This is a genomic window from Citrobacter sp. Cpo037, assembly GCF_030332945.1.
GTDB lineage: Bacteria > Pseudomonadota > Gammaproteobacteria > Enterobacterales > Enterobacteriaceae > Citrobacter > Citrobacter portucalensis.
This window is the reverse complement of record NZ_JAOWGW010000076.1, coordinates 65,279-122,949: the sequence shown is the minus strand read 5'-3', so window position 1 is coordinate 122,949 and position 57,671 is coordinate 65,279. Positions and strand designations below refer to the sequence as shown.

The 57,671-nt window shown below is 54.3% G+C and carries 51 protein-coding genes and 1 pseudogene (1 of these 52 cut by a window edge); 31 read left to right on the top strand and 21 right to left on the bottom strand.

Translation table 11 applies throughout. From position 1 onward, the window contains the following. Positions 1 to 1,596, bottom strand: the 5' portion of a protein-coding gene (gene crfC, locus OGX94_RS20430; RefSeq protein WP_003826731.1) for a clamp-binding protein CrfC. 762 nt of this gene lie to the left of the window's left edge; only the first 1,596 of its 2,358 coding nucleotides appear in the window; the start codon lies at positions 1,594 to 1,596; the stop codon falls past the left edge of the window. A gap of 541 nt (positions 1,597 to 2,137) precedes the next feature. On the opposite strand from crfC, the gene OGX94_RS20425 reads away from it, so the two are divergent. The 16 genes from OGX94_RS20425 to phnP all read left to right on the top strand — a co-directional run bounded on the left by OGX94_RS20425 (position 2,138) and on the right by phnP (position 14,209). Then, positions 2,138 to 2,473 (top strand): zinc ribbon domain-containing protein YjdM, encoded by a 336-nt coding sequence (locus OGX94_RS20425; RefSeq protein ID WP_003031835.1) that lies wholly within the window; start codon positions 2,138 to 2,140, stop codon positions 2,471 to 2,473. A gap of 139 nt (positions 2,474 to 2,612) precedes the next feature. After that, positions 2,613 to 3,062: a VOC family metalloprotein YjdN gene (gene yjdN, locus OGX94_RS20420; RefSeq protein WP_003031832.1), complete on the top strand. Its 450-nt coding sequence runs from the start codon at positions 2,613 to 2,615 to the stop codon at positions 3,060 to 3,062. A gap of 132 nt (positions 3,063 to 3,194) precedes the next feature. Continuing rightward, positions 3,195 to 3,983, top strand: a complete 789-nt coding sequence (gene phnC, locus OGX94_RS20415) for a phosphonate ABC transporter ATP-binding protein (RefSeq protein ID WP_003826726.1) — start codon at positions 3,195 to 3,197, stop codon at positions 3,981 to 3,983. A 23-nt stretch (positions 3,984 to 4,006) separates the two neighbouring features. Beyond that, complete coding sequence (gene phnD, locus OGX94_RS20410) at positions 4,007 to 5,023, top strand: phosphonate ABC transporter substrate-binding protein (protein ID WP_003826724.1); 1,017 nt, start codon at positions 4,007 to 4,009, stop codon at positions 5,021 to 5,023. Between the two features lie 133 nt (positions 5,024 to 5,156). Further along, entirely contained in the window at positions 5,157 to 5,936 is a 780-nt protein-coding gene (gene phnE, locus OGX94_RS20405) for a phosphonate ABC transporter, permease protein PhnE (protein WP_016155398.1), read from the top strand. A gap of 20 nt (positions 5,937 to 5,956) precedes the next feature. Next, the gene (gene phnF / locus OGX94_RS20400; RefSeq protein ID WP_063941252.1) at positions 5,957 to 6,682 is read left to right on the top strand and encodes a phosphonate metabolism transcriptional regulator PhnF; all 726 of its coding nucleotides are present in this window, start codon (positions 5,957 to 5,959) and stop codon (positions 6,680 to 6,682) included. Further along, entirely contained in the window at positions 6,683 to 7,135 is a 453-nt protein-coding gene (gene phnG, locus OGX94_RS20395; protein ID WP_003826718.1) for a phosphonate C-P lyase system protein PhnG, read from the top strand. Next, positions 7,132 to 7,716, top strand: coding sequence for a phosphonate C-P lyase system protein PhnH (gene phnH / locus OGX94_RS20390; RefSeq protein ID WP_003826715.1), 585 nt, complete (start codon positions 7,132 to 7,134; stop codon positions 7,714 to 7,716). The genes phnG and phnH overlap by 4 nt, the downstream gene beginning before the upstream one ends. Then, positions 7,716 to 8,783: a carbon-phosphorus lyase complex subunit gene (locus OGX94_RS20385; RefSeq protein WP_003826713.1), complete on the top strand. Its 1,068-nt coding sequence runs from the start codon at positions 7,716 to 7,718 to the stop codon at positions 8,781 to 8,783. Before phnH ends, OGX94_RS20385 begins: the two co-directional genes overlap by 1 nt. Before the next feature lie 46 nt (positions 8,784 to 8,829). Then, a complete protein-coding gene (gene phnJ / locus OGX94_RS20380) occupies positions 8,830 to 9,621 on the top strand; it encodes an alpha-D-ribose 1-methylphosphonate 5-phosphate C-P-lyase PhnJ (RefSeq protein WP_049259807.1) in 792 nt (263 codons plus the stop codon). Then, positions 9,618 to 10,376: a phosphonate C-P lyase system protein PhnK gene (gene phnK, locus OGX94_RS20375; protein ID WP_003844769.1), complete on the top strand. Its 759-nt coding sequence runs from the start codon at positions 9,618 to 9,620 to the stop codon at positions 10,374 to 10,376. Before phnJ ends, phnK begins: the two co-directional genes overlap by 4 nt. A gap of 268 nt (positions 10,377 to 10,644) precedes the next feature. Continuing rightward, a complete protein-coding gene (phnL, locus tag OGX94_RS20370) occupies positions 10,645 to 11,331 on the top strand; it encodes a phosphonate C-P lyase system protein PhnL (RefSeq protein WP_003826708.1) in 687 nt (228 codons plus the stop codon). Beyond that, positions 11,328 to 12,464 (top strand): alpha-D-ribose 1-methylphosphonate 5-triphosphate diphosphatase, encoded by a 1,137-nt coding sequence (gene phnM / locus OGX94_RS20365; protein WP_126957331.1) that lies wholly within the window; start codon positions 11,328 to 11,330, stop codon positions 12,462 to 12,464. Before phnL ends, phnM begins: the two co-directional genes overlap by 4 nt. A 2-nt stretch (positions 12,465 to 12,466) precedes the next feature. Next, complete coding sequence (phnN, locus tag OGX94_RS20360; RefSeq protein WP_257662321.1) at positions 12,467 to 13,075, top strand: ribose 1,5-bisphosphokinase; 609 nt, start codon at positions 12,467 to 12,469, stop codon at positions 13,073 to 13,075. After that, positions 13,008 to 13,442 (top strand): aminoalkylphosphonate N-acetyltransferase, encoded by a 435-nt coding sequence (gene phnO / locus OGX94_RS20355; RefSeq protein ID WP_126957335.1) that lies wholly within the window; start codon positions 13,008 to 13,010, stop codon positions 13,440 to 13,442. Before phnN ends, phnO begins: the two co-directional genes overlap by 68 nt. Positions 13,443 to 13,450: 8 nt before the next feature. Continuing rightward, positions 13,451 to 14,209 carry a phosphonate metabolism protein PhnP gene (gene phnP, locus OGX94_RS20350; RefSeq protein WP_257662322.1) on the top strand — a complete coding sequence of 253 codons (759 nt, stop codon included), beginning with the start codon at positions 13,451 to 13,453 and terminating at the stop codon, positions 14,207 to 14,209. A 3-nt stretch (positions 14,210 to 14,212) separates the two neighbouring features. On the opposite strand, the gene yjdP is transcribed toward phnP, so the two are convergent. From yjdP to OGX94_RS20335, 3 genes are all read right to left on the bottom strand, one after another. Beyond that, the gene (gene yjdP / locus OGX94_RS20345) at positions 14,213 to 14,542 is read right to left on the bottom strand and encodes a DDRRRQL repeat protein YjdP (protein WP_286569856.1); all 330 of its coding nucleotides are present in this window, start codon (positions 14,540 to 14,542) and stop codon (positions 14,213 to 14,215) included. A gap of 68 nt (positions 14,543 to 14,610) precedes the next feature. Then, a complete protein-coding gene (locus OGX94_RS20340; protein WP_257662343.1) occupies positions 14,611 to 15,243 on the bottom strand; it encodes a GNAT family protein in 633 nt (210 codons plus the stop codon). Between the two features lie 175 nt (positions 15,244 to 15,418). Further along, positions 15,419 to 17,692: a hybrid sensor histidine kinase/response regulator gene (locus OGX94_RS20335; RefSeq protein WP_286569854.1), complete on the bottom strand. Its 2,274-nt coding sequence runs from the start codon at positions 17,690 to 17,692 to the stop codon at positions 15,419 to 15,421. Positions 17,693 to 17,806: 114 nt separating this feature from the next. On the opposite strand from OGX94_RS20335, the gene OGX94_RS20330 reads away from it, so the two are divergent. The 6 genes from OGX94_RS20330 (at position 17,807) to OGX94_RS20305 (ending at position 24,027) form a co-directional block, all read left to right on the top strand. Beyond that, on the top strand, positions 17,807 to 19,330 hold the full coding sequence (locus OGX94_RS20330) for a sugar ABC transporter ATP-binding protein (protein WP_257662324.1): 1,524 nt from the start codon (positions 17,807 to 17,809) through the stop codon (positions 19,328 to 19,330). Then, positions 19,323 to 20,318 carry an ABC transporter permease subunit gene (locus OGX94_RS20325; protein ID WP_003826690.1) on the top strand — a complete coding sequence of 332 codons (996 nt, stop codon included), beginning with the start codon at positions 19,323 to 19,325 and terminating at the stop codon, positions 20,316 to 20,318. The genes OGX94_RS20330 and OGX94_RS20325 overlap by 8 nt, the downstream gene beginning before the upstream one ends. A gap of 88 nt (positions 20,319 to 20,406) precedes the next feature. Further along, the gene (locus OGX94_RS20320) at positions 20,407 to 21,348 is read left to right on the top strand and encodes an ABC transporter substrate-binding protein (protein WP_003826688.1); all 942 of its coding nucleotides are present in this window, start codon (positions 20,407 to 20,409) and stop codon (positions 21,346 to 21,348) included. Positions 21,349 to 21,467: 119 nt separating this feature from the next. Continuing rightward, a complete protein-coding gene (locus tag OGX94_RS20315; RefSeq protein WP_003826672.1) occupies positions 21,468 to 22,151 on the top strand; it encodes a D-lyxose/D-mannose isomerase in 684 nt (227 codons plus the stop codon). Between the two features lie 14 nt (positions 22,152 to 22,165). Then, the gene (locus OGX94_RS20310) at positions 22,166 to 23,026 is read left to right on the top strand and encodes a ketose 1,6-bisphosphate aldolase (protein ID WP_003826670.1); all 861 of its coding nucleotides are present in this window, start codon (positions 22,166 to 22,168) and stop codon (positions 23,024 to 23,026) included. Beyond that, positions 23,023 to 24,027: a carbohydrate kinase family protein gene (locus OGX94_RS20305; protein ID WP_257662344.1), complete on the top strand. Its 1,005-nt coding sequence runs from the start codon at positions 23,023 to 23,025 to the stop codon at positions 24,025 to 24,027. The genes OGX94_RS20310 and OGX94_RS20305 overlap by 4 nt, the downstream gene beginning before the upstream one ends. A gap of 104 nt (positions 24,028 to 24,131) precedes the next feature. Here OGX94_RS20305 and OGX94_RS20300 read toward each other — a convergent pair whose 3' ends face one another. Then, positions 24,132 to 24,863, bottom strand: a complete 732-nt coding sequence (locus OGX94_RS20300; RefSeq protein WP_206160242.1) for a response regulator — start codon at positions 24,861 to 24,863, stop codon at positions 24,132 to 24,134. Between the two features lie 288 nt (positions 24,864 to 25,151). Here OGX94_RS20300 and fdhF point away from each other — a divergent pair, with 288 nt between their 5' ends. Both fdhF and yjcO read left to right on the top strand, forming a co-directional pair. After that, the gene (fdhF, locus tag OGX94_RS20295) at positions 25,152 to 27,299 is read left to right on the top strand and encodes a formate dehydrogenase subunit alpha (RefSeq protein WP_081003612.1); all 2,148 of its coding nucleotides are present in this window, start codon (positions 25,152 to 25,154) and stop codon (positions 27,297 to 27,299) included. Between the two features lie 91 nt (positions 27,300 to 27,390). After that, positions 27,391 to 28,074, top strand: coding sequence for a Sel1 family TPR-like repeat protein YjcO (yjcO, locus tag OGX94_RS20290; RefSeq protein ID WP_257662325.1), 684 nt, complete (start codon positions 27,391 to 27,393; stop codon positions 28,072 to 28,074). A 78-nt stretch (positions 28,075 to 28,152) separates the two neighbouring features. Here the strand turns inward: yjcO and gltP are convergent, their stop codons facing one another. From gltP to nrfA, 7 genes and pseudogenes are all read right to left on the bottom strand, one after another. Beyond that, entirely contained in the window at positions 28,153 to 29,463 is a 1,311-nt protein-coding gene (gene gltP / locus OGX94_RS20285; RefSeq protein WP_003826659.1) for a glutamate/aspartate:proton symporter GltP, read from the bottom strand. 344 nt (positions 29,464 to 29,807) lie between these two features. Beyond that, positions 29,808 to 30,419, bottom strand: a complete 612-nt coding sequence (gene nrfG / locus OGX94_RS20280; RefSeq protein WP_149335865.1) for a heme lyase NrfEFG subunit NrfG — start codon at positions 30,417 to 30,419, stop codon at positions 29,808 to 29,810. Next, positions 30,416 to 32,645: pseudogene (gene nrfF / locus OGX94_RS20275) on the bottom strand (heme lyase NrfEFG subunit NrfF). The gene nrfG and the pseudogene nrfF overlap by 4 nt, the downstream one beginning before the upstream one ends. Positions 32,646 to 32,653: 8 nt before the next feature. Then, positions 32,654 to 33,610, bottom strand: a complete 957-nt coding sequence (gene nrfD, locus OGX94_RS20270; protein ID WP_257662326.1) for a cytochrome c nitrite reductase subunit NrfD — start codon at positions 33,608 to 33,610, stop codon at positions 32,654 to 32,656. Next, positions 33,607 to 34,278, bottom strand: a complete 672-nt coding sequence (gene nrfC, locus OGX94_RS20265) for a cytochrome c nitrite reductase Fe-S protein (protein WP_003031761.1) — start codon at positions 34,276 to 34,278, stop codon at positions 33,607 to 33,609. The genes nrfD and nrfC overlap by 4 nt, the downstream gene beginning before the upstream one ends. After that, a complete protein-coding gene (gene nrfB, locus OGX94_RS20260) occupies positions 34,275 to 34,841 on the bottom strand; it encodes a cytochrome c nitrite reductase pentaheme subunit (RefSeq protein WP_003826649.1) in 567 nt (188 codons plus the stop codon). Before nrfB ends, nrfC begins: the two co-directional genes overlap by 4 nt. A 44-nt stretch (positions 34,842 to 34,885) precedes the next feature. Further along, positions 34,886 to 36,322, bottom strand: coding sequence for an ammonia-forming nitrite reductase cytochrome c552 subunit (nrfA, locus tag OGX94_RS20255; RefSeq protein WP_003826647.1), 1,437 nt, complete (start codon positions 36,320 to 36,322; stop codon positions 34,886 to 34,888). A gap of 434 nt (positions 36,323 to 36,756) precedes the next feature. On the opposite strand from nrfA, the gene acs reads away from it, so the two are divergent. From acs to actP, 3 genes are all read left to right on the top strand, one after another. Next, positions 36,757 to 38,715: an acetate--CoA ligase gene (gene acs / locus OGX94_RS20250; protein ID WP_003826645.1), complete on the top strand. Its 1,959-nt coding sequence runs from the start codon at positions 36,757 to 36,759 to the stop codon at positions 38,713 to 38,715. A gap of 191 nt (positions 38,716 to 38,906) precedes the next feature. After that, complete coding sequence (locus OGX94_RS20245; RefSeq protein ID WP_003826643.1) at positions 38,907 to 39,221, top strand: DUF485 domain-containing protein; 315 nt, start codon at positions 38,907 to 38,909, stop codon at positions 39,219 to 39,221. Next, positions 39,218 to 40,867: a cation/acetate symporter ActP gene (gene actP, locus OGX94_RS20240; RefSeq protein ID WP_003826641.1), complete on the top strand. Its 1,650-nt coding sequence runs from the start codon at positions 39,218 to 39,220 to the stop codon at positions 40,865 to 40,867. The genes OGX94_RS20245 and actP overlap by 4 nt, the downstream gene beginning before the upstream one ends. 45 nt (positions 40,868 to 40,912) lie before the next feature. Here actP and OGX94_RS20235 read toward each other — a convergent pair whose 3' ends face one another. Then, the gene (locus OGX94_RS20235; protein ID WP_003826639.1) at positions 40,913 to 41,602 is read right to left on the bottom strand and encodes an LrgB family protein; all 690 of its coding nucleotides are present in this window, start codon (positions 41,600 to 41,602) and stop codon (positions 40,913 to 40,915) included. Next, positions 41,595 to 42,005, bottom strand: coding sequence for a CidA/LrgA family protein (locus OGX94_RS20230; RefSeq protein WP_003826638.1), 411 nt, complete (start codon positions 42,003 to 42,005; stop codon positions 41,595 to 41,597). The genes OGX94_RS20235 and OGX94_RS20230 overlap by 8 nt, the downstream gene beginning before the upstream one ends. Positions 42,006 to 42,106: 101 nt before the next feature. Between OGX94_RS20230 and OGX94_RS20225 the strand changes: the two genes are divergently transcribed. Next, entirely contained in the window at positions 42,107 to 42,997 is an 891-nt protein-coding gene (locus OGX94_RS20225; RefSeq protein WP_003826636.1) for a LysR family transcriptional regulator, read from the top strand. 59 nt (positions 42,998 to 43,056) lie between these two features. On the opposite strand, the gene OGX94_RS20220 is transcribed toward OGX94_RS20225, so the two are convergent. From OGX94_RS20220 to soxR, 4 genes are all read right to left on the bottom strand, one after another. Further along, the gene (locus OGX94_RS20220; RefSeq protein ID WP_126957363.1) at positions 43,057 to 43,548 is read right to left on the bottom strand and encodes an REP-associated tyrosine transposase; all 492 of its coding nucleotides are present in this window, start codon (positions 43,546 to 43,548) and stop codon (positions 43,057 to 43,059) included. Between the two features lie 384 nt (positions 43,549 to 43,932). After that, positions 43,933 to 45,579, bottom strand: a complete 1,647-nt coding sequence (locus OGX94_RS20215; protein WP_003826634.1) for a Na+/H+ antiporter — start codon at positions 45,577 to 45,579, stop codon at positions 43,933 to 43,935. Positions 45,580 to 45,736: 157 nt separating this feature from the next. Next, a complete protein-coding gene (gene ghxP, locus OGX94_RS20210) occupies positions 45,737 to 47,086 on the bottom strand; it encodes a guanine/hypoxanthine transporter GhxP (protein ID WP_003826632.1) in 1,350 nt (449 codons plus the stop codon). Between the two features lie 608 nt (positions 47,087 to 47,694). Then, entirely contained in the window at positions 47,695 to 48,153 is a 459-nt protein-coding gene (soxR, locus tag OGX94_RS20205; protein WP_003826630.1) for a redox-sensitive transcriptional activator SoxR, read from the bottom strand. Between the two features lie 86 nt (positions 48,154 to 48,239). Here soxR and soxS point away from each other — a divergent pair, with 86 nt between their 5' ends. Further along, entirely contained in the window at positions 48,240 to 48,563 is a 324-nt protein-coding gene (soxS, locus tag OGX94_RS20200) for a superoxide response transcriptional regulator SoxS (protein WP_003031731.1), read from the top strand. 2 nt (positions 48,564 to 48,565) lie between these two features. Here the strand turns inward: soxS and pdeC are convergent, their stop codons facing one another. After that, positions 48,566 to 50,152 (bottom strand): cyclic di-3',5'-guanosine monophosphate phosphodiesterase PdeC, encoded by a 1,587-nt coding sequence (gene pdeC, locus OGX94_RS20195; RefSeq protein WP_257662327.1) that lies wholly within the window; start codon positions 50,150 to 50,152, stop codon positions 48,566 to 48,568. A gap of 552 nt (positions 50,153 to 50,704) precedes the next feature. Between pdeC and OGX94_RS20190 the strand changes: the two genes are divergently transcribed. Beyond that, the gene (locus OGX94_RS20190; RefSeq protein ID WP_003826625.1) at positions 50,705 to 50,986 is read left to right on the top strand and encodes a YjcB family protein; all 282 of its coding nucleotides are present in this window, start codon (positions 50,705 to 50,707) and stop codon (positions 50,984 to 50,986) included. A gap of 81 nt (positions 50,987 to 51,067) precedes the next feature. Here the strand turns inward: OGX94_RS20190 and OGX94_RS20185 are convergent, their stop codons facing one another. After that, positions 51,068 to 53,377, bottom strand: a complete 2,310-nt coding sequence (locus tag OGX94_RS20185) for an autotransporter outer membrane beta-barrel domain-containing protein (protein ID WP_286569846.1) — start codon at positions 53,375 to 53,377, stop codon at positions 51,068 to 51,070. 377 nt (positions 53,378 to 53,754) lie between these two features. After that, the gene (gene ssb1, locus OGX94_RS20180; RefSeq protein WP_003826621.1) at positions 53,755 to 54,279 is read right to left on the bottom strand and encodes a single-stranded DNA-binding protein SSB1; all 525 of its coding nucleotides are present in this window, start codon (positions 54,277 to 54,279) and stop codon (positions 53,755 to 53,757) included. 251 nt (positions 54,280 to 54,530) lie between these two features. Between ssb1 and uvrA the strand changes: the two genes are divergently transcribed. Continuing rightward, positions 54,531 to 57,353, top strand: coding sequence for an excinuclease ABC subunit UvrA (gene uvrA / locus OGX94_RS20175; RefSeq protein ID WP_003826619.1), 2,823 nt, complete (start codon positions 54,531 to 54,533; stop codon positions 57,351 to 57,353). The last annotated feature ends 318 nt before the right edge of the window (positions 57,354 to 57,671 follow it).

Here is a 57,671-nt window from a genome sequence, read left to right as displayed (position 1 = left end):
CACAGCATTCCCCAGACCGTGTTGTGACATCATCAGGACGTTTTCTTTGACAAAGAACGTGTTGATACCGCAAAGAATCTCGGTTTGTTGCTCACTGAGATAGGCAGCAGCAGCCTCCAGCGCCAGTTCTACTTCATGGCTGACTTCATCGCTCACCCGCCCCTGGCTCACTTCTAACTGCTGCATATCCTCTTCAATATGCGTGATGTTCAGCCGCAGTTTGTCATAGGCGACCGTTAACCCATGGGCGCGAAATTCCAGATATTCGTGCACGCTTTGTGCATAGTTCAATAACTTATGTGACGCTGAGCGAAGCGCATACAGCGAAGCATTAGCATAAGCGGCATGGATCACTTTCTGGATCGGCTGTTCAAACAGCGAGTCTTCCCACAACAGGTCGGCGGCATGGCGGATGTGTTCCGTATCGTCAAGATCAGTGGTGCGCCAGCGTCTGCCAAGCGCCGCTTCGGCAAAATCCTGCACCCAACGTTGCTCCTGATGATCCGGCAGTCGCCCGCGCGTCGTCAGCTCATGACGCGCCCTGTTTGCCAGATAGCCCCACATTGAGGAGACCGGATAAATTCTTTCAGGGGAGATTCCGCCTTGCATCAACGTGCCGGAAATCAACGCCCGCACCTGTTCTTCATCATCACTGTTGCGGTCTTTCTGATCGAATTTATTGACCAGCGCATATAACGGCACTGACTTGCCGACCGCCATAATCGCCTGACGCACTTCCTCATCGGAAATCGATTTCAGTTGGGTGTAATCCAACACCGCCAGCACAGCAGAGGCCCGCACCAGCTGTTCATTGAGCATTTTTTGTAAGTGCGGTTGTCCCGCCTCGTTCGGCCCCGGGGTATCCAGCAGCGTTAATTGCCCTGGGTAGCTTGCCTGCCCGGCCAAATGGACAAATTCAACCTCAATAACCGGAATATGCTCAATCGCGGCATAGGCGGCAAAAGGAAAATCAACGTCCAATGCTTTTGACAGGCGCACCAGGTCGTTGAGGCTTTTAAGGCAATGGAAAATAGGCTGTGCACCAAGATAATACCGTTCAAATGCCACACCATTTTCAATATGTTGCAGCAGAACATTCATATCCTTGTCAATTTCCAGGGTCTGCGTAAGACGCAGGCGATCGCACTCGCGCACGCGCTGCTGCAAAACCTTCATTAAGGCATCGATCGGCGCGACATGTGAAAAATGCAGCACCGGCTCTTTCTGCCCCGGCGTATGGCGTATTAGCGTTGGTAACGCCGTCATGGGGCGATTACGATTAGGTAAAACTTCTGTACCTACAATCGCGTTAATCGTCGTCGATTTTCCCGCTTTCATCGTGCCAACAATCGCCAGCACCATTTCCAGACGCGTAATCTTGCGCAGCTCATTATTGAGCGTTGCTTGCTGGACATCCATGCCACGCGCGCTGAAATGCAGGGGCTGAACAACCTGACTGCTATGCTCTCCTTGTTTTAGCGCGACATCATCCAACGAGGTCACGGGCAATTTTTGCAATTGCCTGAGATGTTCAAGCGAGAGCATCAGCAAGCGTTCCGCTTCCTGACTTAATTCATATATTGTCTGTGTGTGCATGGAAAATTTTTCCTTAACGCAAATGGCATTGCTTTTATTTAGCCCAATCGTTTTATTTATAGATTTTTTGGCTTTTATAATTACGTATAGAAATAATTAAAATCAAAACAACCAATTGATATTATTAAAATAAATTTGGTGTATAACCGCTGGCCTGATGCCTCTCACTTATGAAAATAAGTAAGAAAGATAAACAGCGTAGTTCAGTTTTAAAAAATGCCAGCGGAATCCCCCTACTAAATTTAAGGGGTTCAATGATATTCAATCACAATGACTTAGGCATTTCTAAGCAATGTTACCTATGAATATCAGATATTTCGCCTCACCTTATCTTAAATATCTAAGCGTAGCAATTTCCCTTAAAAAATATTCCGCCATACTTTCATTGAGGTGAAAGCAGAGGGTCTTTACAGCAGATCATTTTGCGTAATCACGCAGTAGTCCCGACAAAAGCAGGGATTTTATGTATAATTGCGGCCTTTTTCGGCAATCTGCCATTTTTTGGGCGCATTTGCCCCTGCTGACTTTTGAGGAAATCCACATGTCATTACCACACTGCCCGCAATGCAACTCCGAATACACTTACGAAGATAACGGCATGTTCATCTGCCCGGAATGCGCTCACGAATGGAACGATGCTGAACCGGCGCAGGACAGCGACGAACTGATCGTTAAAGATGCCAACGGCAACCTGCTGGCTGACGGCGACAGCGTTACCGTCGTGAAAGATCTGAAAGTAAAAGGTAGCTCTTCCATGCTGAAGATCGGTACCAAAGTGAAAAACATTCGTCTGGTTGAAGGCGACCACAACATCGATTGCAAAATCGATGGCTTTGGCCCAATGAAGCTGAAATCTGAGTTTGTGAAAAAGAACTGATGCAATTTGCCTGATAGCGCGACGCTAATCAGGTCAACACCAGCTCTTCTGCCAGGCGGGAAGCTCATACTTCCCGCCTGGTTTATTTTTGCAGACGCTAACTACACTTAATTGGCTTCTTTTACCTGAGGTAAAGATTATGCCGTTAAGTCCCTATATCTCCTTTGCAGGCAACTGCGCTGACGCTATCGCCTACTATCAAAAAACGTTAGGCGCTGAGCTACTCTACAAAATCAACTTCGGTGAAATGCCCAAATCGGCGCAGGATAGCGAAGATGGTTGCCCTTCAGGCATGAAATTCCCCGATACCGCCATCGCCCACGCCAACCTGCGCGTTGCGGGTAGTGACATCATGATGAGTGATAGCGCCCCGGACGGAAATGCTCACTACTCTGGCTTTACGCTGGTGCTCGACACGCAAAACGTCGATGAAGGCAAACGCTGGTTTGATAACCTGGCAGCAAACGGAAAAATCGAAATGGACTGGCAGGAAACCTTCTGGGCCCACGGTTTCGGTAAAGTGAGCGACCAGTATGGCGTGCCGTGGATGATCAACGTCGTCAAACAACAGCAACCCCCTACAGAGTAATCTAACGGGAGGCCAGCCCTCCCGTACTGTCATCAAATATCGCTCAACTCTTCATCGTCGAGTAACCATCCCTTAACGAAAACGTCACATTAATCCGCCACGATGGGGCCACTTTTTTAGGGAGGCCGCATCATGCAAACGATTATTCGCGTCGAGAAACTCTCCAAGTCCTTCAATCAACATCAGGCGCTCAATGCGGTTGATCTGAACATCTGTTCCGGTGAGATGGTGGCTCTGCTTGGGCCGTCTGGCTCCGGCAAATCCACCCTTTTACGTCATTTAAGCGGTTTGATCACCGGTGATAAATCCCCCGGTAGCCGCGTCGAGCTGCTGGGCCGCACCGTTCAACATGAAGGCCGCCTGGCGCGCGATATCCGCAAAAGCCGCGCCCACACCGGCTACATCTTCCAGCAGTTCAATCTGGTGAACCGCCTGACGGTGCTGGAGAACGTCCTGATTGGCGCGCTCGGCAGCACGCCATTCTGGCGTACCTGTTTTAGCTGGTTTAGCCAGGAACAAAAACAGCGTGCATTACAGGCGCTGACCCGCGTGGGCATGGCGCACTTTGCATACCAGCGCGTTTCCACGCTTTCGGGCGGTCAGCAGCAGCGTGTCGCAATCGCCCGCGCACTGATGCAGCAGGCCAAAGTGATCCTCGCCGACGAGCCGATAGCCTCGCTGGACCCGGAATCCGCCCGCATCGTGATGGACACCCTACGCGACATAAACCAGACCGACGGCATCACCGTGGTCGTCACGCTGCATCAGGTGGATTACGCCCTGCGCTACTGCGAACGCATCGTCGCGCTGCGCCAGGGCAACGTCTTCTTTGATGGCAGCAGCCAGCATTTTGATAACGATCGTTTTGACCATCTCTACCGCAGCATGAACCGCGTCGAACAGAACGCGCAGGCTGCCTGACATCCCCACAATGAGGAATGGAAATGAGTTATAGAACAATTGCCGCGCTGGCCTTCACCAGCATGTTTAGTCTCAGCACACTGCTCACCCCGGCCCATGCCGAAGAGCAAGAAAAAGCGCTGAACTTTGGCATTATTTCGACCGAATCACAGCAAAACCTGAAACCGCAGTGGGAACCGTTCCTGAAGGACATGGAAAAATCACTGGGCGTGAAAGTGAACGCCTTCTTCGCCCCGGACTACGCCGGGATCATCCAGGGAATGCGCTTTAACAAAGTTGATATCGCCTGGTACGGCAACCTCTCGGCAATGGAAGCGGTGGATCGCGCCAACGGGCAAGTGTTTGCCCAAACCGTCGCCGCCGACGGATCCCCGGGTTACTGGAGCGTGTTGATCGTTAACAAAGACAGTCCGATCAATAACCTGAACGATCTGATCGCTAAACGTAAGGATCTGACCTTCGGCAACGGCGATCCTAACTCAACGTCAGGCTTCCTCGTCCCCGGCTACTACGTCTTCGCCAAAAACAACATCTCCGCCAGCGACTTCAAACGCACCGTTAACGCCGGACACGAAACCAACGCGCTGGCCGTCGCCAACAAGCAGGTCGATGTCGCCACCAACAACACCGAAAACCTCGACAAGCTGAAAACTTCCGCGCCGGAAAAACTGAAAGAGCTGAAGGTTATCTGGAAGTCGCCACTGATCCCGGGCGATCCGATCGTCTGGCGTAAAAACCTTTCCGAAACCACCAAGGACAAGGTGTACGACTTCTTTATGAATTACGGCAAAACACCGGAACAGAAAACCGTACTGGAACGCCTGGGATGGGCACCGTTCCGCGCCTCCAGCGATCTGCAACTGGTGCCGATTCGCCAGCTGGCGCTGTTTAAAGAGATGCAGGGTGTGAAGGACAACAAAGGGCTGAACGAGGAAGAGAAAACCAGCAAAACCTCGGTGCTGAAAGCGCAGCTCGATGACCTTGACCGTCTGACCGCCGCACTGGGCGCTATGACCAGCGTCACCAAAGCGGTGCAGTAACCCTGGTGCCCAAATTGTAGGCCTGATAAGCGCAGCGCCATCAGGCAATGCAAAGGATTACATGCCGGATGGCGGTGCCAGCACCTTATCCGGCCTACAACAGACCCGAAACATCGACACCCAGGAGCTAAACATGCAAACCATCACCGTCGCCCCGCCCAAACGTAGCTGGTTCTCGCTGCTGAGCTGGGCCATCCTTCTCGCCGTGCTGGTGGTCTCGTGGAAAGGTGCCGAAATGGCCCCGCTCACGCTGATCCAGGATTCCGGCAATATGGCGACCTTCGCCGCCGACTTCTTCCCGCCGGACTTCAGCCAGTGGCAGGACTATCTCGGTGAAATGGCCGTCACTCTGCAAATTGCCGTCTGGGGTACCGCCCTCGCCGTTGTGCTGTCGATCCCCTTCGGCCTGATGTGCGCCGATAACCTGGTCCCGTGGTGGATTTACCAGCCGATGCGTCGCCTGATGGACGCCTGCCGCGCCATCAATGAAATGGTCTTCGCCATGCTGTTCGTGGTCGCCGTCGGGTTAGGCCCATTCGCCGGGGTGATGGCGCTGTTTATCCACACTACCGGGGTACTCTCCAAGCTGCTTTCCGAAGCAGTAGAAGCTATTGAGCCAGGTCCGGTAGAAGGCATTCGCGCCACCGGTGCCAACAAAATTGAAGAGATTCTGTACGGCGTTCTGCCACAGGTCATGCCGCTGCTTATCTCCTACTCGCTGTATCGCTTTGAATCCAACGTTCGCTCGGCCACGGTGGTCGGAATGGTGGGTGCAGGCGGTATTGGCGTGACCTTATGGGAAGCGATTCGCGGCTTTCAGTTCCAGCAAACCTGCGCCCTGATGGTGTTAATCATCGTCACCGTCAGCCTGCTGGATTTTCTTTCCCAGCGTTTGCGTAAGCACTTTATCTGATTAGCGAGGCATTGATTGCTATGCACTTGTCTACACATCCGACCAGTTATCCAACGCGTTATCAGGAAATTGCCGCGAGACTTGAGCAGGAGCTACGTCAACATTATCGCTGCGGTGACTATCTGCCCGCCGAGCATCAGCTTGCCGCGCGCTACGAGGTAAACCGCCACACCCTGCGCCGCGCCATTGACCAGTTGGTTGAACGCGGTTGGGTTCAGCGTCGTCAGGGCGTCGGCGTGCTGGTGCTGATGCGCCCGTTCGATTACCCGCTTAATGCCCAGGCGCGCTTTAGTCAGAATCTGCTGGACCAGGGCAGCCATCCCACCAGCGAAAAACTGCTGGCGGTGCTGCGTCCGGCCTCCAGCCACATTGCCGATGCGCTCAGCATAAACGAGGGCGATAACGTGATTCACCTGCGCACCCTGCGCCGGGTTAACGGCATCGCACTGTGCCAGATCGACCACTATTTTTCCGACCTCTCGCTGTGGCCGCTGCTGCAAGGCTTCAACAGCGGTTCGCTGCATGACTACCTGCGCGAACAGTCCGGTCTGAGGCTGCTACGCACGCAAACGCGCATCAGCGCCCGCCGCGCGCAGGCCAAAGAGAGCAAGGTGCTGGAAATCCCCAATATGGCGCCGCTGCTGTGCGTGCGCACCCTGAACCACCGTGAAGGCGAAGAACACGCGGCGGAATACTCCGTCAGCCTGACCCGCGCCGACATGATCGAATTCACTATGGAGCACTGAATGCATTTCGATACCGCCACCCGCCAGCGCTGGATGCGCGCGCTGGCATACAGCAATGCCGATGTCCTGAACGCCCGCATCACCGCGCTCAAGCTGACGCCGGACTATGAACTTATCCGCGCTCCGGAAAGCGGACTGATGCAGATCCAGGCCCGTATGGGCGGTACCGGCAACCGCTTCTTTGCCGGTGACACCACCCTTACCCGCGCAGTGGTACGCCTGAAGAGCGGCACGCTGGGTTACAGCTACCTGCTGGGACGCAATAAACAACATGCCGAGCAGTGCGCGGTGATTGACGCACTGCTGCAGGAACAAACGCATTTCCAGAACCTAATGGAAACCTTAATTGCCCCGCTGGAAGCGGAACGCGATGCGCTGATTAACGCACGCCGTGCCGAAGTCAACGCCAGCCGGGTCGACTTCTTCACGCTGGTACGCGGAGATAACGCATGACCTTACAGACCGCTTTTAATTTACCCGTTCAGGATGCTCAGCAGAGCTTTCGTCGCCTGCTGAAAGCCATGAGCGAACCGGGCGTAATCGTCGCCCTGCATCAACTGAAACACGGCTGGCAGCCGCTGGGTCTGGCGACCACCAGCGTGCTGCTGACCCTGGTCGATGGCGACACGCCGGTCTGGCTGGCGCCGTCGATGGATAACGATATTGCCCGCCAGAACCTGCGTTTTCATACCAACGCGCCGCTGGTGGATCAGCCGCAGCTGGCGGCCTTTGCCGTCGCCGACGAGCGCATCAGCAGCGAACAGCTTAACGCCCTCTCCGCCGGTTCAGCCGTCGCGCCAGAGACCAGCGCCACGCTGATTGTGCAGGTCGCAGGCTTAAGCGGCGGACGTATGCTGCGTCTGACCGGTGCGGGCATTGCCGAAGAGCGCATGATCGCGCCACAGCTGCCGGAATGCCTGATTCACGAACTCACCGAACGCCCGCACCCGTTCCCACTGGGGGTCGATTTGATCCTCACCTGCGGCGAACGCCTGCTGGCTATTCCGCGAACCACCCATGTGGAGGTGTGCTGATGTACGTCGCCGTCAAAGGGGGCGAAAAGGCGATAGCCAACGCCCACGCCCTACAGGAAAACCGACGCCGGGGCGATGAGACCATTGCTGAACTGAGCGTGGCACAAATCGAACAGCAGATGAACCTGGCCGTTGACCGGGTGATGACCGAAGGCGGCATCGCCGACCGCGAACTGGCGGCGCTGGCGCTGAAGCAGGCCAGCGGTGATAACGTCGAAGCCATCTTCTTGCTCCGCGCCTACCGCACTACGCTGGCAAAAGTGGCGGTCAGTGAACCGGTTAACAGTGCAGAAATGCGCCTTGAGCGCCGAATCTCGGCGGTCTACAAAGATATTCCCGGCGGGCAACTGTTGGGACCAACCTATGATTACACCCATCGCCTGCTGGATTTTACCCTGCTGGCCAATGGCGAAACGCCGTCTCTGCGCAGCGCAGACGGCGCGCAGGATGCCTCCCCACACGTCTTTTCCCTTCTGGCCAACCAGGGACTGGCAAAGCGTGAAGAGGATGATGGCGCGACACCCGACGACATCACCCGCACGCCGCCGGTTTACCCCTGCTCACGTGCTTCACGTCTGCAACAGCTGATGCGCGGCGACGAAGGCTATCTGCTGGCGCTGGCCTACTCCACTCAGCGTGGTTACGGGCGCAACCACCCGTTTGCCGCCGAAATCCGCAGTGGCTATGTGGCACTGGAAACCGTACCAGAAGAGCTGGGATTTGCGGTGAACGTCGGCGAACTGCTGATGACCGAATGCGAAATGGTTAACGGGTTTGTCGCGCCAGAAAATGAATCCCCCCATTTTACCCGCGGCTACGGGCTGGTGTTCGGTATGAGCGAACGTAAAGCGATGGCGATGGCGCTGGTGGACCGCGCCCTACAGGCAGCCGAATACGATGAAACGGTCACAGGACCGGCGCAGGACGAAGAGTTCGTGCTGGCGCATGCGGATAACGTCGAGGCGGCGGGTTTTGTTTCGCACCTCAAACTTCCCCATTACGTCGATTTCCAGGCCGAACTGGAACTGCTCAAACGCCTGCAACAGGAGGCCACCCGTGACCACTAACCTCTCCGGCTACAACTTTGCCTATCTTGATGAGCAGACCAAACGCATGATCCGCCGCGCAATTCTGAAAGCGGTGGCGATCCCGGGTTACCAGGTCCCGTTTGGCGGACGTGAAATGCCGATGCCCTACGGCTGGGGAACCGGCGGTATTCAGCTTACCGCCAGCGTGATTGGCGAGCCGGACGTGCTGAAGGTGATTGACCAGGGCGCAGACGACACCACTAACGCCGTGTCGATTCGTAATTTCTTCAAGCGTGTGACCGGAGTGAATACCACTGAGCGTACGGAAGATGCGACGCTGATCCAGACCCGCCACCGCATCCCGGAAACACCGCTGGTGGAAGATCAGATAATCATCTTCCAGGTACCGATCCCTGAGCCGCTGCGCTTTATCGAACCGCGTGAAACGGAAACTCGCACCATGCACGCGCTGGAAGAGTACGGCATCATGCAGGTGAAACTGTATGAAGATATCGCCCGCTTCGGCCATATCGCCACCACTTACGCCTATCCGGTGAAGGTCAATGACCGCTACGTCATGGACCCGTCGCCCATCCCGAAATTCGACAATCCAAAGATGGACATGATGCCGGCCCTGCAACTGTTTGGCGCTGGCCGCGAAAAGCGTATCTATGCCGTTCCACCTTACACCCGCGTGGAAAGCCTCGATTTCGACGATCACCCGTTTACCGTGCAGAGCTGGGATGAGCCTTGTGCCATCTGCGGCTCAACCCACAGCTATCTCGATGAAGTGGTGCTCGATGACACCGGCAAACGCATGTTTGTCTGCTCCGACACCGACTACTGCCGCCAACAGAGCGAGGCCCTCAGCAAATGACGCAACCGCTGCTTTCAGTCAACAACCTGACCCATCTCTACGCGCCGGGCAAGGGCTTCAGCGATGTCTCTTTTGACCTGTGGCCAGGCGAAGTGCTGGGCATCGTCGGCGAGTCCGGTTCCGGCAAAACCACGCTGCTGAAATCGATCTCTTCACGGCTGACGCCGCAGAGCGGTGAGATTTTGTATCAGAACCGTTCGCTGTACGGCATGAACGAGGCCGACCGTCGCCGTCTGCTGCGCACCGAATGGGGCGTGGTGCATCAGCATCCGCTGGATGGCCTGCGCCGTCAGGTCTCCGCAGGCGGCAATATCGGCGAACGCCTGATGGCCACCGGCGCGCGTCACTACGGCGACATCCGCGCCACCGCTCAGCGCTGGCTGGAGGAGGTAGAGATCCCTGCCTCGCGTATCGACGATCTGCCCACCACCTTTTCTGGCGGCATGCAGCAGCGCCTTCAGATTGCCCGCAACCTCGTCACCCATCCCAAACTGGTGTTTATGGACGAACCTACCGGCGGGCTGGACGTTTCCGTACAGGCCAAACTGCTGGACCTGCTGCGCGGCCTGGTGGTGGAACTGGATCTGGCGGTAGTTATTGTCACCCACGATTTGGGCGTCGCGCGCCTGCTGGCCGACCGTTTGCTGGTGATGAAGCAAGGTCAGGTGGTGGAAAGTGGGTTAACCGATCGCGTGCTCGACGATCCGCATCATCCATATACCCAGTTGCTGGTGTCGTCGGTGTTGCAGAACTGATTTTTTGTTGTGCCGGATGGCGGCTATGCCTTATCCGGCCTACGGAGCGGCATCGCTTGTGCCGGATGGCGGCTGCGCCTTATCCGGCCTACGGAGCGGCATCGCTTGTGCCGGATGGCGGCTGCGCCTTATCCAGCCTACGGAGCGGTATCGCTTGTGCCGGATGGCGGCTACGCCTTATCCGGCCTACGGAGCGGCATTGGTTGTAGGCCTGATAAGCGAAGCGCCATCAGGCAATCGAACGCAAAAATGTCTAAAGAGGCTAAAAATGAACGCGATCCGCGTTGAAAATGTCAGTAAAACCTTTGTCCTGCATCAGCAAAACGGCGTACGTCTGCCGGTGCTGCAAAACGCCACTCTGGACGTTAAAAGCGGCGAATGCGTGGTGCTGCACGGTCACTCGGGCAGCGGCAAATCCACATTGCTGCGTTCGCTGTACGCCAACTACCTGCCGGATGAAGGACACATCCACATCCGCCACAGCGATGAATGGGTCGATCTGGTGCAGGCCCCGGCGCGCAAAGTACTGGAGGTTCGCCGTTCAACCATCGGCTGGGTGAGCCAGTTCCTGCGCGTGATCCCGAGGATTTCCGCGCTGGACGTGGTGATGCAACCGCTGCTGGATCTGGGGGTCTCCCGTGAGGAGTGTGCAGCCAAAGCAGCTAACCTGCTTACCCGCCTGAACGTGCCGGAGCGGTTGTGGCACCTGGCGCCGTCGACCTTTTCCGGCGGCGAACAGCAGCGCGTCAACATCGCCCGCGGGTTTATCGTCGATTACCCAATTCTGCTGCTCGATGAGCCTACCGCCTCGCTGGACGCCAAAAACAGCGCCGCCGTCGTTGCATTGATTGAAGAAGCGAAAGCCCGCGGCGCAGCCATTGTCGGCATTTTTCACGATCAAACCGTGCGCGACCGCGTCGCGGATCGTCTGCATCTGATGGGAACAACAGCATGATTATCAATAATGTAAAGCTGGTGCTGGAAGATGAAGTGGTGCAAGGATCGCTGGAAATCGAAGGCGGGGTCATTCGCGCATTTGCTGAAAGTCCGAGCAGCCTACCTGAGGCGCTGGACGGCGAAGGCGGCTGGCTGCTACCAGGGCTTATCGAGCTGCATACCGATAATCTCGACAAATTTTTCACCCCGCGCCCAAAGGTAGACTGGCCTGCCCACTCGGCGATGAGCAGCCACGACGCGCTAATGGTCGCCAGCGGCATTACCACCGTACTGGACGCGGTGGCAATTGGCGATGTGCGCGACGGCGGCGACCGTCTGGAAAATCTGGAGAAGATGATCAATGCGGTCGAAGAGACGCAAAAGCGCGGGGTCAATCGCGCCGAGCATCGCCTGCACCTGCGCTGTGAGCTGCCGCATCACACTACCCTGCCGCTGTTTGAAAAACTAGTCAGCCGCGAGCCGGTAACGCTGGTGTCGCTGATGGATCACTCGCCAGGCCAGCGTCAGTTCGCCAATCGCGAGAAGTACCGCGAGTATTATCAAGGCAAGTATTCGCTCACCGACGAGCAGATGGCCCGCTATGAAGAAGAACAGTTAGCGCTGGCGGCGCGTTGGTCACAGCCCAATCGCACGGCGATTGCCCAGATGTGTCGTGAGCGCCAGATTGCGCTGGCGAGCCATGATGATGCCACCCATGATCATGTGCTGGAATCGCACCAGCTTGGCAGCGTGATCGCCGAATTTCCCACTACCTTCGAAGCGGCTGAAGCCTCGCGCCAGCATGGTATGAACGTGCTGATGGGCGCGCCCAACATCGTGCGCGGCGGTTCTCACTCCGGCAACGTAGCGGCGCATAAGCTGGCTGAGCTGGGGCTTTTGGATATTCTCTCCTCCGACTACTATCCCGCCAGCCTGCTCGATGCGGCGTTTCGCGTAGCGGACGACGACGCCAACCGTTTTACGCTGCCACAGGCCATTCGTCTGGTGACCCGCAATCCGGCACGGGCATTAAATCTCGACGATCGTGGCGTTGTTGCCGAAGGCAAACGCGCGGATCTGGTGCTGGCGCACCGCAAAGGCGGCAACATCCATATCGATCACGTCTGGCGTCAGGGCAAAAGGGTATTCTGACTATGGGTAAACTGATCTGGCTGATGGGGCCATCCGGCTCCGGTAAGGACAGTCTGCTGGCCGAACTCCGCCAGCGGGAACCGGCGCAACTGCTGGTAGCGCACCGTTACATCACCCGCGCCGCCAACGCCGGGAATGAAAATCATATTGCGCTGAGCGAACAAGAATTTTTTACCCGCGCCGGGCAGAACCTGCTGGCGCTGAGCTGGCACGCCAATGGCTTCTACTACGGCGTTGGCGTGGAGATTGACCTCTGGCTACACGCCGGTTTTGATGTGGTGGTCAACGGCTCACGGGCGCATCTGCCCCAGGCGCAGGCCCGTTACGGCGCTTCTTTACTTCCCATTTGCTTACAGGTTTCCCCGGCGATTCTACGCCAGCGCCTGCAGGCGCGTGGACGGGAGAGCGAAACGGAAATCGCCGCCCGCCTTGAACGCGCAGCCCGCTACGCCCCGTATGACTGCCACGTCCTGAACAACGATGGAAGTTTGCTACAGTCTGTCGATACACTACTCACACTGATGGGACGCAAGGAGAAGAAACATGTCTGTCTGCGAATTACGCCGCGCCACGCTATACGATACCGATGCGGTTTACGCGCTTGTCTGTGAGTTGAAGCAGGGCCAATTCGATCTGCAGGCCTTTAGCGCTGGCTACGCCGCAAATCTGCAAGATCCCAATATGCACTACCAGCTGGCGCTGCTCGACGGACAGGTCGTCGGCTTGATCGGCCTGCACCTGCAGTTTCATCTGCACCACGCCAACTGGATTGGCGAGATTCAGGAACTGGTGGTGATGCCACAGGCACGAGGGTTAAGGGTCGGCAGTCAGTTACTGACCTGGGCCGAAGCCACCGCGCGCGAAGCGGGCGCAGAAGTCACCGAACTTTCCACCAGCACCCAACGCCTTGACGCACACCGTTTTTACCAGCGTGAAGGCTATACCATGAGCCATTTTCGCTTCACCAAACCGTTGTAGGGGGAGCCATGAGTCTGACCATTACGCTGACGGGAACGGGCGGCGCACAGCTAGTGCCGACATTTGGCTGCGACTGCGCGGCCTGCCAACGAGCACGCTTACAGGCACAATACCGTCGACGCCCATGTAGCGGGGTGGTCAAGTTCAATAATGCGGTGACGCTGCTGGACGCGGGGATCCCGCATCTGATGGACGACTGGCCGGCGGGCAGCTTCCAGCAGTTTCTGCTGACCCATTATCATATGGATCATGTACAGGGATTGTTTCCGCTACGTTGGGGCGTGGGGACGACCATCCCGGTGTACGGTCCGCCGGATGAACAGGGTTGCGACGATCTGTTTAAGCATCCCGGCATCCTCGATTTTAGCCATACCGTGGCACCGTTCGTGGTGTTCGACCTGCAAGGATTGCAGGTAACACCGCTACCGCTCAACCATTCAAAGCTGACGTTTGGTTATCTGCTGGAGACCGCACATAGCCGCGTGGCGTGGCTCTCCGATACCGCCGGACTTCCCGACAAGACGTTGAAGTTTCTCCACAATAACCAGCCTCAGGTGATTATCATCGACTGCAGCCATGCCCCGCGCGCCGAGCCACCGCGCAATCATTGTGATTTAAACACCGTTATCGCATTGAACGACGTCATCCGCTGCCCACGAGTGATCCTGACGCACATCAGCCACCAGTTCGACCTGTGGATGATGGAAAATCAGCTTCCCGCTGGGTTTGAGGCAGGATATGACGGAATGGAGATTGTTCTGGAGTAACAGCTAACGATCGTAATCTTCTTCCATTCTGCGTTCGTCGTCTTCTAATTGACGCCGTTCCTGATCGAGCTGGCGCTGACGGTCATCCAGTTGGCGACGTCGATCTTCAAACTGGCGGCGGCGATTGTCATATTGCCTGCGCCGGTCGTCACTCATCTGGCGCTGCCAGCTTTCATCACGGGAGTCATCATAATCCCGCCCGTTGTCCGGTTTGTATGCGTCGTTAATCGCCTGCTGAATATTATCAATGGCGTCATCAATAATATCCGCCTGCGCTGACATGGTGGTCAGTGACAGCAAGCTAAACAATAAAAGCATGGGATAACATTTCATAAGCCAGACCCGAAGTTGAACTGGCTTTACGTTAGTCAACGCAGAAAAGAAGGTGTAGCGGAGGAATCTCAAACTCGATAGGACGCCCCTGGCTCCATCAACTGGTAAGCGCGTTGTTTTTCCTCTGCCACCAAAACAACACCGTGGCATTTTGTATCTGGTGACATGCTCCATATCCGCTCTTCTGGGATACATCCCCCATCATATATAACTTTCGAACCATCATACGGCCAGAATGCGTTTTGCTCCGTGTCCAGGATAAAAACTGAGATGTATTCAGACTCACGCGCAATTTTCTGCCAGAGCATTTTCCCGCCATCATATTGCTCAAAATCGCTAATCAGCGTTACACCACAGCGCAAAATCAGTGCTTCATACAGGCGCGTCGCCAACCCTTTATCTCGTTCGGACGGATTAACACATATCCCTTCTATCTGAAACACAGACGCCTCTTCCCAACATCGTTCCACCGTTAGAATATCGTTGCCCAGGTAGGGTTTACGCTGCAAATCCAGTGCAGCAAGAACCCGATGGCGAGGCACGCCATTAAAAATCTCAATATCAGCTTCAATGATTGCTGCGCGTGGAGTTTGCCTGTCATAAATAGCCAGCAGAATACGCCCGGAAAGTTCAAACGTATCCACCACCTTAAACGAGCGGGCGACGGCCATCGGGCTATACGTTGTCGGCATCACAATCATCTGCGAATCACCTCTTGTTAGTACTGGCATAATTCCTTTTATATCCTAATCGGGCTGTGTTTGCTCAGATTAGCATCACCCGTTTGCTCCCTGGTCTTGATGAATTCCTAATCTCTTTGGCAGGTTTAGTTTTCCGAAGGAAGCTCGCAAAATAGTATGCGAAGAGGACAATGTCTTAGCGGTATGACTGTTCACTTTTCCGCAGCGCCTGCGCCAGCTCTCCCCGGGTAAAAGGCTTACGCAATAGCGCCACATCCGGCAGCGCCGGGTTATGCGCCGGACGTAAATCCTGACCGCTTATCAGCAGGATGGACAACTGCGGATAATGTGCCTGGACATGGTTAACCACATCCACGCCGCTTAAACCACCTGGCAGCATTAAGTCGCTAATAAAAATATCAATCTCGGATGAAGCCGCCAGCATATGCATCGCCTGTTCCCCGTTTGCGGCCTCTAACGTCAGGTAGCCCAGCAGGTGTAATTGCTCGCACAACGTCTGGCGTACATCATCCTCATCCTCGAGCACCAACACCAGTTTTTCACCGCTGTTCGCCGCATGTACCGCTACCGCTTCCACTTGAGCCTGCACCGGCACAACGGCACGAGGCAGTTGCAGCCTGACCGTCGTTCCCTGCCCGGGAGCGCTTTCAATCTCCACCCGGCCACCGGACTGGCGCACAAAACCGTAGACCATCGACAGCCCCAGTCCGCTGCCGCTACCGGTCTGTTTGGTGGTGAAAAACGGCTCGAAGACCTGGGCTTTCACCTCCTGTGACATCCCGCTTCCCTGGTCGGCAACCTCCAGCATCACCATATCCTGCTTGCGCCCATCGCTGCGCGTGACCCGCTGATTCCAGGTACGGATTTTAATCGTGCCCGCCTGCCCGTCCATGGCGTCACGGGCGTTCATCACCAGATTGATAATGGCGTTTTCCAGTTGGCTGACGTCAATCCACGCGGGCCAGGCGGGAGACTGGGCTTCAATCTCCAGCGTCAACGTGGCCGGAAGAGAGTGGCGCATCAGTTCGCCCAGATTTTCCAGCAGCGTTTTCAGCTCCACCGCATGAGGGTGCAACGACTGTTTGCGCGAAAAGGCCAGCAGTCGCTGGGTAAGCAGCGCCCCGCGCTCGGCGGCTTTTAGCGCCCGATTGACCCGTGGCGCATCGGGCGACTCCGGATTCACCAGATCCAGACTGCCAATAATAACCGCCAGCAGGTTATTGAAATCATGTGCTAATCCACCCGTCAGTTGCCCCACCGCCTTCAGCTTTTGGCTGTGCAACAGCGCTTCTTCCAGCCCCTGACGCTCGGTGCGATCGATTTCCATCTGACTGGTTTTTTCTTTTAGCAATCGGGTGGTGTGCTCCAGCGACGCCGTATTCCGGGCAAAGACGCTAAAGGCGCGGGCCAGCTCGCCTAACTCATCACGCCGCTGCAGGGCCGGGACGCTGACGTCTGATTCACCGTGCGCCAGCCGGGTCATCGCCCGTGAAATGGCCGTCAGGTTGGAGCCGAGATTACGGTAGATATACCACCCGGCAAAACCGGTGATCACCACCGCCAGCAGCGCAAACACTAAAATAAACAACGCGCCGGATTGCAGTTCCTGATGGCTTTGCGCCACCCGCTGCTCTGAGATCAGCGCCACCTGCGAGGCATACTGATTGATATCGCTGTTGAGGATCGCCACCAGCGCTTTGATATGAAACATATACCAGTTGATGGCCAAATCGCTCTGCTCCAGCGCGGAAGAGAGCGGCTCCAGCTTATGCAGCTCCTGGTTGAAGTCGTTGAGGATACCGCTAATCAGCGGACTAGCATGGCGCAAGGGAAGCGCAGGCATCACCGCATCCAGTTGTTTCACCACCGAACGCGGCGTGGGCGTGTCGATGGCGGCAACAATTAAGCGGTCCATCTGCCCCAGCAGCGCATCATCCTGCGCGCCGGTCAACTTTTGCAGATGACGTAAATAGCTTTGATTTTGATACAGCGAACTGAGCAACGCGTTACGCTCCAGGTGTCGCCGCTGCCCGCGCTGCAACATCCCTTCTACGCTGCTTTGTAGTTCATTACTGCGCTGGATAATACGCTCGACCAGCACCGGCTCTTGCTGCGCCAGCGGCGCGGTAGCCAGTTGTTCCAGCGACTGCTTCAGCACCCTTTGCGTCTCCTGCAGCCGCTCCGCTTCCCCTTTGTATTCCAGCGCCCCGACCACCTGCGACAGCCGCACTGCCGCCGTCGCCACGTTCGCCGTATCGCGCGCCAGGTTCATGCTGCCGGTCATGTCGTCAACGGTTTGCTGCTGCACCTGCTCCTGAATCTGGCTTGCGTGCTGAAAACCCAGCACCGCCACGCCGCTCACCATCAGCGTGACCGCCACCACCAGCAGATTGAAGAACAGCAATCGTCCGCGCGCACTGGCGAAAAAGTGACGTCCCGGTTGCGGCATATCACGCTCCGTGAAGAAAAATCGCAATATGACAAATATGAACGGCTTCTGACATTTTGCATTTACATTCCTGTGATGGACTGCTGATATCGGCCACCCCACAGGAGATCCGCCATGAGCAGGACACCGGTTCTGGAGATGCGCAACATTGCTAAAGCGTTTGGCAAATTTTACGCGCTGAAAGGGGTCGATTTAACGGTCTGGCCGGGCGAGATTCATGCCCTGATGGGCGAGAATGGCGCGGGGAAGAGTACCCTGATGAAGATCCTCGCAGGGGCCTATACCGCCACCAGCGGTGAGATCCTGATTGACGGTCAGCCGTTCCACATTCGCGGGCCAAAAGACGCGCTTAGCGCAGGCATCACGCTGATTTATCAGGAGATGCAGCTCGCGCCAAACCTGACAGTGGCAGAAAATATCTTTCTTGGCAGCGAGCTGTCGCGCGGCGGTCTGGTCCAGCGTAAAGAGATGGTCATGCAGTCGCAGAAAGTTATCGACCGACTCGGCGCCCAATTTAAGGCCAGCGACCGCGTGATGACGTTGACCATCGCCGAACAGCAGCAGGTGGAAATTGCCCGTGCCCTGCACCGTAAAAGCCGCATTCTGGTAATGGATGAACCCACCGCCGCCCTCTCCTCACGTGAAACCCACCGCCTGTTTGAACTGATCATGCGCCTGCGCGATGAGGGGATGGCGATTATCTACATCAGCCACCGCATGGCGGAAGTGTACGAACTCTCGGACCGCGTCAGCGTCCTGCGCGACGGGCAATATGTTGGCAGTCTGATCCGCGACAAGCTCAACGCCTCGGAGCTGGTGCGCATGATGGTGGGCCGTCCGTTGAGCGATCTGTTCAACAAAGAGCGCGACATTCCCTTAGGTAAAGCGCGCCTCAACGTTCATCACCTGACTGATGGCAACAAAGTGCAGCCGTGCAGTTTGCTGGTACGCTCCGGGGAGATCGTCGGCCTGGCCGGGTTAGTCGGTGCCGGGCGTTCTGAGCTGGCTCAGTTGATTTTTGGCGTTCGTAAAGCCATCGGCGGCATGATTGAAGTAGACGGTGAACCGGTAGTGATCCACTCCCCGCGCGAGGCGATTGACCACGGCATTGGCTTTCTGACGGAAAACCGCAAAGAACAGGGATTATTTTTAGAGCTGGCAGCGGCAGAAAACATCACCATGGCAACGCTGGAGCGTGACGCCAACTGGGGCATGCTCGATCGCAAAAAGGCGCAGGCTATTTCCGATGACGCCATCAAGCTGCTCAACATCCGCGTGCCGCACGCACAGGTACGCGCGGGCGGGCTGTCTGGCGGAAATCAGCAAAAACTGCTGATTTCACGCTGGGTCGCGATCGGCCCACGTATTTTGATCCTCGATGAACCCACGCGCGGCGTGGATGTTGGCGCCAAAAGCGAGATCTACCGGATCATGAACGATATGGCGCGCAAAGGCGTAGCGATCCTGATGATCTCCAGCGAACTGCCGGAAGTCGTCGGCATGAGCGATCGCGTGTACGTCATGCGGGAAGGAAGCATTGCCGGCGAGCTGAACGGACAAAGTATTACCCAGGAAAATATTATGACGCTGGCTACCGGCGTGAACGACTCCCACCATCAGGCGGTGCACCATGAATAATCCAACCCCTCCCCAGCAGGTGGCGAAATCCGCCTCCGCGAAAAGAATGCTGATGAGCGATCTGATGCAAACAGTCGGTATCTTACCGATTCTCATCCTGATTGTGGCGGTATTTGGCTTTATCGCGCCTAACTTTTTTACCGAAAGCAACCTGCTGAATATTACCCGTCAGGCCTCAATCAACATCGTGCTGGCGGCTGGCATGACCTTCATTATTTTGACCGGCGGGATCGACCTCTCGGTTGGCTCGATTCTCGGCACCACCGCCGTCGCAGCCATGGTCGTTTCTCTTATTCCTGAGCTTGCCATGCTGTCAATTCCGGCGGCGCTGATGCTCGGCCTGGTGCTGGGATTATTTAACGGCGCGCTGGTCGCTTTTGCCGGACTACCGCCGTTTATCGTCACGCTTGGAACCTATACGGCGCTGCGCGGCGCGGCCTATCTGCTGGCCGACGGTACAACGGTGATTAACTCCAATATCAGCTTTGAGTGGATCGGTAACAACTATCTCGGCCCGGTTCCGTGGCTGGTGGTCATTGCGCTGGCGGTGGTGGTGGTGTGCTGGTTCATTCTGCGCCGCACCACGCTCGGCGTTCATATCTACGCGGTCGGCGGCAATATGCAGGCCGCACGTTTAACCGGGATCAAAGTGTGGCTGGTGCTGCTGTTCGTCTACGGCATGAGCGGTTTGCTCTCAGGTCTTGGCGGGGTGATGAGCGCCTCGCGGCTGTATAGCGCCAACGGCAACTTAGGTATGGGTTACGAGCTGGACGCCATCGCGGCGGTGATCCTCGGCGGCACCAGCTTTGTTGGCGGGATCGGCACCATCACCGGCACGCTGGTGGGGGCGTTGATAATCGCCACGCTCAATAACGGCATGACGCTAATGGGCGTCTCCTATTTCTGGCAACTGGTGATCAAAGGGGCGGTGATCATCATAGCGGTGCTAATCGACAAATACCGTACCCGACACCATCAAAGTGCATAGACAAGCTTACTGGCCTGCTCATTCGTAGGCCTGATAAGCGCAGCGCCATCAGGCGTATAACAACAATACCCTACGTGAGGAAACGAGTATGCGTTTGAAGCCATTAGTGACCGCGCTCTGTGCTGGCGCCCTGCTTGCTGCAGCTCCGTTTGTGCAGGCAAAAGAACTGAAATCGATTGGCGTTACGGTGGGCGATCTGGCCAACCCGTTCTTCGTGCAGATCACCAAAGGCGCGGAGCTGGAAGCACGTAAGCTGGCAGGTGATAGCGTTAAAGTAACGCTGGTTTCCAGCGGTTACGATTTGGGGCAACAGGTGTCGCAGATCGACAACTTTATTGCCGCCAAAGTCGACATGATTATCCTTAACGCCGCCGACTCCAAGGGCATCGGCCCGGCGGTAAAACGCGCGAAAGACGCCGGGATCGTGGTGGTTGCCGTTGACGTGGCAGCGGAAGGCGCAGACGCGACCATTACCTCCGATAACACCCAGGCAGGTGAAATGGCCTGTAAATACATTACCGACCGCCTGAAAGGCAAAGGCAACGTCGTCATCATCAACGGGCCGCCGGTTTCCGCCGTCCAGAACCGCGTGGAAGGCTGCCAGACTGAGTTTAAACGCCACCCTGACATCAAGGTGCTGTCGCATAACCAAAACGCCAAAGGCAGTCGCGAAGGCGGGCTGGAGATCATGACCGCGCTGCTGGCGGCGAATCCGAAGATCGACGGCGTATTCGCCATTAACGATCCGACGGCGATCGGTGCCGATCTGGCGGCAAAACAGGCGCAGCGTAGCGAATTCTTTATTGTCGGCGTAGATGGATCCCCAGACGGTGAAGAAGCGCTGAAGCGCGAAAACTCACTATTTGTGGCGACTCCGGCACAAGATCCGCAGGTGATGGCTGCCAAAGCGGTCGAAATCGGCTATGACATATTGCAGGGGAAACCCGCCCCGAAAGAACCCGTGCTGATCCCGGTGACGATGATCGATAAAAACAACGTCGGCAGTTATAAGGGTTGGACGGTTAAATAGCCCGCCACAACAACGCCGGATGGCTGCAAAATGCCCTATCCGGCCTACAAGATCGCTATGAATTTGTAGGCCGGATAAGCGCGGCGCCATCCGGCATTATATTAAGGAGGATTCAGCCGATGAAACGCTCCGCAATAAACGAGATCCTTGGCCACACGCGCCAGTTTTTCTCTCAGCACGACGTGCATCTCCCCCCTTTTGCCAGCTTCCCCCCGACCCAATGGCGCAAGCTTGATGCCACAGCCTGGAGCGAAGTGTTCGACCTTAAGCTCGGTTGGGATGTCACCGCGTTTGGCGGCAACAATTTCGCCGCGCAAGGGTTAACGCTGTTCACTCTGCGTAACGGCTCGCCGAAAGGTATGCCTTATGAAAAATGCTACGCCGAGAAAATCATGCATGTTCGCGATGCACAGGTCACGCCGATGCATTTTCACTGGCGCAAGCGCGAAGACATTATCAATCGCGGCGGCGGCAATTTAATAGTGGAACTGTGGAATGCGGGGATCCGGGAGCAAACGGAGCAGACCGACGTAAGCGTGGTGATTGACGGCTGTCGGCAAACCCATGCGGCAGGCAGTCAGTTGCGCCTGACGCCGGGTGAAAGCATCTGCCTGCCACCGGGCCTGTATCACAGCTTCTGGGCGGAAAAAGGTTTTGGCGACGTGCTGGTCGGCGAGGTTTCGTCTGTTAATGACGACGACCACGATAACCACTTTTTGCAACCGATCGCCCGCTATAACGACATTGAAGAAGACGAACCTGCGCAGCTAGTGCTGTGTAACGAATATCGCCTGTTCCGCTAACCAAGGAGCGCATTATGCCGTTGATATCTCTCGCTGATGGCCTTGCCCATGCCCGTGAGCATCGCTATGCCTTAGGGGCGTTTAACGTTCTGGATTCACACTTCCTGCGTGCGCTGTTTGCCGCGGCAAAGCAAGAACGTTCGCCGTTTATCATCAACATCGCCGAGGTGCACTTTAAATATATCTCGCTGGATTCTCTGGTCGAAGCGGTCAAGTTCGAAGCCGCGCGGCATGACATTCCGGTGGTGCTAAACCTTGACCACGGCCTGCACTTTGAGTCGGTAGTTCGGGCACTACGCTTAGGGTTCAGTTCAGTGATGTTCGATGGCTCCACGCTGGAGTATGAAGAAAATATCCGCCAGACCCGCGAAGTGGTGAAGATGTGCCACGCCGTCGGCGTGTCGGTGGAAGCCGAACTGGGTGCAGTCGGCGGCGATGAGGGCGGCGCGCTGTACGGCCATGCCGACGAGTCGCTGTTTACCGACCCGATGATGGCGCGTGATTTCGTCGACAGAACCGGGATTGACGCGCTGGCGGTCGCCATTGGCAATGCGCACGGCAAATATAAAGGCGAACCGCTGCTCGACTTCCCGCGTCTGGATGCCATTCGCCAGCAGGCGGCAATCCCGCTGGTACTGCACGGCGGTTCCGGCATCAGCGACGACGATTTCAAGCGCGCGATTGAACTCGGCATTCATAAAATCAACTTCTATACCGGCATGTCGCAGGCGGCGCTGTCGGCGGTAGAAACACGGATGGCGAATCGCCAGCCGCTGTACGACGAATTCGCCGAACTGCTGCTCGGCATTGAAGAGGCCATTACCGATACCGTTTCGGAACAGATGCGCATTTTTGGCAGCGCGGGACGGGTCTGATGGAACGCAAAGGCGTTATCGCCGCAGGCAACATGCTGGTCGATCACGTGCATCAAATTGTGCAGTGGCCGGAACGTGGCTGGCTGGCGGAAATCACCCGTAGCGAACGCGCCACGGGCGGTGCGCCGCTTAATGTGCTGCTGACGCTGGCAAAAATGCACACTGGGCTGCCGTTGCAGGCGGTGGGGTTAATCGGTCAGGACAGCGACGGCGACTACATCATGGCGATGCTGGAGCAGTATCACGTTAATCGCCAACACGTGCAGCGCACCACATTCGCCCCCACGTCGATGTCGCAGGTGATGACCGATCCCAGCGGTCAGCGCACCTTTTTCCACTCACCGGGAGCCAATCGGCTACTCGATCTGCCCGCGTTTGAGCAACTGGATACCTCGATGAAAATCTTCCATCTGGGTTATCTGCTGCTGCTCGACAGTCTGGACATGCCGGATGAGGAGTACGGGACGCGTAGCGCACGGCTGCTGACACAAATGCGCGACAACGGCTTTGAAACGTCGCTGGATCTGGTCTCACGCAAGGGCGACCCGCGCTACCAACCACTGGTAATGCCAGCCCTGCGCCATCTCGACTATCTGGTGATTAACGAGCTGGAAGCCGGGGAGTTCAGCGGGCTGGAGATCCGCCAGCCCAACGGCGAACTGCATATTGCGCACATCGCCACCGCCGCACACGAATTATTGAATGCAGGCGTGCGCCAGCGGGTGGTGATCCACTGTCCGGAAGGTGCCTGGGGTGAAGCGCCGGATGTGCCGGGCGTCTGGATCCCGTCGCAGTACCTGGCGCAGGAGGAGATCGTTGGCAGCGTCGGGGCGGGAGATGCGTTTTGCGCTGGATTTTTGTATGGCTGTCATGAGCGTTGGTCGCTGACGGACAGCGTCAGGTTGGCACACGCCTGTGCGCGGGCAAGTTTGCTATGCGCCAACGCGATAGATGGCGCGAAGACGCTGGCAGAGTTAAAAGCAGAAATGGCTGACGCCTGATGCGCTGCGCTTATCAGGCCTACGACCGTATCAGGCCTACGGGGTCGTTTTCGCTTTTGTAGGCCGGATAAGGCGTTTACGCCGCATCCGGCAACTGCACACGATCACGCCGCCTTATCGTGATGTTGCACGTCGGCGGCAAACACATAACCCAGCCCGCGCAGGGTTTTGATCAACATTGGCTGGTGCGGGTTGTTCTCTATTTTTCGCCGCAGCCGCATGATTAACACGTCAATAGTGCGGTCAAACACCTCAACGCTGTCGCTGCGCGTCAGCTCCAGCAGTTGTTCCCGACTCAGCACCCGGCGGGCATTTTGGGCCAGCGCCAACAGCAGGCTGTATTCCCCCTGCGTCAACTCCACCTTCAACTGCTGGGGATTATGCAGCTGGCAACCGGCGGTATCGAGATGCCAGCCATTGAAAGAAAGCCCCGTGGTTTGCGGGCCGCCGCTTTCTGCCGTTAACACGCCAACGCGTCTGAGCACCGCCTTTACCCGAGCTACCAGCACCCGCGCATTGAACGGCTTACCGATATAGTCGTCAGCCCCCATTTCCAGCCCGACAACCACATCCGACTCGCTGCCAAGCCCAGTCAGCATCACCACCGGTAATCCGGGCCTCAACTTCTGCACCTGTTGTAGCACCATCAGGCCGTTAATATCGGGCAACATCATATCCAGTAATACCAGAGCGATATCCGGCTGAGTCTCAATGCAGCGCAGCGCCTCCTGCCCGGTGTGACAGGCGGTCACCGTAAAGACGTGTTCGCTCAGCACATCCTGTAAAAGCGTGCAGACAGCGACGTCATCATCCACAACCAGTATGGCTGGCTTCATTGTTTTTCCCCATTTCTGGCCAACTTAAATGAGTGTGATTGATTCTGCACAGAGTGACAGCGATAAGGCACAAGGATGTGCGGGAAACATAACCTCGGTCACACTGCCGGGGCGTCACGTATTGGAGATTCGTCACGTCAAATATGACGACAGCCTGTTTTTCGTCAGGGTTTTGCGCAAAATTCGCCCGTAATATCGACTAATGCCCCTGATAAAAACATGGCATAAAAGATGCATAACAAAAACGACAAGCGCGTATGCGCGATTTGATTAACTGGAGCGAGACCGATGAAAAAAGTCGTCACGGTTTGCCCATATTGCGCATCAGGTTGCAAAATCAACCTGGTGGTCGATAACGGCAAAATCGTCCGGGCTGAAGCGGCGCAGGGGAAAACCAACCAGGGTACCTTGTGTCTGAAGGGCTACTATGGCTGGGATTTTATCAATGATACCCAGATCCTGACCCCTCGTCTGAAAACCCCTATGATCCGTCGCCAGCGTGGCGGCAAACTGGAATCCGTTTCCTGGGATGAAGCGCTTGATTACGTCGCCAGTCGTCTGAGCGCCATCAAAGCGAAGTATGGCCCGGACGCTATTCAGACGACCGGTTCATCTCGCGGTACGGGTAACGAAACCAACTATGTAATGCAAAAATTCGCGCGCGCCGTTATTGGTACCAATAACGTTGACTGCTGCGCTCGCGTCTGACACGGCCCATCGGTTGCAGGTCTGCACCAATCGGTCGGTAACGGCGCAATGAGTAATGCTATCAATGAAATTGATAACACAGATTTAGTATTCATCTTCGGGTACAACCCGGCGGATTCCCACCCGATCGTGGCGAATCACGTGATTAATGCTAAACGTAACGGGGCGAAAATCATCGTCTGCGATCCGCGCAAAATTGAAACCGCGCGTATTGCCGACATGCACATCGCGTTGAAAAACGGCTCGAACATCGCGCTGCTCAACGCTATGGGTCATGTCATCATCGAAGAAAAACTGTACGACCAGGCGTTCGTCGCCTCCCGTACGGAAGGATTCGAAGAGTACAGCAAGATCGTCGAAGGCTACACGCCGGAGTCCGTCGAAGATATCACTGGCGTTAGCGCGCAGGATATTCGTCAGGCTGCACGTATGTATGCCACGGCGAAAAGCGCGGCAATCCTGTGGGGCATGGGTGTTACCCAGTTCTATCAGGGCGTGGAAACCGTGCGTTCACTGACCAGCCTCGCAATGCTGACCGGCAACCTCGGTAAGCCGAGCGTGGGCGTTAACCCGGTTCGTGGGCAGAACAACGTTCAGGGCGCATGTGACATGGGCGCGCTGCCGGATACTTATCCGGGCTATCAGTATGTGAAAGATCCGGCTAACCGCGAGAAGTTCGCTAAAGCCTGGGGCGTGGAAAGTCTGCCTGCTCATACCGGCTATCGCATCAGCGAACTGCCGCACCGTGCAGCGCATGGCGAAGTACGCGCGGCGTACATCATGGGTGAAGATCCATTACAAACCGATGCTGAACTCTCCGCAGTGCGCAAAGGCTTTGAGGATCTGGAACTGGTCATCGTGCAGGATATCTTCATGACCAAAACTGCCGCTGCCGCAGACGTTATTTTACCGTCTACGTCATGGGGTGAGCATGAAGGCGTATTCTCCGCAGCTGACCGTGGCTTCCAGCGCTTCTTTAAAGCCGTTGAGCCGAAGTGGGATCTGAAAACGGACTGGCAGATTATCAGTGAAATCGCCACCCGTATGGGCTACCCGATGCACTACAACAACACCCAGGAAATCTGGGACGAGTTGCGTCATCTGTGCCCGGATTTCTACGGTGCCACTTACGAGAAAATGGGTGAACTGGGTTATATCCAGTGGCCTTGCCGCGACACCTCAGAAGCCGACCAGGGTACGTCTTATCTCTTCAAAGAGAAGTTCGACACCCCGAACGGCCTGGCGCAGTTCTTCACCTGCGACTGGGTAGCGCCAATCGACAAACTCACTGAGGAGTACCCGATGGTACTGTCTACAGTGCGTGAAGTCGGCCACTACTCTTGCCGCTCGATGACCGGTAACTGTGCGGCGTTGGCCGCGCTGGCGGATGAACCGGGCTATGCCCAGATCAACACCGCCGACGCAGAACGCCTGGGCATCCAGGATGAAGAGCTGGTGTGGGTGAACTCGCGTAAAGGCCGGGTCATTACCCGTGCGGCAGTCAGCGATCGTCCAAACAAAGGCGCGATTTACATGACCTACCAGTGGTGGATTGGCGCATGTAATGAACTGGTGACCGAGAACTTAAGCCCGATTACCAAAACGCCGGAGTACAAGTACTGTGCTGTAAACGTTGAACGCATTGCCGATCAGCGCGCTGCCGAGCAGTATGTCATTGATGAGTACACCAAGCTGAAAGCCAGCCTGCGCGAAAGCGCGATGGGTTAAGCTTCCCCTGACGGCCTCCATTCGGAGGCCGTTTTTTTATGCACATAATCTCTCTATACTGTTCATTCCCTACACTAAATCTAAATATAAGATGAAACGACTTTTCGCCTTGATGGTGTTAATGACATGCTTTGTCCATGCCGAAGAGCCCGGTAGTCAGTTTTTGAAAGCCGCCGAGTCCGGAGACCGACGTGCACAATATTTCCTCGCTGATACCTGGTTTAGCTCAGGCGATTTGGGTCAAGCGGAATATTGGGCGCAAAAAGCCGCCGACAATGGTGATGCCGATGCTTACGCATTGCTGGCTCAGATTAAGATTACCAATCCGGTCAGTCTGGATTACCCCCAGGCCAAAACGCTGGCGGAAAAAGCGACCCAGGCAGGCAGTAAAACCGGGGAAATTACGCTGGCGCGTATTCTGGTCAACACTCAGGCTGGACACACCGATTACCCCAAAGCCATTACCTTGCTGCAAAACGCCTCCGAGGACCTGGAAAACGACTCCGCCGTCGACGCGCAAATGCTGCTTGGGCTGATTTACGCCAACGGCGTGGGTATTCCCGCAGACGATGAGAAAGCGACGTGGTATTTCAAACGTAGCTCTGCCATTTCCCGCACCGGTTATTCCGAATACTGGGCTGGGATGATGTTCTTAAACGGTGAGCAGGGTTTTATCGTGAAGAATAAACAGAAGGCACTGCACTGGCTGAATTTGAGCTGTACGGAAGGATTCGATACCGGCTGCGAAGAGTTTGATAAGTTAACCAATGGGTAGCCGTTGTCGGCCTGATAAGCGTAGCGCCATCAGGCAACCCGGAGAAGGTTGCCGGATGGCGGCGTTGCCTTATCCGGCCTACAAGGCGGTCTTATCAAACTGACCTAATACTTCGCGCTCATAGGCCAACGCTTTTTTGCGGTCAAATTTGTGTTCCCACTTGGAGATAACCAGCACCGCCAGTGCGTTACCCACCACGTTCAGCGCGGTACGCGCCATGTCGAGGATACGGTCAACACCGGCAATAAACGCCAGGCCTTCCAGCGGGATCCCCACGCTGCCCAGCGTTGCCAGCAGCACCACGAATGATACGCCCGGCACGCCCGCAATCCCTTTCGAGGTCACCATCAACGTCAACACCAGCACGATTTCCTGCCACAGCGACAGGTCGATACCATACAGCTGCGCAATAAAGATCGCGGCAATACTCTGGTACAGCGTTGAACCATCAAGGTTGAATGAGTAGCCGGTCGGCACCACAAAGCTGGTGATTGAAGCCGGTGCGCCATAGGCTTCCATCTTCTCGATAATACGCGGCAGTACGCTCTCGGAGCTGGCGGTAGAGTAAGCCAGAATCAACTCGTCTTTCAGAATGCGGATCAGGATCCAGATGCTCAAACCGCAGATACGCGCGACAATCCCCAGCACCACCAGCGCGAAGAACAGGATGGCAAAGTGCACCAACAGCACCAGCTTCGCCAGCGGCCACAGGGAGGCAAAACCGAAGTTCGCGACGGTAACGGCAATCAGCGCGAAAACGCCGACTGGCGCATAGCGCATAACCATGTGGGTCACTTTAAACATGGTTTCGGAAATAGAGCGGAACACGGTAACCAGCGGCTCGCGGTGAGTTGCCGGCAGGGAAGACAAGCCTAAACCGAACAGCACCGAGAAGAAGATAATCGGCAGCATATCGCCTTTTGCCATTGAGGCGACGATATTGGTCGGCACCAGTGACAAAATTGTCCCCATCAAACCATGCGCGTGGCTCTGTACTTCTGCAGTCGTGCTTTGATATTTCGAAATATCCACGGTCGCCAGTTGCGACATATCAATCCCGGAACCCGGCTGGAACACATTAGCCAGCGTGATCCCAAGGATAATCGCCACGGTGGTGATCACTTCGAAATAGAGAATAGTTTTGGCGCCAATGCGGCCCAGCTGTTTTGCATCACCGACTCCGGCGATACCGACAACCAGCGTAGAGATGACAATGGGCACAACGATCATTTTGATCAGATGGATAAAGATATCGCCCGCCGGTGACAGCAGGTTTACAACCAGCCATTCACGGCTGTCACTATGGTAATGCAGGTAACTCCCTAGCAGAATGCCCAGCACCATGGCGATTAGAATCTGCCATGCCAGGCTGACTTTCAAATTTTTCATAACAACGGACTTCCTCGATGGAGCGCTATTCCACATGCGGTGTGTGGGAATAGTACATACTGAAAGGGTATGAATTGTGTTGCGTTCGTTTATGGAGTTTTTTAACGCTTATTATCATTATCATCTGCATGGCATTCCGCGCAACCCTCTAAGAACAGGGCTTTTGGCTGATTTTATGCATAAAAATGCAATTTTATCGCGGTATTGATGAATAACTTTTTGTTATAAAAGAATTTTAATATGTTCAAAAATGAAGAAGTCATGGTGTGAGTTTTTTTCGCCCATTTGTTCGTTTGCCTGTTTTTTAAACAGGCCAAATGATACAAATCACAAAAAAAACAAATTTATTTTTGCCGATTCTGTAATAACTTCGCCATATTAATAGAGTCAACGAGCTGTGCCCGGTTCACCCTCGGCGAGTTTAAATCCATAACCTTTTGCCACACTGAAATAGCCTGGGCGTAGTCTGCCTGCATAAACGCATCTGAGGCTAACAGCATCAGCGCGGTGACCTCTGCCGGGTCCAGCGCCAGAGCCTTATCAATCATCTCGCGAGTGGGCGGCGTCATATGTTGTCCGGCCTGGTAATACAATACCGTTGCCATCGCTGAATAGATCTCAGCATTTTCACCGCCGACACGCAGCGCCTGTTCGTAGGCCAGCAGCGCATTGTGATACGCGTTTTGCCAAAGATAATACTCCCCGAGTTGCGCCCATTTCACGCCGTCCTGTGGATTAGCACGAATCTGCGATTGCAGCAAAAGCAGCTGTTTTTCCTGAATATTTTCATCGGAGAAAGCATGTAAAGGGTCCGCCAGTCGCGTCTGCTCCTGACGAACCGCCTGCCATTTTGGCGTCAACAGGTAGCCTCCAATACAGGCCACAACCATCAGCACCGCCGCAGCGGTCAGTCGCTTCATGGGCATTGGGCGTAACGACGGTTCGCACTGGTTCATTGCTCACCCTCCTCCGTATGCTGACGTCTTCTCACTCGCCAGACCACCACACCTACCAGCAATAACAACAGGCACGGTAACGCCCACAGCAGCAACGTTTGCTCATTCAGCGGCGGATTATAACGAACGAAGTCACCATAACGCTCGGTCATCCATGTCGTGATCTCAGCTTCGCTTTTCCCTTCCGCCACCATGCTATAAACCTGATGGCGCATACTGACCGCTACCGGCGCATTGGATTCCAGCAAGTTTTGGTTTTGACACTGCGGGCAGCGAAGCTGGCTGGCAATGGACAGCGCTTGTTCCTGCTGTTGCGGGTTGGCAAACGTCCATGTGTCCACAACCTGGGCATGGGTAGCGAAAGTGATGAAAAACAGGAGGAGCGTTAAGAGTAAAAATTTTTTGCCGGAAGGCGCTGCGCTTATCCGGCCTACGGTTCGCGCTGCCTGTAGGCCGGATAAGGCGTTTACGCCGCCATCCGGCAACGCTGTTATTAATTTACGCATCACGCTTCCTTCCTCGCCATCCGCTCAGCAGCGCGCCAAAGACCATTAATAGTCCCCCACCCCAAATCCAGCGCACGCCGGTCTGCACGTACAAACGCATGGCATAGCGGTCAGGTCCGGTTTTTTCACCCATTACCGCGTACCAGTCATGCATCAGATTCCAGCGGATCCCCGGCTCCATCATCTGTTGACGGCGCGCGGCATAGAAGCGCCTTTCGGGTTGCAGGCTGCCAATACGTTTCTCATTGTGCCACAGCGTGATCTGCGCTTTTTCACTGGTGTAGTTACCTTTGGCTTCCAGGTCGAGACGCTCAAAACGGAAAATGTAACCCGCCAGTTCAACCTGCTGCCCAGGGCTCAGGTTCAGGCTTATCTCCTGACGGCTACCGCTGGAAAAGACGATCCCCGCCGCAAACATCAGCACCCCGGCATGCGCCAGCAGTGCCGGAAGCTGGATGCGGAAAGACACGTTGCGGCTTCTGACCGTTGCCAGCACGATAACCAGCAGCATCAGCAGGCCAAAGGGCAGCGTAGCACGGTTAAAGTACGGTGCGCCTACGGAGAGCCGTCCCCAGCCGAACAGCCCGTAAATCATCGGGTAGAGCGTGCCAATCAACACAATCAGCAGCACCGCACTAAAGAGCAGCAGCGCAACCAGAATCAGCATCTCGCGTGACCAACCGCCAAAACGTGCATTCTGCCGGACTTGCTGGCCCCGCCAGGCGTACAGCCCGAGCGACGCCAGACTCAACACGGTAAACAGCGCAAACAGCGGCGCGGCGCGGACGTTATCCAGCGCGAAAGCATGCACCGAAACGAGAATGCCGGAACGCACAATCAGCGTCCCCAGCAGCGATAAAATCAGCGTGACGATCGCCAGCAGCAGCGACCAGTGGCGGAAGATTCCGCGCTGGCGCGTGATATACAGGCTATGCAGCAGCGCGCTGGCGGAAAGCCAGGGTAATAAGGAGGCATTTTCAACCGGGTCCCAGAACCACCAGCCGCCCCAGCCCAGCTCGCAATAGGCCCACCAGGAGCCGAGGATAATTCCCAGCGTCAGCGCGCACCAGCCGGGCAGCGCCCAGCGCCAGCACACCCAGGCGCTCTGCGCATTAAAGTCACCACGTAGCAGCGAGGCCAGCGCCACGCCTGCCGCCACCATCAAACCACCGTAACCCAGATACAGCAGAGGTGGATGGAGGATTAACCCGAGATGTTGCAGCATCGGGTTAAGGTCGCGCCCTTCAATGGCTGGCGGGAAGATGCGCACGAACGGATCGGACCATACCACCACAAACAGCAGCAGCAGGGCCGTTATCATTGAAAGGACGCTGAGCGTCAGCGGAAACAGCGCGTCGGTATCACGCCGATAGCGAAGAGCAAACAGCGCGCTCCAGCCGGAAAGAAACAGCACCCACAGCAGCAGCGATCCTTCATGACCGCCCCACACCGCCGCCAGTTTTAATCCCCACGGCAGTAGACTGTAACTGTGCTGAGCAACGTAGACCACCGAAAAATCGCTGGTCAAAAAGCAGAATACCAGAATGGCAAAAGCCAGCAGTAGCAGGGTAAATTGCGCCCACACGCCCACCGTTGCAAGGCGCATCACCCCTTGCCAGCGCTGGCGGACACCCACCAACACGGCAAGCGGGGTCAACACGTTGACCCCAAGGCTTAATAACAGCGCCAGAAAACCGGCTTCAGGAAGGAGAACGTCCAGATATCACCTTACGCAACAGTTAGCTGACCCGCATAGAGTATAAAAAAACGCAGCAGCAGTACGCCGGTCAGGCTGGCGCCGCACACTGCCAGCACGCCATGAAACGTCGAACTGCGGTTGGCCCAGGGTTTTAGCAGCATCGGCAGTATCAGCCCAAGCCCAGCCACGCCAAGCCAGAACCACCAGGTCCAGAATCCGCCGCCCAGTGCCGCCGCCAGCGCGCGCATTTTGCCGTCATCGCCCAGCGCCAGACCGACGAAGAACGCCGCCAGCAGGAAGATCTCCAGCCATACCACCGGGACTTCCATGCGGTGCACAAAGTGCGCTTCGGTGCTGTGCGGGTTGCTACGATGGCGTAACGCCATGGCGATCAGCGCCACCGCGGCGCCGGAGGAGATCCCAGAGAACAGGAACAGCACCGGCAGGATCGGGTTATTCAGGAACGGGTAAGATTTCAGCGCCGACAGCAGGAAGCCGGTGTACGCCCCGAGCAGAACTGCCAGCACCAGCATTAACGTCTCAAGCGCACGATGGAAAGTCCCGATCAGCGTCAATACTTTCTGCACGATACCTAACCGCGGCAGCCAGCGCTGTTGCAGGGCAATCACCTCTTTTTCAAAGATTTTTGCCAGCCACAGCACTAACACCACCATGTACAACTGGAACAGCATGACCCCCATTGACATCACCGAAGTGAAGCTGTAGTGGAACATCAGTTTCCAGAAAGTCCATGGACGCGTCAGGTGGAACACCAGAATTAACAGACCGAGGATAATCGCCCCCGGTCCTAACACCAGAGTAGTGCGCAGCAGCGTGCTGTCCGAACCGCCCGCCTCCGGATGGAAGCGACGCAGCAGAATCGCCAGCGTGACCAGTCCGGCAGAGATACCTATCAGGAACAGATAGATGGCAATGGGCCAGTCCCACACCAATGATTCAAAATGAAATGCAGAAGCGGATGTCATTGGCTCACCTCCCCAAATTTAAAGGGAACGCGGTAGACCTTCGGTTTTGTACCCAACGCCAGCTTGTAACGGTAGGTCGTTTTCTGCTGCAACAAACGGGAGATATCGCTGTTGGGATCGTCCAGATTACCAAACGTCAGCGCCTTCGTCGGACATGACTCAACGCAGGCGGGCTGTTTGCCCGCTTTCAGGTTGGTTTTCCGGCAGAAATCGCATTTATCCGCCGTTTTGCTCACCGGATGGATAAAGCGCACGCGATAAGGACACGCGGCGATGCAGTACTGGCAGCCAACACAAAGGTCCGGGTTCACATCCACAATGCCGCTGGCGGCATCGCGATACGATGCCCCCGTCGGGCAGACGTCAACGCAGGGAGCGTGGTCGCAGTGCTGGCACGAGTGACGGAAGAAGCGATACTTCACATCAGGAAACGTACCCTGTGGCTCACTGCGAATAATCGTCAGACGCGATACGCCTTCCGGCACGTTGTTGACTTCGCGACAAGCATCCATACAGGCCGTACAGCCGATGCATAATGACTCATCATGTACCATACCGTAACGCACGCCGTTGATGTTCAGCGTCTTCGCCACAACGCGCCCCGCCGTCCCGCTCACTGCCACCAGCGCGCCGACGCCGGTGATAAACTGGCGACGAGAGCAACTCATGGATGCTCCTTAAGCAACGGAATCGACGCCGGGTTAAAGTTCGGATTGTTACGCTGATCGCTGTGGCAATCGACGCAAATCTTGATCCGTCCTTTATCGCTCAGCGTTTGCATCGTGTCTTGCTTCGGATGCAGTGAGTGACAGCTGGCACACGCCACTTTGGTTACGTGGACATCGTGCGGCCAGAACGCTTTTTGCAGCTGCTCAGGCAGGTGACAGGACATACAGACGCTGTTCTGCTGCTCCACGTTGTACATCGGCTCATTAAAGCGCATCACATCTTTCACCCCTTCACGGTGGTTCGGTGACGGCTGGCCGTGACAGTTGGTGCAGGTGACCGGCAGTTTGTTATTCGGGTTGATGACTTCCGCATGCTTACCATGCATGCCTTCGGTATCTGGCTTGTGACAGTCCAGACAGGCGGCATCCGGATTACGCTGTTGGGTAACCGTCCAGCGTTGATCCGACTCCTGCGGCGTTGGCGTGGCAGTGATTCCACTCAGGCTCCATAACAAGCCTGACGCCAGCACCCCAGCAGTTAATAACGAACGTAATACGCTCATATTCACTCCGTTGAGTTATCCGCCCCTTGCGGGGCGAAATGGGGTTATTGGCTTAACAGACCGTTTTTACGCGCCTGATCTTCCCACTGCGGAATCACCGTTTTGATGAAGTCCTGCTTCTCAGCATTGATTTGCTGCATGTTCAGACCAATCGCCGCCTGGGCTTTCTCTTTGGTCGAGATATCCGGCAACGGAATTTCATGCGTGATGCCTTTGGTCGCCAGCAGACGGACCAGTTTGGTACGCGCGTCAGCGGCTTTATCCATTGCGCTACCCAGCATCCGCAGACCTTCTTCCGGGGCGTGCATATGAATGCCGTGTGAGGCGATAGACAGGTCCCAGCGCCATTGTGCGTGACGGATATCTTCCAGAATCGGCTTCATTTCCGCTTCAGTCGCGCCCGCATCCCATGCGGCTTTCGCTTCGAAGTGCGCACGAACCAGCTGATCTTCAACCTTGATTTTCAGGTCATGAATGGCCTGTTTACGCTCGGCGACCACTTTTTGCAGGGACGCTTTGTCCTGGGTGTGGCAGTTCGCGCAGGTCTGAGGGAAGTTATCGAACGGATTACCAATCTTATGGTCGGTGTAGATCTTGCCTTCCGCGTTTTGCACTTTCGGCATGTGGCAGTCGATACAGGTCACGTTGTTCTTGCCGTGAATGCCCGCGCTCCAGGTTTCATACTCCGGGTGCTGCGCTTTCAGCATCGGCGTTTTAGACAGGGAGTTGGTCCAGTCAGAGAAAGCAATGTTGTCGTAGTATTTCTCCATGTTCTCGACTTTCATGCCGTCGTCCCACGGGAACTTAACGGCTTTGTTTTTACCGTCGAAGTAGTATTCCACGTGACACTGGCCGCAGACCATGGATTGCTGGTCAAAGCGACCGGCTTTCTCAAACGGTTTACCGATGGCTTCCATCGCGCGTTCTGCATAAGGACGCGACAGAGTCAGTTCTGGCTTGCCTTTGGCGAAGTCTGGTGACGCGGTATTATGGCAATCCGCACAACCGAGGTTGTTAACAATTTCCGGACCGCCGCGCGCCCATTTACCGTGGAAGTAGCCATCTTCACCGTCTTTCTGGATAAGACGCGCTACGTCCGGGCTTTTACAGCTCCAGCAGGCCATCGGCAACGGACCATCTTCTGCCGTTTTTGGTGCGCCGGTACGTAAGGTTTCACGGACATCGGTCACGGCATACGCGTGTCCCCGCGGTTTGTTGTAATCGCGCGAGAATGGGTATCCCGCCCACAAGATCACCAGACGCGGATCTTCTGCCAGTGCATCTTCACGGGCTGATTGCTCAGACGTGGCTTTCCAGGAGAGATATTGATCGGGATGCTGAGGTGCGAAGGTTTCATTCTTCGCTTCAACGGTGACGGTTTTTGCAGGTACAGAAGTTTGTTCAGCGTGAACAGCAGAAATAAATAATAAAGGTAATAACAGGCTGAAGAAACGGCGTACGCGTGATTTTATCCTTGCCATAGGGGTCTCATCCAGATGACGCCATTATCTGCAATGGCGGTTCTTTTATTGTTTTCCACAACAGCAACCACACGAATACTGTCATGACATTGCTCCACCCTATTTGTAACAAGAAACCACACTGAAAATGTTGTTTTTAATCAATTGTAAGTGTATGTAAAATACCACTTTAGAGTTATAACACCCCTCTAACCTCTCACTCTTTTGTCTAATTCAGAGACAGATCACCTTTTCAACAATCCTTTAGATAACTGCATGTTATCGCGAGATTTGATCAATTTTTGCTAGTTCCCTTCAAAATTCAGTTTGTCGCTAATTTGCACAATTCGTTTATTGCGTGATCTGCCGCGCAAATACTAAACAAAACTCTCAAAGCCCCTACATTTAACGTTTATGAGACATATTATTAACATCCTACAAGGAGAACAAAAGCCATGAGCCAAATACATAAACACGCTATTCCCGCAAACATTGCGGATCGTTGCCTGATAAATCCGGAGCAGTACGCAGAGAAATACCAGCAATCCGTTAACGAACCCGACACATTTTGGGGCGAGCAGGGAAAGATTCTTGATTGGATCAAGCCGTACAGCCAGGTGAAGAACACCTCCTTCGCACCAGGCAACGTGTCTATTAAATGGTACGAAGACGGCACCCTGAACCTGGCCGCAAACTGCCTTGACCGCCATCTGCAGGCAAACGGCGATCGTACCGCCATTATCTGGGAGGGCGATGACGCTACCCAAAGCAAAAACATTACCTATCGCGAGTTGCATCGCGATGTCTGCCGTTTCGCCAATACGCTACTGGATTTAGGCATTAAAAAAGGTGACGTGGTGGCCATTTATATGCCGATGGTGCCAGAGGCTGCGGTTGCCATGCTGGCCTGTGCCCGCATAGGGGCCGTGCATTCTGTCATCTTCGGTGGTTTCTCACCGGAAGCCGTCGCCGGACGTATCATCGACTCTAATTCACGCCTGGTGATCACCGCCGATGAAGGCGTACGCGCCGGACGCGCTATCCCGTTGAAAAAGAACGTCGATGATGCGCTGAAAAACCCGAACGTGAAAACCGTTGAACATGTGGTCGTCCTCAAACGTACCGGTGGTAAAACGGAGTGGCAGGAAGGCCGTGACCTGTGGTGGTCCGATCTTATCGAGAAAGCCAGCTCAGAACACCAACCGGAAGAGATGAACGCGGAAGATCCGCTGTTTATCCTGTATACCTCCGGTTCAACCGGCAAGCCGAAAGGCGTGCTGCACACCACCGGCGGGTATCTGGTCTACGCTGCAACCACCTTTAAGTACGTGTTTGATTATCATCAGGGCGATATCTATTGGTGTACCGCTGACGTGGGTTGGGTAACCGGACACAGCTACCTGCTGTACGGCCCGCTGGCCTGCGGCGCAACCACGCTGATGTTTGAAGGTGTGCCAAACTGGCCAACGCCTGCGCGTATGTCGCAGGTTGTGGACAAGCACCAGGTCAATATTCTGTATACCGCACCGACCGCCATTCGCGCACTGATGGCAGAAGGCGACAAAGCGATTGAAGGTACTGACCGTTCGTCGCTGCGTATCCTGGGTTCCGTTGGCGAGCCGATCAACCCGGAGGCGTGGGAGTGGTACTGGAAGAAGATCGGCAACGAAAAATGCCCGGTCGTCGATACCTGGTGGCAGACCGAAACCGGGGGATTCATGATCACCCCACTGCCGGGCGCTACCGAGCTGAAAGCCGGTTCTGCAACCCGTCCGTTCTTTGGCGTACAGCCTGCGATTGTCGATAACGAAGGTAATCCGCTGGAAGGCGCGACGGAAGGTAACCTGGTGATTACCGACTCGTGGCCAGGCCAGGCGAGAACCCTGTTTGGCGATCATGAACGCTTTGAGCAAACCTACTTCTCTACCTTCAAGAATATGTACTTCAGCGGTGACGGCGCGCGCCGTGACGAAGATGGCTATTACTGGATCACCGGACGAGTGGACGATGTGCTGAACGTCTCCGGCCACCGTCTGGGAACGGCTGAAATCGAATCAGCGCTGGTGTCGCATCCGAAGATTGCTGAAGCCGCAGTGGTCGGTATCCCGCATAACATTAAAGGTCAGGCGATCTACGCCTACGTCACGCTGAATCACGGCGAAGAACCGTCACCTGAGTTGTACGCCGAGGTTCGCAACTGGGTGCGTAAAGAAATTGGCCCGCTGGCAACGCCAGACGTGCTGCACTGGACCGACTCACTGCCGAAAACCCGCTCCGGCAAAATCATGCGCCGCATTCTGCGTAAAATCGCGGCGGGCGATACCAGCAATCTGGGCGATACCTCGACCCTCGCCGATCCTGGCGTAGTTGAGAAACTGCTCGAAGAGAAGCAGGCCATCGCGATGCCATCATAACAAAGTCCTGAAAATGCCGGATGGCGACGCGAAAGCGTCTTATCCGGCCTACAAATCTGACCCTACCCTCTCTTCACCGGGAGGGAAATATAAAAAACCTCCCCCAAAGGATTTCGCGTTGCAGGACTGCGACAGCAGCCAGGTCATGCCTGCTGCGCGAAAGACGAAGGGGACCTCTGGAGAGCTCTGTGATGAATGACCAAATTTATCAGCGGATAGAAGACAGTGCGCGTTTCAGGGAGTTAGTGGAAAAACGGCAACGGTTTGCCACCATTCTGTCCATCATCATGCTGGCAGTTTATATCGGCTTTATTTTATTGATTGCCTTTGCGCCGGGCTGGCTGGGTACTCCGCTACACGCGGGAACCAGCGTCACCCGCGGTATTCCGATTGGGGTCGGTGTGATCCTTATCTCCTTCATCCTGACCGGGATCTACATCTGGCGGGCAAACGGTGAATTCGATCGCCTGAACAATGCGGTTCTGCACGAGGTTAAAGCATCATGAAGAGAGTCCTGACGGCGCTTGCCGCCACGCTGCCCTTCGCCGCAAACGCGGCGGATGCTATTAGCGGTGCAGTCCAGCGCCAGCCAACCAACTGGCAGGCGATTATCATGTTCCTGATTTTCGTCATCTTTACGCTCGGCATTACCTACTGGGCGTCAAAGCGCGTACGTTCGCGTAATGACTACTACACCGCTGGCGGTAACATCACCGGTTTCCAGAACGGGCTGGCGATTGCGGGCGACTATATGTCGGCGGCATCGTTCCTCGGGATTTCCGCGCTGGTGTTTACCTCGGGTTATGACGGGCTGATCTATTCCCTCGGCTTCCTGGTTGGCTGGCCAATTATCCTGTTTCTGATTGCTGAGCGTTTGCGTAACCTGGGTCGTTACACCTTTGCCGACGTTGCGTCTTATCGTCTGAAGCAAGGGCCAATCCGTATTCTGTCCGCCTGTGGTTCCCTGGTGGTGGTTGCGCTGTACCTGATCGCGCAGATGGTTGGTGCAGGTAAGCTGATTGAGCTGCTGTTTGGTCTGAACTATCACATCGCTGTCGTACTGGTTGGCGTGCTGATGATGATGTACGTTTTGTTTGGCGGCATGTTGGCGACCACCTGGGTACAGATCATCAAAGCCGTACTGTTGCTGTTCGGTGCCAGCTTCATGGCCTTTATGGTGATGAAACACGTCGGCTTTAGCTTCAATAATCTGTTCACCGAAGCGATGGCGGTACACCCGAAAGGCTCAGCCATTATGAGTCCGGGCGGACTGGTGAAAGATCCGATCTCCGCGCTGTCGTTAGGTCTCGGCCTGATGTTTGGTACGGCAGGCTTGCCGCACATCCTGATGCGCTTCTTCACGGTTAGCGATGCCCGTGAAGCACGTAAGAGCGTGTTCTACGCCACCGGTTTTATGGGTTATTTCTACATCCTGACCTTTATCATCGGCTTTGGCGCAATCATGCTGGTAGGTGCTAATCCGGCGTACAAAGATGCTGCGGGCGCGCTGATTGGCGGTAATAACATGGCGGCAGTTCACCTGGCGAATGCGGTAGGCGGTAACCTGTTCCTCGGCTTCATCTCAGCAGTGGCCTTTGCCACCATCCTGGCGGTGGTTGCCGGCCTGACGTTGGCGGGCGCATCGGCGGTTTCTCACGACCTGTACGCCAACGTATTCCGTAAAGGCGCAACTGAACGTGAAGAGCTGCGAGTCTCGAAGATTACCGTACTGGTGCTGGGCGTAATTGCTATTCTGCTCGGCGTGCTGTTTGAGAACCAGAACATCGCCTTCATGGTGGGCCTGGCGTTTGCTATCGCGGCCAGCTGCAACTTCCCTATCATTCTGCTCTCCATGTACTGGTCAAAACTGACCACGCGTGGCGCAATGTTGGGTGGCTGGTTAGGCCTGCTGACGGCGGTTGTGCTGATGGTGCTTGGCCCAACGATTTGGGTCCAGATCCTCGGACACGAAAAAGCCATTTTCCCGTATGAGTATCCGGCGCTGTTCTCCATCAGCGTAGCATTCCTCGGGATCTGGTTCTTCTCAGCCACCGACAACTCAGAAGAAGGCAACCGCGAACGCGAGCAGTTCCGTGCTCAGTTCATCCGTTCCCAGACCGGGTACGGCGTAGAACAAGGTCGCGCGCACTAACTTCCCTTCTCCTCCGGCTTTCGGGCCGGAGGATTACATCCTTTCTCAGAACATCAGCTTCGCCACCAGTGGTGCCACCAGCACCATCACCACGCCGGAAAGCATCATCACCAGGCTGGCAACGACCCCTTCCTGCTGACCGAGCTCATAAGAGCGTGCCGTGCCTGCGCCGTGCGATGCTGCGCCAAATCCTGCGCCTTTCGCCATCCCTTCACGAATAGAAAGCCGTAAAAACAGCACATCGCCGACCGCCATACCAAATACACCGGTCACCACCACGAACAATGCCACCAGGTCCGGCTGCCCGCCCAACGGTTCTGCCGCCGCCAGCGCAAACGGTGTGGTGACGGAGCGCACCGCCAGACTGCGTTGGATCTCATCAGGCAACATAAACAGGCGCGCCAGCCATACGGAACTGGTGACGGCCACCAGCGTTGCCGTTACCACACCCGCCGTCAGCGACATCCAGTGACGCTTAATCACGGCAAGGTTGTCATACACCGGAACGGCAAAGGCGATGGTAGCCGGGCCTAACAGCCACAGCAACCAGTGCGATTCACCAATATAGTTTTGCCAGGAGATATGGCCGAAAACCAGCATCAGCACCAGCAGGGCCGGGGTGAGAACTAATGGCATCAGGGGTAATTTACGAAAACGGCGATACAGACGCTTATTGGCAAAGTAGATACCCAGCGTAATCACCAGACACAATACGCTTAACTGGAAATTACTCACGGTTTAGCCTGCGCATTTCATAGCGATACACTTTATCCACGACCCACGCCGTTGCGCCGAGCACCATCAGCGTACTGATCGCAATCACGGCAAATATACGCCAGCCATCAACCAGCAACAGCTGCGTGTAGTTCACAACGGCGACCACCGCCGGGACAAAAAACAGAAGCATTTCAGCCAGTAACCAGCGAGCACCTGCGCGAATCCAGTTCAGCGGGATAACTCGACAGACAATTAACGCCAGCATCAGCACCATCCCTACCAGGTTGGCAGGAAGCGGCAGATGCAGCCAGGAGACAAGATATTGAGCAAATACAAAGAGACCTGCATACAACAGAACCTGAACGGGGATCTGGAGTCGATGAATAACGGCAGGCGTCACGCGGCTTATCGCCACAGCCATGAGGGTATGTCCTTAAAAAATAGAGAGCGCCAGTATAGAGAGCCCCCGTCCAGGACTGAAATGAATTAAACTCATTGCAGGCATAGTCTTAAGGAATAATCATGGATATCAGAACGCTGAGATATTTTGTTGAGGTGGTTCGTCAGCAGAGCTTTACCCGCGCAGCGGAGAAGCTTTTTGTCACCCAGCCCACCATCAGCAAGATGTTGAAGAACCTTGAAGACGAGCTTAACTGCACGCTGTTAATCCGCGACGGTCGGCGACTGCTGTTAACCGACACCGGGCAGGTCGTTTTCGAACGCGGCCTGGCGATCCTTGCCGAGTTTCGCCAGCTTGAAGCGGAACTCAGTGACATTAATCACCTCAACAAGGGCGTGCTGCGCCTCGGTATCCCGCCCATGGTGGGGATGTTGATGGCCGGGCCGATCGGCCTGTTTCGCCAGCGCTATCCCGGCGTGGAGCTGAAGGTCTCTGAATTTGGCGGCTTAACCGTTCAGCAGGCGGTAATGAACGGTGACCTGGATGTCGCGATGACCGCGCTGCCGGTTGAAGAAGAGAGCGGTCTGGCAACCCTGCCGCTTTTTAGCCATCCACTTTGCGTGTTGGTTCCTCGCTCCGGTCAGTGGACAACGTGCGAATCCATTCCCCCTGAGGCGCTGGCGGAACATCCGCTGCTTATCTACAACGAAGATTTCGCGTTGAGCCGCCAATTGCTTGAGCTGTTTAGCCAACACAACGTCAAGCCCCGCATAGCGGTGCGCAGCGGGCAGTGGGATTTTCTGGCGGCAATGGTACAAGCCGGAGTCGGGATTGCCATTTTACCAGAGCCGATTTGCCAGCGACTGGATAAGCAAACGTTGCGCTGGATCCCTCTGGAGAGTGACTTACGCTGGCAGTTGGGCATGATTTGGCGCGAAGGCGTTTATCTGTCGCACAGCGCCCAGGCGTGGCTCAAATGCTGTGAAGGATTTTGGCTACCGCAAGCGTCGTAAAATGCCGGATGCGGCCTACATCGGTATGCTGGTCTTGTAGGCCTGATAAGCGTAGCGCATCAGGCACGTTCACCCGCATTAAAATCCATTATTTCACCTGCCCAATCTTGCGGGTACAAACCGTGCCTCACATCACGATAAAATGTTGAAAAAGGCCAGTCCTGTACCAGCTTTACCCAACCGTGCTTCACCGGGTTAATGTAAATATAATCAATATGCTGGCGATAATCATGTTCATCACGGATGGTGTGCTCCCAAAAGCGAGATTGCCAGATATGTCGGGAAGACAATGAGTGGGTGAAATGCTTCTTAATTTCCCGCCAGCGAGAGGAATAATCCGCATCATTGTCAGGTAACGTCCATATGCAATGCATATGCTCGGGTAAAACGACCCACGCATTAATGCGAAAAGGCCTAACCTTTTTGACCGCAGCGATTGCACACCGAAGCGCGTGAATGTTGGCAGTCAGAAGATGGCTTCGACGGTCCTGCAGATTTACCGTAAAAAACCAGGTTCCCCCATTGATGTAATTTCGTCGATAGTTGGACATGTTTCCCCCTTTCCTCAACCGTATGGAGAAAAGAGGGAATCAACAAGAGGGATGGATTCGTTCAGGAAAGCCGCTCGCAAATTACACGATGAATAATTTCTTGCAGCCAGTTGCGCGCCATTTGGCACACCCTTCGCCGGATGCGGCTAACGCCTTACCCGGCCTACATCGCTGTTGCCGGTTTTGTAGACCTGATAAGCGTAGCGCATCAGGCACACCTTTCGCCGGATGCGGTTAGCGCCTTATCCGGCCTACATCGCTGTTGCCGGTCTTGTAGGCCTGATAAGCGTAGCGCATCAGGCACACCCGTCGCCGGATGCGGCTAACGCCTTATCCGGCCTACATCGGTATGCCGGTCTTGTAGGCCGCATCAGGCACTACCGTTTACTGATTCTCGATCAACAGCGCTTCCAGCAAATCCAGGTCGTGCAGTAATTTTTGCAGCGTTTCATTGCTGATTTCACGCGTGGCGCGCAGATGATAAAGCTCCGCGCGTTCTGAACGTAGCGCTGCCAGGCGGAAACGCCGTTCGAGGTTTTCTTCCTGCATCGAGCTTTCCACATCGTTGCGCCCGTCGGCGCGTCGGCGCAGGTTACCAATCACGCGTGAACTCACCTCGGTGAGCAACTGGTTATCGATGTTCTCTTCGGTGTCCGCGGCCAGTCGCTCCTCCATTTTCTGGATCGCGACAATCGCCACTTCTGCCGTGGCAGCGCGGGCAATACGTTCCTCTTTCTGCTGCTGCGAGTGGTCTGCCACTTCCAGATGTTGTAGCAGAATCGGCAGCATCACCACGCCAACAAACAGCGAAAACAGGATCACGCCTGCGGCAAGGAAGATCAGCTCATATCGCGCCGGGAAGCCGCTACCGTCTGGTAACAACAGTGGAATGGAGAGCACACCAGCAAGAGTAATTGCCCCGCGTACACCGGCAAAAGAGGCGATCATGATTTCACGCGTCGTCCAGGATCCAAACTCCATCGGTTTTTTCTTCAGGAAGCGCAGACTGAACTTTTTCATGGTCCACAGCCAGCCAAAACGTACCAGCATTAGCGCCACGTAAATCAGCACGACATCGGTAAACAGCATCCAGATTTCAACATTCGGATCGGCCTCGGCCGCCGCCAAAGAAGACTCCAGAATTCCCGGTAACTGTAGCCCTAACAGCAAGAAGACCATGCCGTTAAATACAAACTCCAGCATCGCCCAGGTACTGTTAGCACGTAAACGCATCGCCAGCGGCGCGCGGCGCATCACCCCGGAACGGGTGATCGTCATCCCGGCAGCGACCGCCGCGAGGATACCGGAAACGCCGATATGTTCCGCAATCAGGTAAGACGCAAACGGCAGCAGGAACAGCAGGACGATTTGCGTTGCCGGCTCGTCACCGCCCCAGCGGCTGAGGAAGCGCAGGGAGCGGCCGTACAGCCAACTGACGACAAAACCAGCCAGGATGCCCCCAATCGCCACTTTGAAGAACTCAAGCGTTGCGCCACCAACGGTGAATACCATCGTGCCCATCGCCACGGCGACGGCAAACTTCAGAGAGACCAGACCGGAGGCGTCGTTCATCAACGCTTCGCCCTGCAGGATACCCATGATTTTCTTCGGTATACGTCCCTCTCCCACAATGCCGGAAAGTGCGACAGCATCGGTTGGCGATAGCACAGCAGCCAGCGCAAAGGCTGGGATGAGAGGGATCCCCGGCACTAGCCAGTAAATCATAAAGCCAATGCCGACCACCGTGACCAGTACCAGCGCCAGCGCCAGGCCGAAAATCTCTCGCCCGTGCTCGAGAAACTCACGCGTTGGCGTCTTCCAGCCATCGGCAAAGAGCAGCGGCGGGATGAACAGAACCAGGAACAGCTCAGGATCGAATTCCACATGCAAACCAAACGTCGGCCACGCCAGCAAGGCGCCGATGGCGATCTGCATAAGGGGTAAAGGAAGTTGGAAGGGCAATACGCGAGTAAATACCCCCGACAGCGAGACCACAAGGGTCATGATAAGTATGGTGAAAAAGATTTCCATGCGTTCCCTGTTTGCGATGTTTCTTATGATTGCTAATGAGAGGCGTCGTGCCTCAATTCTATCTAATTGAGAGTAACGCAAAAGACAACGAGTGTGTTCTGAAAATGAAAACGGGCGGCCAAAGCCACCCGTTTTTAGGATCGTCAGGAAATCAGAATCAGATAGCCCAACCGCCGGCGTAGAAGGCCACCAGCGCGATGGCGATCACCACGGTGCCGATGTTCAGTTTGCGCCATTCACCAGAAACGATGCGGCCAATTACCAGGGTCGCAAAGCCAATCATGATGCCGGTAACGATGTTACAGGTCAGCACGATAAATACGGCCGTAACCAGTCCTGCCATTGCGTCGACAAAGTCAGCGAAATCGATTTTCGCGACGTTGCTCAGCATCAACAGACCCACATACATCAGCGCAGGTGCCGTTGCGTACACAGGAACAAGATAAGAGAGCGGAGAGAGGAACAGGATCAGCAGGAACAGTACGCCAACGGTGATCGCTGTCAGGCCAGTTTTACCGCCTGCCGCCGTACCCGCTGCGGATTCAATGTAAACCGCCGCCGGAGCTGCACCCACCAGACCAGAGAACACGCTGCTCAGGGAGTCAGTGGTCAGCGCTTTGCCACCGTCGATAATCTGTCCGTCTTTATCCAGCAGATTCGCCTGTCCGGCTACCGCGCGGATGGTTCCGGTTGCATCGAAGACAGCGGTCATGACCAGCGCCAGCACGCTCGGCAGGACAATCGGGTTCAGTGCACCCATGATATCCAGGCTGCCGATCAGCGAGTTGCCGTTTTCATCACTCAGAGACGGCATGGCAAAAATGCCGGAGAAATGCACAGCCGGGTCGAAAATCAGACCAACCACGGAAATACCGATAATGGTCAGCAGAATGCCACCCGGTACTTTCAGTTTTTCGAGGCCAATAATCACCGCCAGACCAATCAACGACATAATGACCGGGAAGGTATCGAAGTCACCCAGCGCAACCGGCAGGCCGTCCAGCGGGTTCTTAATCACCAGGCCAACACCGTTTGCCGCAATCAGCAGCAGGAACAGGCCGATACCAATCCCCGTGCCATGCGCAACGCCCTGCGGCAGATTGCGCAGGATCCAGCTACGGATACCGGTCGCGGAAATGATGGTAAACAGGACACCCATCAGGAACACCGCACCCAGCGCAACGGGCACGCTAATATGTTGGCCCAGCACCAGACTGAATGCGGTAAATGCGGTCAGAGAAATGGCGCAACCAATTGCCAGCGGCAGGTTTGCCCACAGGCCCATCACGATTGAACCGACGCCTGCGACCAGACAGGTCGCCACAAATACAGCAGCAGGCGGGAACCCGGCTTTACCCAGCATCCCCGGAACCACGATAACGGAGTAGACCATGGCCAGGAAGGTAGTTAATCCGGCAACGACTTCCTGACGAACGGTACTGCCGCGGAGCGAAATTTTAAACCAGGCGTCGAGTGAACCGCCGGTACGCGCTGAAGGCGTAGACATAGAAAACATCCCCTGAGAGTTTATTTTTTCGTCATTATGCGTGCTGGACAATCCACTGCCTGCTAAACGTTTTCTCCATGTGCCAGGTTTGCGTCAATAGGGGTGTCGCAAAAAAGCAAACGTTTAGCTCCGCGCATAAAAAACGGGTGGTAAAAAAAAGCAAACGATTATCCAGCGATCATACGCTGGTTTTCAACTGAACTTTGCCGCTTTTTACTCATTTCTTCTTATAACGCGCAAGAAATAACCAGTCGATGCGCAAACGTTATCGTCAATGCGCAATTTGGCAACAAATTTCGCGGAGTTATTACAACATCGGCGTGTTTATTTCGCGCAACTCGCGCAAGAAAACAGGTGAAGATGCGTAAAATTTTTTGGCTAAAAAATCACCATTTCACTGGCAAATGGAGGGAGGTGGCTTACACTTACATTATCAACACAGGCCGGAACCTCCCCTAATGTGCTCGACTGAGGGGTGTTGATGTCGGGGGAAACCCTCCCGTGAACCAGCGGGATAGAGTGAAAGACAAAGACCGGAACCAAACTAAAGCGCCCTCTGTGGCGCTTTAGTTTTATGCCCTTCATACCCATCACATATTTTAAACCAATTAATCATCTTCCAGCAGCCGCGCTCCGGTCCCCTGCTCGCCAAGCTGATCGCCTGGGTTACGCAACGGGCAATCGCTGCGTGACAAGCATCCGCAACCAATACACCCATCCAGCTCATCACGTAGCGCCACCAAAGTATGAATGCGTCGGTCCAGTTCTTCACGCCATTGCGAAGAGAGCTGCTTCCACTCTTTGGCACTAAGCGAATGCCCCTCAGGTAATACACCTAACGCGTCACCGATCGTGGCCAGCGGGATCCCGATGCGTTGAGCAATCTTGATTATCGCGACGTAACGCAACACATCACGTTTGTATCGCCGCTGATTGCCGCTATTGCGCATGCTACTGATTAACCCTTTGCTTTCATAGAAATGCAGGGTCGATACCGCCACGCCGCTACGTTTGGCGACTTCACCTGGTGTGAGCAGCGCTTTTATCCGGGGTAATTTCTTTTCCATAAATCGCTTTACCTCAAGTTAACTTGAGGAATTATACTCGCCCACAGACAAAACGACGAATCGAATACTGAGAAAGAGGCAGCCCTATGTCCCATCAGCAGATTATTCAGACCCTTATTGAATGGATTGATGAACATATCGATCAACCGCTGAACATTGAGGCGGTGGCGAAAAAATCAGGTTACTCGAAGTGGTATTTACAAAGAATGTTCCGCACGGTGACGCGCCAGACCTTGGGTGACTACATCCGCCAGCGTCGACTTTTGCTGGCCGCCGTTGAACTACGGACAACTGAGCGACCTATTTTTGATATCGCGATGGATCTTGGTTATGTGTCGCAACAAACCTTCTCGCGTGTGTTTCGCCGCGAATTTGATCGTACTCCCAGCGACTACCGCCATCGTCTGTAAGATTATTGCCCGCTCTGCGTCAGTATGGCGGGCGACCGTTGTATCCAGTGCATGAACTCCTGCGGCGGCAGCGCCTTCGCAAAATACCAGCCCTGACAATACTGTACGCCGCGTTCAAGCAGCCATTCGATTTGCTCCTTCGTTTCCACCCCTTCCGCAATCGTCTTCAGGTGTAAGCTTTGTGCCATCTCAATAATATGTTCGGCAATCAAGTGACTGGTGCTATTAGTGGACAACGTGCTAATAAACGATTTGTCGATCTTCAGGATATCGACATTCAGCGCTGACAAATTATGCAGATTGGAATACCCCGTGCCAAAATCATCAAATGCCACTTCATAACCCGCCTTGCGGAACGCCTGGATTACGGGGGTCATTTTATGTACATCTATGAACCCACGCTCGGTCACTTCGACTTTAATTTGCTGGGCCGCCACGGAGTACTCACGATTTTTGTCGTTAATCAGAGCAATCAATCGGGATGAATGAAAGTCAGAAGCGGAAAGGTTAATCGAGATAGAAAGCTGAGGATGCGCCGAAAGAAAATACCCCAAATCGTTGAACACCTCTTCAACGACATAATCCGTGATCCGCTCAATCATTCCCTCTTTTTCAGCCAGTGGAATAAACTCCGTCGGGCTCATCACCTCACCTTTACAGCCCGGCCAGCGCAGCAGAGCTTCAGCACCAACACATTGCCCATTCTTAATATCAATGATCGGCTGGTAATGCAGGCAAAGCTGACGTTTTTTGATCGCGCGTTTTAATAAGCGCCGGGGAGATAAGTATTCCTGGCGCGTGCGCCACCACATTAGCAGTATCAGGATGCTGCAGATAATCCCGAAGGGAATGGTTAATGCCGCCTCGTGATAGAAAATCTGACTTACGCGGTTGTCTGAGGTCGACACTATAATCGCAATTGGACGTTTTTCTGAATGCACGATGGTGTAGAAGCGATCGTCTTGTTGAAAGGTCGAGGCTTCACCGCGTATGAGCGGCGCGAATTGCGCAATATTCGCCGCTTCGCTGGCAGAGAAAAACGTATCTGTTACTGTGTCATACACGCCCCATGAGAGATCCGGATCATCTGACATGACTTCGCTGTAGGACAATGGATTGATGACTGCGACGTAGTTCCCGCGTTGCATGTACGTCATTCTGTAGCCAGCGAAAAAAGGGGTATCGCGGTAGTAATAGATGGAGATATCCGGCGTACGTTTATAATCGGCTGTCGGCATAATATAAGTAACAGGCGGCGCCATCGACGTAGAGCACAAAAAGTGATCGCCCTGCGCATAAATTAGCTCACTGATATATAAACGACCGCGAATAATATTTAGCATACTTTTCTGATGTGCCGGGGTACACATCTTACCCTGATACAACTGGGCCATATCACGCGCCAAATCAGCTTGTAGGATCACCAATTCTGTTTTATTTAACACCAGTTGAGCAAAAGAGCGGAGTTGGCTATGGGTTTCGGTCATCGCCCGGATGTGTGCAAACCATATCGCCAGCACCACGGGGAACAATATCACCATGAATGTTCCCAGGAACTTCAGCAGCTTGCGTCGCGCTCTGTGATTCATGTCAGCCCTATTTCCCTGTTTCGTATATGCCAGAACCCATCAAGGCAGGATGCTATAAACACCGACTGATTAAGTTGCATGAATCTATCAGTATTAGCAACAGACTTCTCTATGTAAAAGTCTGATAATAGTTGATGATGATATTATTTTTCCGTAAGGCAAACTTAAAGTCATGCTTATTTCATAACGTTATTATCCCCAAGGAGTAATTTTTTATGAGCATTATCCTGGCTGCGTTTAAGAAATTCATTAAAGTTTTTTAACGTTTAATTTAGGATAAATATAACAAGTAGATTAAATGCATGTTTAAAGCATGGTTATTTTTTATCAACCCTTCATTAAATAAAGCCACACATTTAGAGTGGTTTTAGCCCTACAAAAATAACGTCCAATAGTGGTGAACAAACGACCAGTTGTGATATAGTTCACAAAAATCATGTAACAGAAACAATGTTTCATTCATGTTATTGCCCGTCGATAGCCAGAGTATCACACCCTCGGTGAACACCCCCGCGCTGTCCTGGGCATCCAGACTTTCTGAGGACGTTTTTCATGGCGACAATAACAACTGGCGTGGTTCTTCTGCGGTGGCAACTACTCAGCGCGGTGCTGATGTTTTTAGCCAGTACGCTCAATATCCGTTTTCGTAAATCAGATTATATTGGCCTGGCCGTCATTAGCAGCGGTTTGGGGCTGGTTTTTGCCTGCTGGTTTGCGACTGGATTGCTCGGCATAACCCTGGTGGATATGTCCGCTATCTGGAAGAACATTGAAACCGTGATGGTTGACGTGATGAGCCACACACCGCCAGATTGGCCGATGGTGTTGAACTGATCGTAAGAAAGCGTCCGACTGAACCCAGGCTTCAGTCGGACGCTCATTTTTAGGTTAAGTGACCCGATTCAAGGCTATGAACTACCACTCCATACGGAAACCCGCGTTAACCTGCCAGTTCATATCAATGTCACCTCCCGCCGACCTTTCCAGATCAACATACAACCGGGAGTTATTGTTCTGAGTAAGATGGATATTGGTACCTATACCATAGTTGATCCAAGAGTCACTTCCTCCTTCACTCACTTTCAGTGAGGCATCTTTACCCCAAACGATAACATCACGATCGCCAGCAAACTCATGCAGCAAATCCAGCTTCACGTAAATATCGCTATCCGGGCGCGATTCAAACCGATAACCTCCGCGCAATCCGACACGACCAATAACGCTGTCTATATCGTTTTGACGGACTTTCAACCCACTACTGGTGGTATAACTGGCCTCATCCAGATAGGTATACACCAGCTGACCTTGCGGTTCGATAAAAGTAGAGTTTCCCAAGCAAAACTCGCGACCGTATTCTGCACTGGCACTGATTGACCATGTACTGCTATCTGCAAAGCCAGAGTTGCCGTATGTGTTCCTGTAATTGAAGTCACTTTCATGGCGGCTATATTTCAGTACCAAATCCAGGTAATCTAGTTTCTCTGGACGATTCCAGGCAACATAAAGTGAACCACCATAGCTCTTGTTATCGCCAGTACCATAAGTGAAGTCTGCATTGCCTCTCATGTAATGCGCGGCGATCCCTCGCGTCCAGACAGACTCCTCGCCTTCTTCTTTGTTGTCATAGCCGAGTTGCCAGAAGCTATACAAGTTTTTGAAGTAGCTCCCTGTATCACTCTCTATTTCACCACCTTTATAGCGGATCCACAGACCATTTTGCTGCTGGTCCTTGCGGAGTTCGCCTAAACGCTTATTCAGGCTGTCGATTTCAAGACGGGCAGTTGCCATGGCGTAGTTCAGCCCGGCATTGGCTATCACGGTGTTACTACCTGCGCTGGCTTTCGTCGAAACACCCGTGATATACCAGTTGGTTCCGTACTGGCTTTGCGGATCGCCTTCACGAATATCAGAACGCAGCAGCGGTTTATAGTCATACACATACTCGTTCGTAATATCGACTTTATCGTACGCTTCGAACGCCACATTACTTGCCGCATCGGCAACCCAGATGTCTTCCTTCAAATCAGTGAGCTTGTTAATATTCAACGCTTCAATCGCATGTGTACCGCCGGTACTACTTTTAACAACCTCAATGAAGTCACTACCGTTGCGTCGTTGCTCATCTGTTTTATTAGTATTGACATCAATTAGGAAAATACCGTTATTCCCTTTCAAATCATGAATTTTAACGGTTTCGTTGATACTCTGGCTGGTATGTAGATTAAAACCATGTAGGTTTACCGTGCCGCCGTCTTTCAGGGTGATGGCACTGATTTCCGCATCTTTACCATCGGGGATCCAGTGGGCATTATTCACCAACGTAAGATTGAGATCGCCGCTCCATTTCCCGATTTTTTCATCAAAGTAATTAGCTTCATGTCCATGCCAGTATGAATCTGCACCATTAAGCGTAATATTCATTTGGCTTGTATTAGAATAAAGCTTATCGCCAAAGTCGAGGTTACCTAATAGATTAACCTTGTTGCCTCCGGCCTGATTAATATTAACGACGCCACCGTCTTTAGCGCTGACCGCATCACTTTTTGATGACCCTTTCGGGTAGCCACTATTGTTCTCCAGGAGTTCTTTAAAGTTACTGGCGTAGGTATTAATGTATATATCGCCACCGTTTGCCGTAATGGTTGAGCCCGCACCCCGCGCATAAATTCCGTTATTGGCCAACGTTGCATCTTCACCCTGTTTGGTGTGCTCAACCTCAGAACGAATGTACACATTGCCGTTGACGGAAACATCAGCGCCATCGCCTGCATATAATGCAGTATTGTTATGTGTGTACTTAGAGCCAATCAGGAAATTATTTTTAAGACTAAAGTTGTCGACGGTCACTTTGGTATCATTGCCCTCAGCGGACAACCCAAAGAAGGCTAATCCAGAACGGTGATCCTGCTGCGTGGTCCCACCAATATTGACGTTGTAATTACCAATATGATATTCACCGCCCTGATCACTCGTGATGTTGCCAATCTTGACCTCAAGACCGTTACCTTCACCTCGCACAGGATTATCAACTTTCACCGTAAAATCGTAGTTGTTGTCACCTGCTATCGTATCTTTGATGCTAATACCCGAACTTTCAGGATTATCACCGATGTAGTTTAACTCATAGTTTTTAGCAATTGCTCCGCCAGAATATAGCGCATTACTTATGCTCACTGACAATGCTAAAGGCAATATTACCTTAGCATTATTTTTCCATTGATACATATATAGACTCCGAAACACAAAAGAATATAGAAATATCAAAACGATTATCAAACCCTCACCAATAGAAAGAGATCGGAGAACAATACACTTGTATCAATGATGAATTGACAATCTCAGAGCATTATTTAATGCAGAATATTACGCTGTCAATATTTTGTGACTTATTAAGCACATAAATTTAAGATATTTTATTTAAATTTGATTGCTATCAATATTATTATATGCATCTATTAAAATGTTAATTATCCACAGTATTTATATTTCGATTTTTTCTTGCAAAACATTCGATTAATACATATGAGAAAATCGTCAAAAACAAAAAGCCCCATATAAAATGGGGCTTTTGATTCATTACGATAAGAATCGTTTAGTCACGATTAGAACGGAATATCGTCGTCGAAATCCATCGGCGGCTCGTTAGACGGCGCAGCCGGAGCTGACTGTTGCGGACGAGACTGCGCGCCGCCGCTGAACTGGTTGCCACCCTGCGGCTGCTGAGGTTGACCCCAACCGCCCTGCTGCTGACCGCCACCTGCCGGAGCACCACCCCCCTGACGACCACCCAGCATTTGCATGGTGCCGCCAACGTTAACCACAACTTCTGTGGTGTACTTTTCTACGCCGGACTGATCGGTCCATTTGCGGGTACGCAACTGACCTTCGATATAGACCTGAGAACCTTTACGCAGATATTCGCTGGCCACTTCCGCCAGTTTGCCAAACAGCACAACACGGTGCCATTCAGTCTGCTCTTTCATTTCACCGGTCGCTTTATCACGCCAGGATTCGGAAGTAGCCAGCGTAATGTTGGCAACTGCGCCACCATTCGGCATATAGCGTACTTCCGGGTCCTGGCCCAGATTACCGACGAGAATCACCTTGTTTACGCCTCTGCTGGCCATGATCGTGTCTCCTGAAAAACGTTACTGAATAAGTGTAAGCGCGGGATTGTAGCATTTCCAATAGCGCTTTTACTACGTTGCGAAGTTGATTCCAGTAAACAACCCCAGCCAGACATTGTTGCACAGACGTCTGCGTTTTGCATTCCAATACTGTATATCCATTCAGGTCAGGTTGTGTCATAATTAACCGTTTGTGATCGCCGGTAGCACCATGCAGCCAGGCAAAAAAGCGTTTAATCCGGGAAAGATGAATGGATAAGATCGAAGTTCGGGGCGCCCGCACCCATAATCTCAAAAACATCAACCTCGTCATCCCGCGCGACAAGCTGATTGTCGTCACCGGGCTTTCGGGCTCAGGCAAATCTTCGCTCGCTTTCGACACCTTATATGCCGAAGGGCAGCGTCGTTACGTTGAATCCCTTTCCGCGTACGCGCGTCAATTTCTGTCGCTGATGGAAAAACCGGACGTCGACCACATTGAGGGGCTCTCTCCTGCCATCTCAATTGAACAAAAATCGACGTCCCATAACCCGCGATCCACGGTAGGTACAATTACCGAAATTCACGACTATCTGCGTCTGCTGTTTGCCCGCGTTGGCGAGCCGCGCTGTCCGGATCACGACGTTCCCCTGGCAGCGCAGACCGTAAGCCAGATGGTGGATAACGTCCTGTCGCAGCCGGAAGGTAAGCGTCTGATGCTGCTGGCGCCGGTGATTAAAGAGCGTAAAGGCGAGCACACCAAAACGCTGGAAAACCTGGCAGGCCAGGGCTATATCCGCGCCCGTATCGACGGTGAAGTCTGTGACCTTTCCGATCCGCCCAAGCTTGAGCTGCAAAAGAAACACACCATTGAAGTGGTGATTGACCGCTTTAAAGTCCGTGACGATCTCACCCAGCGCCTGGCGGAATCCTTTGAAACCGCGCTGGAACTGTCCGGCGGTACGGCGGTCGTTGCCGATATGGACGACCCGAAAGCGGAGGAGCTGCTGTTCTCCGCCAACTTCGCCTGCCCTATCTGCGGCTATAGCATGCGCGAACTGGAACCGCGGCTGTTCTCGTTTAACAACCCGGCGGGCGCGTGTCCAACCTGTGACGGTCTCGGCGTGCAGCAATATTTCGATCCTGATCGGGTGATCCAAAACCCGGAACTGTCGCTGGCCGGTGGTGCTATCCGCGGTTGGGATCGCCGTAACTTCTATTACTTCCAGATGCTTAAGTCTCTGGCGGAACACTATAAATTCGACGTTGAAGCCCCGTGGGCCAGCCTGAACCCTGCCGTGCATAAAGTGGTACTGTACGGTTCCGGTAAAGAGAATATCGAATTTAAATACATGAACGATCGTGGTGATACGTCCGTACGTCGCCATCCGTTCGAAGGCGTATTGCACAATATGGAGCGCCGTTATAAAGAGACGGAATCCAGCGCAGTACGTGAAGAATTAGCCAAGTTCATCAGTAACCGACCTTGCGCCAGCTGTGAAGGGACGCGTTTACGCCGGGAAGCTCGTCACGTATTTGTTGAAAATACGCCGCTGCCTGCGATTTCTGACATGAGCATCGGTCATGCAATGGATTTCTTCAACAATCTGAAGCTTGCGGGTCAGCGGGCGAAGATTGCCGAGAAAATTCTTAAAGAGATTGGCGATCGTCTGAAGTTCCTGGTCAACGTTGGCCTCAACTACCTGACGCTATCGCGTTCGGCAGAAACACTCTCCGGCGGTGAGGCCCAGCGTATTCGTCTGGCAAGCCAGATCGGCGCGGGTCTGGTCGGTGTAATGTACGTGCTGGATGAGCCGTCTATTGGCCTGCACCAGCGCGATAACGAACGTCTGCTGGGTACGCTTATCCACCTGCGTAATCTGGGTAATACCGTTATTGTGGTCGAGCACGATGAAGATGCAATTCGCGCTGCTGACCACGTTATCGATATCGGCCCCGGCGCTGGCGTTCACGGCGGTCAGGTCGTCGCCGAAGGGACGCTCGACGACATCATGGCAGTGCCTGAGTCGCTGACCGGCCAGTACATGAGCGGTAAACGCAAGATTGAAGTGCCTAAACAGCGCGTTGCGGCTGACCCAGAGAAAGTACTGAAACTCACCGGCGCACGCGGTAACAACCTGAAAGATGTCACCCTGACGCTGCCGGTAGGTTTATTTACCTGCATTACCGGAGTTTCCGGTTCGGGTAAATCGACGCTGATTAACGACACACTGTTCCCGATTGCACAGACGGCGCTAAACGGTGCGACGCTGGCTGAACCTGCGCCATATCGCGACGTTCAAGGCCTGGAACATTTCGACAAAGTGATCGACATTGACCAAAGCCCGATTGGCCGTACGCCGCGCTCTAACCCGGCAACCTACACCGGGGTGTTTACGCCAGTGCGCGAACTGTTTGCCGGTGTACCGGAGTCACGCGCACGCGGTTACACGCCGGGGCGTTTCAGCTTTAACGTCCGTGGCGGACGCTGTGAAGCCTGTCAGGGCGATGGCGTGATCAAAGTCGAAATGCACTTCCTGCCGGATATCTACGTGCCGTGCGATCAGTGCAAAGGCAAGCGCTATAATCGCGAAACGCTGGAAATTAAATACAAAGGCAAGACTATCCACGAAGTGCTGGATATGACGATTGAAGAAGCACGTGAGTTCTTCGATGCCGTTCCGGCGCTGGCACGTAAGCTGCAAACGCTGATGGACGTTGGCCTGACGTACATTCGACTGGGTCAGTCCGCTACCACGCTCTCGGGCGGTGAAGCACAGCGCGTGAAGCTGGCGCGCGAACTGTCCAAACGCGGTACCGGGCAAACGCTGTATATTCTCGATGAGCCGACCACCGGTCTGCATTTTGCGGATATTCAGCAACTGTTGGACGTGCTGCATCAACTCCGGGATCAGGGCAACACCATCGTAGTGATTGAGCACAATCTGGACGTGATTAAGACCGCAGACTGGATTGTCGATCTCGGTCCGGAAGGCGGCAGCGGCGGCGGCGAAATCCTTGTCTCCGGCACACCAGAAACGGTCGCTGAGTGTGAAGCCTCACACACAGCCCGCTTCCTCAAACCACTGTTGTAATTACGCAACACTTGTCTGGCCTACAGAATATGCATGAAGCTTGTAGGCCGGATAAGGCGCTTGCGCCGCATCCGGCAACCGTTGTGCATGATGGCACTGCGCTTATCAGGCCTACGAAACTACAGACCAGGCATAAAGCCTGTAGGCCGGATAAAGCGCTTACACCGCATCCGGCAACCGTTGTGCCTGATGGCACTGCGCTTATCAGCGCCTACGAAACTACAGACCAGGCATAAATCTTGTACGCCGGATAAGGCGCTTGCGCCGCAGCCGGCAACCGTTGTGCCTGATGGCGCTACGCTTATCAGGCCTACGAAA

Coding starts and splice junctions, on each gene's coding strand:
- gltP (WP_003826659.1), bottom strand. CDS start 29,463: ATGAAAAATTTGAAAGTCAGCCTGGCATGGCAGATTCTAATCGCCATG.
- OGX94_RS20315 (WP_003826672.1), top strand. CDS start 21,468: ATGAAACGCTCCGCAATAAACGAGATCCTTGGCCACACGCGCCAGTTT.
- soxS (WP_003031731.1), top strand. CDS start 48,240: ATGTCCCATCAGCAGATTATTCAGACCCTTATTGAATGGATTGATGAA.
- soxR (WP_003826630.1), bottom strand. CDS start 48,153: ATGGAAAAGAAATTACCCCGGATAAAAGCGCTGCTCACACCAGGTGAA.
- yjcO (WP_257662325.1), top strand. CDS start 27,391: ATGAAACGACTTTTCGCCTTGATGGTGTTAATGACATGCTTTGTCCAT.
- phnP (WP_257662322.1), top strand. CDS start 13,451: ATGAGTCTGACCATTACGCTGACGGGAACGGGCGGCGCACAGCTAGTG.
- OGX94_RS20325 (WP_003826690.1), top strand. CDS start 19,323: ATGAATAATCCAACCCCTCCCCAGCAGGTGGCGAAATCCGCCTCCGCG.
- phnC (WP_003826726.1), top strand. CDS start 3,195: ATGCAAACGATTATTCGCGTCGAGAAACTCTCCAAGTCCTTCAATCAA.
- OGX94_RS20310 (WP_003826670.1), top strand. CDS start 22,166: ATGCCGTTGATATCTCTCGCTGATGGCCTTGCCCATGCCCGTGAGCAT.
- OGX94_RS20425 (WP_003031835.1), top strand. CDS start 2,138: ATGTCATTACCACACTGCCCGCAATGCAACTCCGAATACACTTACGAA.
- nrfG (WP_149335865.1), bottom strand. CDS start 30,419: ATGAACCAGTGCGAACCGTCGTTACGCCCAATGCCCATGAAGCGACTG.
- nrfB (WP_003826649.1), bottom strand. CDS start 34,841: ATGAGCGTATTACGTTCGTTATTAACTGCTGGGGTGCTGGCGTCAGGC.
- OGX94_RS20385 (WP_003826713.1), top strand. CDS start 7,716: ATGTACGTCGCCGTCAAAGGGGGCGAAAAGGCGATAGCCAACGCCCAC.
- phnL (WP_003826708.1), top strand. CDS start 10,645: ATGAACGCGATCCGCGTTGAAAATGTCAGTAAAACCTTTGTCCTGCAT.
- nrfA (WP_003826647.1), bottom strand. CDS start 36,322: ATGGCAAGGATAAAATCACGCGTACGCCGTTTCTTCAGCCTGTTATTA.
- phnG (WP_003826718.1), top strand. CDS start 6,683: ATGCATTTCGATACCGCCACCCGCCAGCGCTGGATGCGCGCGCTGGCA.
- nrfD (WP_257662326.1), bottom strand. CDS start 33,610: ATGACATCCGCTTCTGCATTTCATTTTGAATCATTGGTGTGGGACTGG.
- ghxP (WP_003826632.1), bottom strand. CDS start 47,086: ATGTCTACGCCTTCAGCGCGTACCGGCGGTTCACTCGACGCCTGGTTT.
- yjdN (WP_003031832.1), top strand. CDS start 2,613: ATGCCGTTAAGTCCCTATATCTCCTTTGCAGGCAACTGCGCTGACGCT.
- OGX94_RS20220 (WP_126957363.1), bottom strand. CDS start 43,548: ATGTCCAACTATCGACGAAATTACATCAATGGGGGAACCTGGTTTTTT.
- phnO (WP_126957335.1), top strand. CDS start 13,008: ATGTCTGTCTGCGAATTACGCCGCGCCACGCTATACGATACCGATGCG.
- phnM (WP_126957331.1), top strand. CDS start 11,328: ATGATTATCAATAATGTAAAGCTGGTGCTGGAAGATGAAGTGGTGCAA.
- yjdP (WP_286569856.1), bottom strand. CDS start 14,542: ATGAAATGTTATCCCATGCTTTTATTGTTTAGCTTGCTGTCACTGACC.
- OGX94_RS20185 (WP_286569846.1), bottom strand. CDS start 53,377: ATGTATCAATGGAAAAATAATGCTAAGGTAATATTGCCTTTAGCATTG.
- ssb1 (WP_003826621.1), bottom strand. CDS start 54,279: ATGGCCAGCAGAGGCGTAAACAAGGTGATTCTCGTCGGTAATCTGGGC.
- phnD (WP_003826724.1), top strand. CDS start 4,007: ATGAGTTATAGAACAATTGCCGCGCTGGCCTTCACCAGCATGTTTAGT.
- uvrA (WP_003826619.1), top strand. CDS start 54,531: ATGGATAAGATCGAAGTTCGGGGCGCCCGCACCCATAATCTCAAAAAC.
- pdeC (WP_257662327.1), bottom strand. CDS start 50,152: ATGAATCACAGAGCGCGACGCAAGCTGCTGAAGTTCCTGGGAACATTC.
- OGX94_RS20215 (WP_003826634.1), bottom strand. CDS start 45,579: ATGGAAATCTTTTTCACCATACTTATCATGACCCTTGTGGTCTCGCTG.
- actP (WP_003826641.1), top strand. CDS start 39,218: ATGAAGAGAGTCCTGACGGCGCTTGCCGCCACGCTGCCCTTCGCCGCA.
- phnK (WP_003844769.1), top strand. CDS start 9,618: ATGACGCAACCGCTGCTTTCAGTCAACAACCTGACCCATCTCTACGCG.
- nrfC (WP_003031761.1), bottom strand. CDS start 34,278: ATGAGTTGCTCTCGTCGCCAGTTTATCACCGGCGTCGGCGCGCTGGTG.
- phnH (WP_003826715.1), top strand. CDS start 7,132: ATGACCTTACAGACCGCTTTTAATTTACCCGTTCAGGATGCTCAGCAG.
- acs (WP_003826645.1), top strand. CDS start 36,757: ATGAGCCAAATACATAAACACGCTATTCCCGCAAACATTGCGGATCGT.
- OGX94_RS20225 (WP_003826636.1), top strand. CDS start 42,107: ATGGATATCAGAACGCTGAGATATTTTGTTGAGGTGGTTCGTCAGCAG.
- phnN (WP_257662321.1), top strand. CDS start 12,467: ATGGGTAAACTGATCTGGCTGATGGGGCCATCCGGCTCCGGTAAGGAC.
- OGX94_RS20300 (WP_206160242.1), bottom strand. CDS start 24,863: ATGAAGCCAGCCATACTGGTTGTGGATGATGACGTCGCTGTCTGCACG.
- OGX94_RS20230 (WP_003826638.1), bottom strand. CDS start 42,005: ATGGCTGTGGCGATAAGCCGCGTGACGCCTGCCGTTATTCATCGACTC.
- OGX94_RS20340 (WP_257662343.1), bottom strand. CDS start 15,243: ATGATTGTGATGCCGACAACGTATAGCCCGATGGCCGTCGCCCGCTCG.
- phnF (WP_063941252.1), top strand. CDS start 5,957: ATGCACTTGTCTACACATCCGACCAGTTATCCAACGCGTTATCAGGAA.
- phnE (WP_016155398.1), top strand. CDS start 5,157: ATGCAAACCATCACCGTCGCCCCGCCCAAACGTAGCTGGTTCTCGCTG.
- OGX94_RS20320 (WP_003826688.1), top strand. CDS start 20,407: ATGCGTTTGAAGCCATTAGTGACCGCGCTCTGTGCTGGCGCCCTGCTT.
- phnJ (WP_049259807.1), top strand. CDS start 8,830: ATGATCCGCCGCGCAATTCTGAAAGCGGTGGCGATCCCGGGTTACCAG.
- OGX94_RS20335 (WP_286569854.1), bottom strand. CDS start 17,692: ATGCCGCAACCGGGACGTCACTTTTTCGCCAGTGCGCGCGGACGATTG.
- OGX94_RS20330 (WP_257662324.1), top strand. CDS start 17,807: ATGAGCAGGACACCGGTTCTGGAGATGCGCAACATTGCTAAAGCGTTT.
- OGX94_RS20245 (WP_003826643.1), top strand. CDS start 38,907: ATGAATGACCAAATTTATCAGCGGATAGAAGACAGTGCGCGTTTCAGG.
- OGX94_RS20190 (WP_003826625.1), top strand. CDS start 50,705: ATGGCGACAATAACAACTGGCGTGGTTCTTCTGCGGTGGCAACTACTC.